The 57,671-nt window shown below is 58.4% G+C and carries 47 protein-coding genes, 1 rRNA gene, 1 other RNA gene and 2 pseudogenes (1 of these 51 running past the window's edge); 33 read left to right on the forward strand and 18 right to left on the reverse strand.

Features of this window, described 5'->3' with window-relative positions; all coding sequences use genetic code 11:
• The 7 genes from rrf to CKW19_RS13770 all read left to right on the forward strand — a co-directional run.
• A 5S ribosomal RNA gene (rrf, locus tag CKW19_RS13740) occupies window positions 1–97 on the forward strand; the annotation flags it as partial.
• Window positions 98–250: 153 nt separating this feature from the next.
• The gene (gene recC / locus CKW19_RS13745) at window positions 251–3,712 is read left to right on the forward strand and encodes an exodeoxyribonuclease V subunit gamma (protein WP_095058331.1); all 3,462 of its coding nucleotides are present in this window, start codon (window positions 251–253) and stop codon (window positions 3,710–3,712) included.
• Window positions 3,709–7,398 (forward strand): exodeoxyribonuclease V subunit beta, encoded by a 3,690-nt coding sequence (gene recB / locus CKW19_RS13750; RefSeq protein ID WP_095058332.1) that lies wholly within the window; start codon window positions 3,709–3,711, stop codon window positions 7,396–7,398. Before recC ends, recB begins: the two co-directional genes overlap by 4 nt.
• Window positions 7,395–9,494: an exodeoxyribonuclease V subunit alpha gene (gene recD, locus CKW19_RS13755; protein WP_095058333.1), complete on the forward strand. Its 2,100-nt coding sequence runs from the start codon at window positions 7,395–7,397 to the stop codon at window positions 9,492–9,494. Before recB ends, recD begins: the two co-directional genes overlap by 4 nt.
• Window positions 9,495–9,612: 118 nt before the next feature.
• A complete protein-coding gene (locus tag CKW19_RS13760; protein WP_095058334.1) occupies window positions 9,613–10,188 on the forward strand; it encodes a YfiR family protein in 576 nt (191 codons plus the stop codon).
• Window positions 10,185–11,453, forward strand: a complete 1,269-nt coding sequence (locus CKW19_RS13765; RefSeq protein ID WP_095058335.1) for a diguanylate cyclase domain-containing protein — start codon at window positions 10,185–10,187, stop codon at window positions 11,451–11,453. Before CKW19_RS13760 ends, CKW19_RS13765 begins: the two co-directional genes overlap by 4 nt.
• Window positions 11,454–11,459: 6 nt before the next feature.
• Window positions 11,460–11,963, forward strand: a complete 504-nt coding sequence (locus CKW19_RS13770; protein ID WP_256580337.1) for an OmpA family protein — start codon at window positions 11,460–11,462, stop codon at window positions 11,961–11,963.
• Here the strand turns inward: CKW19_RS13770 and CKW19_RS13775 are convergent, their stop codons facing one another.
• Window positions 11,964–12,911: a LysR family transcriptional regulator gene (locus tag CKW19_RS13775; RefSeq protein WP_095058336.1), complete on the reverse strand. Its 948-nt coding sequence runs from the start codon at window positions 12,909–12,911 to the stop codon at window positions 11,964–11,966.
• A gap of 150 nt (window positions 12,912–13,061) precedes the next feature.
• On the opposite strand from CKW19_RS13775, the gene CKW19_RS13780 reads away from it, so the two are divergent.
• Both CKW19_RS13780 and mmsB read left to right on the forward strand, forming a co-directional pair.
• Window positions 13,062–14,588: a CoA-acylating methylmalonate-semialdehyde dehydrogenase gene (locus CKW19_RS13780; RefSeq protein ID WP_095058337.1), complete on the forward strand. Its 1,527-nt coding sequence runs from the start codon at window positions 13,062–13,064 to the stop codon at window positions 14,586–14,588.
• A 10-nt stretch (window positions 14,589–14,598) separates the two neighbouring features.
• Window positions 14,599–15,486, forward strand: a complete 888-nt coding sequence (gene mmsB / locus CKW19_RS13785; protein WP_095058338.1) for a 3-hydroxyisobutyrate dehydrogenase — start codon at window positions 14,599–14,601, stop codon at window positions 15,484–15,486.
• Between the two features lie 244 nt (window positions 15,487–15,730).
• Here the strand turns inward: mmsB and CKW19_RS13790 are convergent, their stop codons facing one another.
• Window positions 15,731–16,075 carry a cupin domain-containing protein gene (locus tag CKW19_RS13790; protein ID WP_095058339.1) on the reverse strand — a complete coding sequence of 115 codons (345 nt, stop codon included), beginning with the start codon at window positions 16,073–16,075 and terminating at the stop codon, window positions 15,731–15,733.
• A gap of 86 nt (window positions 16,076–16,161) precedes the next feature.
• Window positions 16,162–17,073 (reverse strand): LysR substrate-binding domain-containing protein, encoded by a 912-nt coding sequence (locus CKW19_RS13795; protein ID WP_095058340.1) that lies wholly within the window; start codon window positions 17,071–17,073, stop codon window positions 16,162–16,164.
• 203 nt (window positions 17,074–17,276) lie between these two features.
• Here CKW19_RS13795 and CKW19_RS13800 point away from each other — a divergent pair, with 203 nt between their 5' ends.
• Window positions 17,277–18,041 (forward strand): sulfite exporter TauE/SafE family protein, encoded by a 765-nt coding sequence (locus CKW19_RS13800; protein WP_095058341.1) that lies wholly within the window; start codon window positions 17,277–17,279, stop codon window positions 18,039–18,041.
• Here the strand turns inward: CKW19_RS13800 and CKW19_RS13805 are convergent.
• Window positions 18,031–18,345 (reverse strand): putative quinol monooxygenase, encoded by a 315-nt coding sequence (locus CKW19_RS13805; RefSeq protein ID WP_095058342.1) that lies wholly within the window; start codon window positions 18,343–18,345, stop codon window positions 18,031–18,033. The two genes, CKW19_RS13800 and CKW19_RS13805, sit on opposite strands and share 11 nt — an antisense overlap.
• Before the next feature lie 162 nt (window positions 18,346–18,507).
• On the opposite strand from CKW19_RS13805, the gene CKW19_RS13810 reads away from it, so the two are divergent.
• The 6 genes and pseudogenes from CKW19_RS13810 (at window position 18,508) to CKW19_RS13840 (ending at window position 23,917) form a co-directional block, all read left to right on the forward strand.
• Window positions 18,508–19,098, forward strand: a complete 591-nt coding sequence (locus tag CKW19_RS13810) for an NAD(P)H-dependent oxidoreductase (protein WP_095058343.1) — start codon at window positions 18,508–18,510, stop codon at window positions 19,096–19,098.
• A gap of 108 nt (window positions 19,099–19,206) precedes the next feature.
• Window positions 19,207–20,118, forward strand: a complete 912-nt coding sequence (locus tag CKW19_RS13815) for a LysR family transcriptional regulator (protein WP_095058344.1) — start codon at window positions 19,207–19,209, stop codon at window positions 20,116–20,118.
• Between the two features lie 183 nt (window positions 20,119–20,301).
• Complete coding sequence (locus CKW19_RS13820; RefSeq protein ID WP_095058345.1) at window positions 20,302–21,747, forward strand: SulP family inorganic anion transporter; 1,446 nt, start codon at window positions 20,302–20,304, stop codon at window positions 21,745–21,747.
• Between the two features lie 11 nt (window positions 21,748–21,758).
• Window positions 21,759–21,854: pseudogene (locus CKW19_RS13825) on the forward strand (MurR/RpiR family transcriptional regulator); the annotation flags it as partial.
• Window position 21,855: 1 nt separating this feature from the next.
• Window positions 21,856–23,313 carry an amidohydrolase family protein gene (locus CKW19_RS13830; protein WP_095058346.1) on the forward strand — a complete coding sequence of 486 codons (1,458 nt, stop codon included), beginning with the start codon at window positions 21,856–21,858 and terminating at the stop codon, window positions 23,311–23,313.
• Between the two features lie 235 nt (window positions 23,314–23,548).
• Window positions 23,549–23,917, forward strand: a complete 369-nt coding sequence (locus CKW19_RS13840; protein WP_095058347.1) for a glyoxalase superfamily protein — start codon at window positions 23,549–23,551, stop codon at window positions 23,915–23,917.
• Here CKW19_RS13840 and CKW19_RS28900 read toward each other — a convergent pair.
• A complete protein-coding gene (locus tag CKW19_RS28900) occupies window positions 23,895–24,155 on the reverse strand; it encodes a hypothetical protein (RefSeq protein ID WP_256580338.1) in 261 nt (86 codons plus the stop codon). The two genes, CKW19_RS13840 and CKW19_RS28900, sit on opposite strands and share 23 nt — an antisense overlap.
• An 861-nt stretch (window positions 24,156–25,016) precedes the next feature.
• Between CKW19_RS28900 and CKW19_RS13850 the strand changes: the two genes are divergently transcribed.
• Complete coding sequence (locus CKW19_RS13850; protein WP_143498528.1) at window positions 25,017–26,891, forward strand: hypothetical protein; 1,875 nt, start codon at window positions 25,017–25,019, stop codon at window positions 26,889–26,891.
• A 75-nt stretch (window positions 26,892–26,966) separates the two neighbouring features.
• Window positions 26,967–27,851 (forward strand): viperin family antiviral radical SAM protein, encoded by an 885-nt coding sequence (locus CKW19_RS13855; protein ID WP_218232090.1) that lies wholly within the window; start codon window positions 26,967–26,969, stop codon window positions 27,849–27,851.
• Window positions 27,852–28,136: 285 nt separating this feature from the next.
• Here CKW19_RS13855 and CKW19_RS13865 read toward each other — a convergent pair whose 3' ends face one another.
• From CKW19_RS13865 to CKW19_RS13905, 9 genes are all read right to left on the reverse strand, one after another.
• Window positions 28,137–29,393, reverse strand: a complete 1,257-nt coding sequence (locus CKW19_RS13865; protein WP_095058351.1) for an integrase domain-containing protein — start codon at window positions 29,391–29,393, stop codon at window positions 28,137–28,139.
• A 184-nt stretch (window positions 29,394–29,577) separates the two neighbouring features.
• Window positions 29,578–29,974: a transfer-messenger RNA gene (ssrA, locus tag CKW19_RS13870) on the reverse strand.
• Between the two features lie 94 nt (window positions 29,975–30,068).
• The gene (locus tag CKW19_RS13875) at window positions 30,069–30,347 is read right to left on the reverse strand and encodes a hypothetical protein (protein WP_095058352.1); all 279 of its coding nucleotides are present in this window, start codon (window positions 30,345–30,347) and stop codon (window positions 30,069–30,071) included.
• A gap of 308 nt (window positions 30,348–30,655) precedes the next feature.
• Window positions 30,656–30,928, reverse strand: a complete 273-nt coding sequence (locus CKW19_RS13880; RefSeq protein ID WP_095058353.1) for a hypothetical protein — start codon at window positions 30,926–30,928, stop codon at window positions 30,656–30,658.
• Window positions 30,929–31,129: 201 nt separating this feature from the next.
• Window positions 31,130–33,940, reverse strand: coding sequence for an FAD-binding and (Fe-S)-binding domain-containing protein (locus tag CKW19_RS13885; RefSeq protein WP_095058354.1), 2,811 nt, complete (start codon window positions 33,938–33,940; stop codon window positions 31,130–31,132).
• Window positions 33,937–34,608: a lactate utilization protein C gene (locus tag CKW19_RS13890; RefSeq protein WP_095058355.1), complete on the reverse strand. Its 672-nt coding sequence runs from the start codon at window positions 34,606–34,608 to the stop codon at window positions 33,937–33,939. The genes CKW19_RS13885 and CKW19_RS13890 overlap by 4 nt, the downstream gene beginning before the upstream one ends.
• Window positions 34,608–36,062 (reverse strand): LutB/LldF family L-lactate oxidation iron-sulfur protein, encoded by a 1,455-nt coding sequence (locus CKW19_RS13895; protein ID WP_095058356.1) that lies wholly within the window; start codon window positions 36,060–36,062, stop codon window positions 34,608–34,610. The genes CKW19_RS13890 and CKW19_RS13895 overlap by 1 nt, the downstream gene beginning before the upstream one ends.
• Window positions 36,059–36,883 carry a (Fe-S)-binding protein gene (locus tag CKW19_RS13900; protein ID WP_095058357.1) on the reverse strand — a complete coding sequence of 275 codons (825 nt, stop codon included), beginning with the start codon at window positions 36,881–36,883 and terminating at the stop codon, window positions 36,059–36,061. The genes CKW19_RS13895 and CKW19_RS13900 overlap by 4 nt, the downstream gene beginning before the upstream one ends.
• Before the next feature lie 150 nt (window positions 36,884–37,033).
• Entirely contained in the window at window positions 37,034–38,728 is a 1,695-nt protein-coding gene (locus CKW19_RS13905; RefSeq protein ID WP_095058358.1) for a lactate permease LctP family transporter, read from the reverse strand.
• A 263-nt stretch (window positions 38,729–38,991) separates the two neighbouring features.
• On the opposite strand from CKW19_RS13905, the gene CKW19_RS13910 reads away from it, so the two are divergent.
• Window positions 38,992–39,759, forward strand: coding sequence for an FCD domain-containing protein (locus tag CKW19_RS13910; RefSeq protein WP_095058359.1), 768 nt, complete (start codon window positions 38,992–38,994; stop codon window positions 39,757–39,759).
• Window positions 39,760–39,877: 118 nt separating this feature from the next.
• On the opposite strand, the gene smpB is transcribed toward CKW19_RS13910, so the two are convergent.
• Window positions 39,878–40,360 (reverse strand): SsrA-binding protein SmpB, encoded by a 483-nt coding sequence (smpB, locus tag CKW19_RS13915; protein WP_095058360.1) that lies wholly within the window; start codon window positions 40,358–40,360, stop codon window positions 39,878–39,880.
• Window positions 40,361–40,478: 118 nt separating this feature from the next.
• Between smpB and CKW19_RS13920 the strand changes: the two genes are divergently transcribed.
• The 3 genes from CKW19_RS13920 to CKW19_RS13930 are packed head-to-tail and all read left to right on the forward strand — an operon-like array spanning window position 40,479 to window position 42,631.
• Window positions 40,479–41,882: a sodium-dependent transporter gene (locus tag CKW19_RS13920; protein WP_095058361.1), complete on the forward strand. Its 1,404-nt coding sequence runs from the start codon at window positions 40,479–40,481 to the stop codon at window positions 41,880–41,882.
• Between the two features lie 7 nt (window positions 41,883–41,889).
• Window positions 41,890–42,324, forward strand: coding sequence for a type II toxin-antitoxin system RatA family toxin (locus tag CKW19_RS13925; RefSeq protein WP_095058362.1), 435 nt, complete (start codon window positions 41,890–41,892; stop codon window positions 42,322–42,324).
• Window positions 42,317–42,631, forward strand: coding sequence for an RnfH family protein (locus tag CKW19_RS13930; RefSeq protein ID WP_095058363.1), 315 nt, complete (start codon window positions 42,317–42,319; stop codon window positions 42,629–42,631). Before CKW19_RS13925 ends, CKW19_RS13930 begins: the two co-directional genes overlap by 8 nt.
• Window positions 42,632–42,692: 61 nt before the next feature.
• Here CKW19_RS13930 and CKW19_RS13935 read toward each other — a convergent pair whose 3' ends face one another.
• Window positions 42,693–43,220, reverse strand: coding sequence for an outer membrane protein assembly factor BamE (locus tag CKW19_RS13935; protein ID WP_095058364.1), 528 nt, complete (start codon window positions 43,218–43,220; stop codon window positions 42,693–42,695).
• Between the two features lie 97 nt (window positions 43,221–43,317).
• Here CKW19_RS13935 and fur point away from each other — a divergent pair, with 97 nt between their 5' ends.
• Window positions 43,318–43,722 carry a ferric iron uptake transcriptional regulator gene (fur, locus tag CKW19_RS13940; RefSeq protein WP_003197684.1) on the forward strand — a complete coding sequence of 135 codons (405 nt, stop codon included), beginning with the start codon at window positions 43,318–43,320 and terminating at the stop codon, window positions 43,720–43,722.
• Between the two features lie 100 nt (window positions 43,723–43,822).
• Here fur and recN read toward each other — a convergent pair whose 3' ends face one another.
• Window positions 43,823–45,496, reverse strand: a complete 1,674-nt coding sequence (gene recN, locus CKW19_RS13945; protein ID WP_095058365.1) for a DNA repair protein RecN — start codon at window positions 45,494–45,496, stop codon at window positions 43,823–43,825.
• A gap of 240 nt (window positions 45,497–45,736) precedes the next feature.
• On the opposite strand from recN, the gene grpE reads away from it, so the two are divergent.
• From grpE to CKW19_RS13985, 8 genes and pseudogenes are all read left to right on the forward strand, one after another.
• On the forward strand, window positions 45,737–46,303 hold the full coding sequence (gene grpE / locus CKW19_RS13950; protein ID WP_056728221.1) for a nucleotide exchange factor GrpE: 567 nt from the start codon (window positions 45,737–45,739) through the stop codon (window positions 46,301–46,303).
• A 102-nt stretch (window positions 46,304–46,405) separates the two neighbouring features.
• Window positions 46,406–48,322: a molecular chaperone DnaK gene (gene dnaK / locus CKW19_RS13955; RefSeq protein ID WP_095058366.1), complete on the forward strand. Its 1,917-nt coding sequence runs from the start codon at window positions 46,406–46,408 to the stop codon at window positions 48,320–48,322.
• 297 nt (window positions 48,323–48,619) lie between these two features.
• Entirely contained in the window at window positions 48,620–49,744 is a 1,125-nt protein-coding gene (dnaJ, locus tag CKW19_RS13960; RefSeq protein ID WP_095058367.1) for a molecular chaperone DnaJ, read from the forward strand.
• A 10-nt stretch (window positions 49,745–49,754) separates the two neighbouring features.
• Window positions 49,755–50,558, forward strand: a complete 804-nt coding sequence (dapB, locus tag CKW19_RS13965) for a 4-hydroxy-tetrahydrodipicolinate reductase (protein WP_095058368.1) — start codon at window positions 49,755–49,757, stop codon at window positions 50,556–50,558.
• Window positions 50,559–50,816: 258 nt separating this feature from the next.
• Entirely contained in the window at window positions 50,817–51,953 is a 1,137-nt protein-coding gene (gene carA / locus CKW19_RS13970; RefSeq protein ID WP_095058369.1) for a glutamine-hydrolyzing carbamoyl-phosphate synthase small subunit, read from the forward strand.
• Window positions 51,954–52,071: 118 nt separating this feature from the next.
• Window positions 52,072–55,293, forward strand: coding sequence for a carbamoyl-phosphate synthase large subunit (gene carB / locus CKW19_RS13975; RefSeq protein ID WP_095058370.1), 3,222 nt, complete (start codon window positions 52,072–52,074; stop codon window positions 55,291–55,293).
• A gap of 2 nt (window positions 55,294–55,295) precedes the next feature.
• A complete protein-coding gene (gene greA / locus CKW19_RS13980; RefSeq protein ID WP_053154907.1) occupies window positions 55,296–55,772 on the forward strand; it encodes a transcription elongation factor GreA in 477 nt (158 codons plus the stop codon).
• Between the two features lie 28 nt (window positions 55,773–55,800).
• Window positions 55,801–56,027, forward strand: a pseudogene (locus tag CKW19_RS13985) (MFS transporter); the annotation flags it as partial.
• Window positions 56,028–56,069: 42 nt separating this feature from the next.
• Here the strand turns inward: CKW19_RS13985 and CKW19_RS13990 are convergent.
• A complete protein-coding gene (locus tag CKW19_RS13990) occupies window positions 56,070–56,378 on the reverse strand; it encodes a YhbY family RNA-binding protein (RefSeq protein ID WP_007942889.1) in 309 nt (102 codons plus the stop codon).
• A 101-nt stretch (window positions 56,379–56,479) separates the two neighbouring features.
• On the opposite strand from CKW19_RS13990, the gene rlmE reads away from it, so the two are divergent.
• On the forward strand, window positions 56,480–57,109 hold the full coding sequence (rlmE, locus tag CKW19_RS13995; protein WP_095058371.1) for a 23S rRNA (uridine(2552)-2'-O)-methyltransferase RlmE: 630 nt from the start codon (window positions 56,480–56,482) through the stop codon (window positions 57,107–57,109).
• A gap of 202 nt (window positions 57,110–57,311) precedes the next feature.
• Window positions 57,312–57,671 carry the 5' portion of an ATP-dependent zinc metalloprotease FtsH gene (gene ftsH / locus CKW19_RS14000; protein ID WP_095058372.1) on the forward strand. It continues 1,551 nt past the right edge of the window, so only the first 360 of its 1,911 coding nucleotides appear in the window; its start codon is at window positions 57,312–57,314; its stop codon lies off the right edge, out of view.

Raw genomic sequence — 57,671 nt, forward strand, 5'->3', positions numbered from 1 at the left:
TGGAACCACCTGATCCCATCCCGAACTCAGCAGTGAAACGATGCATCGCCGATGGTAGTGTGGGGTTTCCCCATGTGAGAGTAGGTCATCGTCAAGATTAAATTCCGAAACCCCAATTGCGAAAGCAGTTGGGGTTTTGTTTTGTCCGCAGGAAAGTTCGTACAGCAATGACGGACAGGTCCCCGCTGTCAGCGTCTCCCGACAATGCTAAGGTTCGGCCCTAGCGTTTGTATTTTCCAAGGAAGCCTTTATGCCGGACGCAACGTCCCTCAGTGCTGGTTTTATGGTGGTTCACGGTAACCGCCTGGACGAGTTACGCAGCCTGGTGGTGAGCTGGATGCGGCGTTACCCGCTGGCCCCCCTGGAAAATGAAATCGCCCTGGTGCAGAGCAACGGCATCGCCCAATGGCTGAAACTGGCACTGGCTGAAGATGCTGAAGATGCTGAAGATGACGATATGGGTGGCTGCGGAATCGCCGCGGCCATCGATGTGCAGTTGCCCGGCAGTTTCATGTGGCAGCTCTATCGCATGGTCCTGGGTCGTGACGAAATTCCGGTCAAGTCCCTGCTTGATAAGGCGCCGCTGACCTGGCGTCTGATGCGCCTGCTTCCGCAGTTGATCAATGAACCACACTTCGAACCGCTACAGCGCTTCCTGACCAATGACAGCGATCTGCGAAAACGCTATCAATTGTCTGAACGGCTGGCGGATTTGTTCGACCAGTATCAGGTGTACCGCGCCGACTGGCTCGAAGACTGGGCAGAAGATCGGCACCAATTGCGCAGCGGCAGAGGAGAGACCAGGCCACTGACTGCGGCCAATTGCTGGCAGGCCGAGCTGTGGCGTGCACTTCTATTGGATGTTGGTGAAGAGGGCATGGCGCAAAGCCGTGCCGGCGTCCATCAGCGGTTCATCGAGCGCATCAACAACCTCGAGGTTGCCCCACCGGGGTTGCCTTCGCGGGTGATCGTTTTTGGTATTTCCTCTCTTCCCGCTCAAGCCCTTGAAGCTCTAGCCGGGCTGGCTCGATTCAGCCAGGTTCTACTGTGTGTACATAATCCCTGTCGTCACCATTGGGCAGACATCGTCGCCGATAAAGACCTGTTACGGCATCAATACAAACGACAGGCGCGCAAGAGTGGCATGCCGGTCGTACTCGACTCCCAAACGCTTCATCAACATGCCCATCCGCTATTGGCCGCATGGGGCAAGCAGGGGCGTGACTACATCAATCTGCTCGACAGCTATGACGATCCCAACAGCTATCGCTCGGCATTTCGTGACGGCAGGATCGATTTGTTCAGTGATAGTCAGCCACTGAATATGCTCAATCAGTTGCAGGATGACATCCTCGAACTACGCCCCCTGAACGAAACCCGCGAGCTATGGCCAGCAGTGAGCCTGGAGGAGGACGAGTCGATCCGTTTCCACATCGCTCATAGCGCTCAACGCGAAGTAGAGATCCTTCACGATCAGTTGCTCGCGCGCTTCAGCGAAAATCCACAGCTACGTCCTCGTGACGTGATTGTGATGGTCCCCGACATCGACAGCTACGCACCGCATATTCGTGCAGTGTTCGGTCAGCTTGAGCGGCATGATCCGCGATTCATCCCCTTCACACTGGCTGACCAAGGGCAGCGTGGTCGTGATCCGTTACTGATTGCTGTCGAACACCTGCTCAAACTGCCTGACAGTCGCTTTCCTGTCAGCGAGATTCTTGATCTGCTGGACGTTCCGGCATTGCGCGCCCGCTTTGGCGTAGAGGAACGTGACCTGCCGACGCTGCACCGCTGGATCGAAGGCGCTGGCATTCGTTGGGGCATAAATGCTCAACAGCGCGCAGGTCTTGGTTTGCCGCCAGCGCTGGAGCAAAACAGTTGGCGTTTCGGTCTGCGGCGAATGTTGCTCGGTTACGCGGTCGGCAACGGCAGTGCCTGTGGCGAAATCGAACCCTACGACGAGATCGGCGGACTGGATGCTGCGCTCATCGGTCCATTGGTTGCGTTGCTGGATGCACTGGAGGTTGCTCACCAGGAACTGACACAGCCAGCATCGCCCCAGCAATGGAGCCTGCGTTTGCAGGCGTTGCTGTCACTCTTCTTTCAGGCCAGTAACGAGCACGATGACTATTTGCTGACCCAGCTGGAAGCGTTGCGCGAAGCGTGGCTTGAGAGTTGTGAATCTGTAGGTCTGCAAGACGAACTGCCGCTGACCGTCGTCCGCGAAGCCTGGCTTGCGGGTCTTGATCAGGGGCGATTGTCTCAACGCTTTTTGGCGGGAGCGGTGAATTTCTGCACGCTGATGCCGATGCGTGCGATTCCGTTCAAATTGGTTTGCTTGCTTGGCATGAATGATGGCGACTACCCGCGGGCACAACCGCCGCTGGACTTCGACCTCATGGGCAGCGACTACCGTCCCGGTGATCGCTCACGACGCGAAGACGACCGTTACTTGCTGCTGGAGGCTCTGTTGTCAGCACGTGAGCAGCTCTACATCAGTTGGGTCGGACGCAGCATTCGCGACAACAGCGAACGCCCCGCGTCAGTGCTGATCGGTCAGCTACGGGATCATCTCGCAAGCGGTTGGCGACTCACCAAGTCCGACGAAGACCTGCTTGAAGCCATTACTCAGGAACATCCTCTGCAACCATTTAGCGCCCGTTATTTCCACGAAGGCGATGACCTGTTCAGCTATGCCAACGAGTGGCAAGTGCTGCATCAAATCACTGTGCAAACACCTGATATCGAGTTGCTTGATGCCCACATTCAGGATGAGCCGCTGACGCTCGGTCAGTTGCAGGATTTCCTGCGCAACCCGGTGCGACATTTCTTCAGTCAGCGGCTGAAAGTGTACTTCGAGGCTGCCGAAGTGCCTCTGGCCGATGAAGAACCCTTTGTCCTTGATGCCTTGCAACGCTACAACTTGAGTGACCGTTTGCTTGAAGCCGCCATGGCCGATCTGGATGACACCGATCAGGCGTTGCAACTACAAGCCCAGCGTCTACAGAACAGTGGATTGCTGCCCATGGCAGGTTTTGGCGAATGCCTCCAGCGAGAGTTGATCGAACCGTTGCCGGATTTGCTGCAACGTTATCAACAGCTCCTGGCGCTATGGCCAACGCCGCTGACCAGCGCATTACCGGTGAGCCTGGAGTTGCATGAGTTGCGCATCGAGGGATGGCTCAGTGGGCTGCATCAACGGGCAGACGGTGGTTTGCTGTCGGTGACCACAATCCCCAACAGCATCGGTTCGATCAAGTCCCGCAAATGGCATCGCCTGACCCGGCCGTGGGTCAATCATCTGGCCGCTTGCGCCAGCGGTCTGTCGATGACCACCGCGTTGGTGGCCAGCGATGACAGTCTGGTGCTCGCGCCAATGGACGTGGATTCAGCACAGCGAATTCTGGGAGACCTGTTGCTCGCCTGGCAATCGGGTATGCGTCAGCCACTTCCGATTGCGGTCAAAACGGCCTTCGCCTGGTTGGGGCAGACCGATACGGTCAAAGCCGAAGCAGCCGCTCGAAAAGCCTATGAAGGGGATGGGCTGACTACCAATGGGGAGCGACGAGAGAGCATTGCGCTTGCAAGGCAGTTTGCCGATTACGATGCGTTGACCGCCGATGAAACATTCTTCGACTGGTGCGATGCACTGTATCGACCGTTGCTTGAGGCCTCTTGGCGTTCATTGTCCAGCGCGGAGGTGCGCCCATGACCACCAAAATACCTCTGGCCCTGGCATTCCCGCTGCGCGGCAGCCAGTTGATCGAAGCTAGCGCAGGGACCGGCAAGACCTTCACGATTTCAGCGCTGTACCTGCGCCTGGTCCTCGGCCATGGTGGGGAGTCCGACGGTTTCGGGCGTGAGCTGTTGCCTCCGCAGATCCTCGTTGTGACCTTTACCGATGCCGCTACCAAAGAGCTGCGTGAGCGCATTCGTACACGACTGGCCGAAGCGGCTCGATTCTTCCGCGATGAAACTCCCGCTCCGGACGGACTGATTGCCGAGTTGCGTGATCAGTATCCGGCCGAGCAGTGGGCCGGATGTGCAAATCGCCTGGATATCGCCGCGCAATGGATGGACGAAGCAGCGGTCTCGACCATTCACAGTTGGTGTCAGCGCATGTTGCGTGAGCACGCGTTCGACAGTGGCAGCCTGTTCACCCAGACCCTGGAAACCGATCACAGCGATCTGCTCGGTGAAGTGTTGCGCGACTATTGGCGATTGTTTTGCTACCCCATGCAAGGCGATGCGCTGAACTGGGTACGCGGCAATTGGGGCGGGCCCGCTGCTTTGCTACCGCGAATTCGCGGATTGTTTGCCAGCGAGCGGGAGACCCTCCCCGGTAAAGAGCCCGCAGAGTTGATCAGCGAATGTTTACAAGAGCGGCGAGCCGCTTTGCTTGAGCTCAAGCAACCCTGGTGTCAGTGGGCCGACGAGCTGCTGGCGATCTGTCACGAAGGTGTTGCCAGTAAAAGTGTCGACGGCCGCAAGATGCAGGCCCGCTACTTCGAACCCTGGTTTGAAAAAATCAAAGCCTGGGCTGGAGACGAAGCCGTTGAGCAACTGGACATCGGTACCGGTTTCACGCGCCTCACACCTGACGGTATGGCTGAAGCCTGGAAGAAGGGAGACGCGCCCAATCATCCAGGCCTGGACGCCATGCCGGGTCTGAAAGCCTGTCTCGACAGTTTGCCGACGCCCGATGCCGTGGTGTTGCAACACGCTGCACATTGGGTCGGTGCACGGTTCGAGGAGGAAAAGCGTCGTCGTGCGGAAATGGGTTTTGACGACATGCTGTTGCGCCTCGATGCCGCGTTGCAGTCTGACGGTGGTGAGCGCCTGGCGACCTTGATCCGCGAACAGTTCCCGGTAGCGTTGATCGACGAGTTCCAGGACACCGACCCGGTGCAGTACCGGATCTTCGAAAGCATCTACCGCATTGAAGACAACAATCCAGAAAGCGGTCTGTTCCTGATCGGCGACCCGAAACAGGCGATCTACGCGTTCCGCGGTGCCGACATCTACACCTACCTACGCGCCCGTCAGGCAACCACCGGGCGCCTGCATACATTGGGCACCAACTTCCGTTCCAGTCACGGCATGGTCGATGCCGTGAACCATGTATTTGAATATGCCGAGTGTCGCGAGTCCGGACGCGGAGCTTTCCTGTTTCGCGAGAAAAACGGTGATAACCCTGTCCCGTTCCTGCCGGTCGATTCGCAGGGGCGCAAAGAAGTTCTGCAGATCAACCATCAGTCCGTCCCTGCGCTGAATATCTGGCACTTGCCTGCCGAACAGCCCTTGTCCGGTGCGGTGTACCGCCAGCAACTGGCCGCGGCGTGTGCCAGTGAAATCACGGCATTGCTCAACGGTGGACAACAAGGTCGAGCGGGCTTCCTGCGTGACAAAGAATTCAAAGGCCTGATGCCCGCGGACATCGCGATCCTCGTCCGCGATGGCAAGGAGGCGCAGGCCGTGCGCGCTGAACTCGCTGCCCGAGGCGTGCGCAGTGTTTATCTGTCGGACAAGGATTCAGTGTTCGCCGCGCAGGAAGCCCACGACGTCCTGACCTGGCTCAAAGCCTGTGCCGAGCCGGATGTCGAGCGACCGCTGCGGGCCGCATTGGCCAGCATCACGTTGAACCTGTCGCTGGCAGAATTGGAACAGCTGAACCAGGACGAGTTGGCCTGGGAAGCGCGGGTCATGCAGTTCCGCAGCTATCGCGAGCTGTGGCGCAAGCAGGGTGTCTTGCCAATGCTTCGCCGTTTGCTGCACGACTTCCGGCTGCCCCAGGCATTGATTGCCCGCAGCGATGGCGAACGGGTATTGACCAATCTGTTGCACCTGTCCGAGCTGCTGCAACAGGCCGCCGCCGAACTGGATGGCGAGCAAGCGCTGATCCGACATTTATCCGAGCATCTGGCGTTGTCCGGGCAGGCCGGTGAAGAGCAGATCCTGCGTCTGGAGAGCGACGAGCAACTGGTCAAGGTCGTGACCATTCACAAGTCCAAAGGGCTTGAATATCCCTTGGTGTTTCTGCCGTTCATTTGTTCGGCGAAGCCGGTGGATGGCAGTCGTCTGCCGTTGCATTACCACGACGCGACGGGTAAGGCTCAAGTGACGTTGAAACCGACGCCCGAGTTGATCGCCCTGGCCGACGACGAACGTCTGGCGGAAGATCTGCGTTTGCTCTATGTGGCCTTGACCCGGGCGCAACATGCCTGTTGGCTCGGCGTGACCGATCTCAAACGCGGCAATAACAACAGTTCGGTGCTGCATCTGTCGGCATTGGGTTATCTATTGGGCGGCGGGTCTTCTCTGGGTGAATCGGCGGGGCTGAGCGTCTGGCTGCGCGACCTGCAGCAGGGTTGCCCCGCGATAGGCTGCAGTGACATGCCAGAAGCCAGTGCCGAGCTTTACCACCCGCCGCAGAACACTGCGGCGTTGCTGGCTCCGCTGATTCCACAACGCAAGGCCAGTGAAAACTGGTGGATCGCCTCCTACAGCGCGTTGCGTATTGGTGACAGTCTGAGCATCGGCAGCGATGAAGCGCCTGAGAGCCCGCAGGCCCAGAAACTCTTCGACGACGAACGTCTCGATCCACAGGCACCACGGGAAATGATCGCGGGTGGTGCCGATATCCATCGATTCCCGCGGGGGCCGAACCCCGGTACTTTTCTCCACGGTTTGCTTGAGTGGGCCGGCAACGAAGGTTTCGCTGCCACGCCCAAAGCCGTGGAAGAGGCCATTGCCCGTCGCTGTAACCGCCGGGGCTGGGAGGGCTGGATAACCACGCTCAGTGACTGGCTGCAGCATCTGCTCAAGTCCCCGCTGCCTGTCGGTAGCGGGCAGGCGCCCGTGATATTCGAAGCGTTGAGTCAGTACCAGGTCGAAATGGAATTCTGGTTTGCCAGCCACAAAGTCGACGTGCTCAAACTCGATGCACTGGTCTGCCAATACACCCATAACGGCGTGGCCCGTGTGGCGGCCGAACCGGTTTTGCTTAACGGCATGTTCAAGGGATTCATCGACCTTACTTTCGAGCATGACGGCCGCTATTACGTCGCCGATTACAAATCCAACTGGCTCGGCGTCGACGATGCGGCCTATACCGAGCAGGCGATGGAGCAGTCGATTCTCGACAACCGCTATGACCTGCAATACGTGTTGTACCTTCTGGCGCTGCACCGCCAACTCAAAGCCAGGCTTGCCGATTACGACTACGACCGGCATGTCGGAGGTGCGCTGTATCTGTTCCTGCGGGGTACGCGGGCGCCCAGCCAGGGTGCGTACTTCGCCCGGCCGCCAAGGGAGCTGATCGAGCAACTGGACCGTCTGTTCCAGGGTAAACCGCAGCCCAGGGTCGAACCCGCCTGGGAACAAGGAGTATTGCTATGAGCCGTACCTTCGCCGACGTGCTGACGGTTACCGACAGCCTCACGGATCTCAAACCGTTGGAGCGCGCCGACGACTTGTTGAGATTGCTGACGCGTTGGGTCGAACGTGGCTGGCTGCGGGCGCTGGACAAGGCCTTCGTGTCCTTTCTTCATGAGCTGGCGCCAGCAGATGATCCTTTGGTGTTACTGGCGGCTGCGTTGACCAGCCACCAGTTGGGTCACGGCCACGTTTGCCTTGATTTGTTCGAGACACTCAAGGAGCCGGACTTCGCCCTGTCGCTGCCTCCGGAAGGTGATCAGCAGAGTGGCGTGATGTTGCTGCCGTCGCAGTTGCTGGAAGCGGTGGACGGTGCCCATTGGTGCAAAGTGCTGGCGTCCAGCGGTCTGGTTGCATTGGCGGCTGACGAGCGTGAAGCGGTGCAGCATCGGCCCTTGGTGCTGTCAGGCAAACGCTTGTATCTGCGCCGCTATTGGGCCTACGAACGGCGTATCGACAATTCGTTGCGCGAACGTCTGGCCGCGCATGAAGCTACACCGAGTGACTTGTTGCAGCGGCTCACCGAGCTGTTCGGTCCGGCCAGGCCCGGTGAGGTCATCGACTGGCAAAAGCTGGCCTGCGCACTGGCGACTCGCGGCGCCTTCAGTATCGTTACCGGTGGTCCGGGAACGGGTAAAACCACGACAGTCGTGCGCTTGCTGGCACTGCTTCAGGCACCTGCCGTGGAGGCTGGAAAGCCGCTGCGTATTCGCCTCGCCGCTCCGACCGGTAAAGCGGCAGCGCGCCTCACCGAGTCCATCAGCCAGCAAGTCAGGACGCTGAAGGTCACGGAAGCCGTACGCAATAAAATCCCGTCCGACGTCACCACCGTTCACCGCCTGTTGGGCAGCCGTCCCGGGACGCGGCATTTCCGGCATCACGCGGCTAATCGTTTGCCGCTGGACGTATTGGTGGTGGACGAAGCATCGATGATCGACCTGGAAATGATGGCCAACCTGCTCGACGCGTTGCCGCCTCATGCTCGCCTTGTGCTGCTGGGTGACAAGGATCAGTTGGCGTCGGTGGAGGCGGGTGCCGTTCTCGGGGATCTGTGTCGCGACGCCGAAGCCGGATGGTACAGCCCGCAGACGCGTCAGTGGCTCGAGGCCGCCAGCGGTGAAAGCCTGGAGACCAGCGGGTTGCAGGAAGATAGCCAAGGCACCCATCCATTGGCTCAGCAAGTGGTCATGCTGCGGCACTCGCGGCGATTCGGTGAGGGCAGCGGTATTGGCCAGTTGGCCCGATGGGTCAACCAACAGCAGCCCGAGGAAGCCCGCAGATTGTTGGCGGTACGCAGCCACGACGATGTGTTTTGCCTGTCCCTCAAGAATGAACAGGATCGCGCGCTGGAGCGCTTGTTGCTCGAAGGTCATGGTGAGGGACCACAAGGTTATCGCCATTACTTGAGCCTGCTGCGCAATCAACGACCACCACTCGATAGACCGCTTGAAGATTCGTGCTGGACCGAGTGGGCTAGACAGGTCCTGCAGGCCTTCGACGCCTTCCAGTTGTTGTGCGCTGTGCGCAAAGGGCCGTGGGGTGTGGAAGGGTTGAACCAGCGAGTGACCGCGGCGTTGCTGAAGGCGCGGCTGATTGACAGCGACCAGCAGTGGTACGAGGGACGACCCGTGCTGATGACGCGCAACGATTACGGTCTGGGCTTGATGAACGGCGACATCGGCATTGCGCTCAAACTGCCAGAACGCGAAGGCTCTCAAGCCGGCAAGCATGTCCTGCGGGTGGCCTTTCCCCGTAACGACGGGCAGGGCGGTGTGCGTTTTGTGCTGCCAAGTCGACTCAATGATGTGGAAACCGTCTACGCCATGACCGTGCACAAATCCCAGGGGTCGGAATTTGCGCATACCGCATTGATTCTTCCCGATGCGTTGAACCCGGTACTGACCAAGGAGCTTGTCTACACCGGGATAACCCGTGCCAAAGACTGGTTTACCTTGATCGAACCGCGGGCAGGGGTATTTGAAGAAGCGGTACGGCGCAAGGTCAAACGCTTGAGCGGATTGATGCTGGAGCTGAAGGAAAACATCGAAGCCGCAGGGTGAAATTTGGCGGAGGGTCGTAGGAAGTTGGCCAAAGTGCCGTAGTCCGTGGCCTCGCTGGCGTTTCGCCGCTGTGCTATCGTTGCGGCATCATTTCGCTCCGGTCAAAGAGTATCCCTGCATGAAGGTGGCTGTCTGGACGACAGAGCGCGTCGTTGGCGGTAGAAAAGCGCTGCTTGCCATTCTTCTTTGCCTGATGGCCAACGTTGTGTCCGCGCAATCGCAAACCCCGGTGAGCATGGCGGATCAACGCGCCAAAGCGGTCACTCAGGTGGTGCTTGGCATTCTCAGTTACGCCCGTTGGCCCGTCGAGCCTGTGCTGCTGCGTTTGTGCCTGGTGGGACCTACCGAATACACCGACGACCTGGTCAAAGGTACGACCCAGGCGACCGGTCGACCGGTGTCGGTGCAACGGCTGTTGGCCGACAACCCCTCGATTGCCAGCGGCTGTGATGCGGTGTACGTCGGCAAGTTGACCGCCGAGGAGCGCACCCGACTGTTTGCAGCACTGATCGGGCACCCCGTACTGAGCATCAGTGAAAGCGATGACCCTTGCACCGTCGGTAGCCTGTTTTGTCTGCGGGTCAGTGATGAACAGGTTTCTTTCGAGGTCAATCTCGACTCCGTTGCCCGCAGTGGTGTGCGCATTCATCCGAGCGTGCTGCAACTGTCACGCCGCAAGCCGGCGGCGCCATGAACCTACTTAAACCGGGCGGTCGCCCAACTTTGCGTTCGGTCATCGGCCGCGGCAATTTGATCGTGGCCCTGGTGGGCGTTGCCATGGCCAGCGTTTCTATGACATTGCTCGGCGTTTTGGCTCTGCGGGTCTATGCCGATCACAACCTGCATCTGATCGCACGGTCGATCAATTACACCGTGGAAGCCGCGGTGGTGTTCAACGATGAAGCGGCGGCCACCGAAGCGTTGGCGTTGATTGCGTCCACCGAAGAAGTGGCAGACGCCCAGGTGTTTGATCAGCAGGGCCAATTGCTGGCGCGCTGGCAGCGACCGGACACCGGCTTGCTGTCCAGGCTCGAACTGCACATTGCCAAAACCTTTCTGGAAGAACCCATCAACATGCCGATCCTCCATCAGGGGCGAGAAATCGGCAGCATCGTGCTCACTGGGCACGGTGGCAGCCTGATGCGTTTCCTGCTCAGCGGCTTGATGGGCATCGTGTTATGCACGGCTATCAGTGCCTGGGTTGCGCTGTTTCTGGCGCGCCGACAGCTTCGCGGGATCACCAAGCCATTGCGCAACCTGGCCGCTGTCGCCCATGCCGCTCGCAGCGAGCGAGCGTTCGATCGACGCGTGCCACCGGCGGACATTGTCGAACTCGACGACTTCGGTAATGACTTCAATGCCCTGCTGGATGAGCTCGAAGCCTGGCAGTCGCACCTGCAAAGCGAAAACGAATCCCTGGCGCACCAGGCCAGTCATGACAGTCTTACCGGGCTGCCCAACCGGGCATTTTTCGAGGGCCGCCTGATGCGCGCGTTACGTAACGCCAACAAGCTTGGCGAGCGCGTTGCAGTGCTGTTCCTGGACAGCGACCGGTTCAAGGAAATCAACGACAACTTCGGCCACGCGGCGGGCGATGCGGTGCTGATGGCTGTGGCCAACAGGATTCGCGCGCAGCTGCGTGAAGAGGATCTGGTGGCGCGTTTGGGCGGCGATGAGTTTGCCGTGCTGCTGACGCCGCTTTACAAAACCGAAGATGCCGAACGGATTGCCGACAAGATTCTCGCCAGCATGGAGATACCGATTCTGGTGCCGGGGGATGCACAAGTGCTGACCTCACTCAGTATCGGCGTCGCCGTTTACCCCGATCATGGAACGACACCCGGTGCGTTACTCAGCGCTGCCGACAGTGCCATGTACCAGGCCAAACGCCTCTCCCGAGGCGCACAGTACACGGTAGGGTCGGAGTACCCTGCCGCCGATGTTCAAAACAGGAGCTAACTTTTCGTGTTCACTTTTACCCAGCGTTCCCTGCGTTTCGTTACCGTGACTCTGCTGATGGCGTTGTTCAGCCTGACCGGATGCCAGACAGCCCCGCAAAAAGGCCTGACCCCGGCGCAAGTCGCAGTGCTCAAGCAGCAAGGTTTCGAGTTGACCGATGATGGCTGGGAGTTTGGGTTGTCCGGCAAAGTATTGTTTGGCAGCGACGATGACAGCCTGAACCGGCAGAGCAGCGAAATCGTCGAGCGCATTGGCAAGGCGCTGCTCGGCGTGGGTATCGACCGCGTGCGTGTCGACGGTCACACCGATGCGTCGGGTAAAGAGGCCTACAACGAACAGCTTTCTTTGCGCCGTGCGAAAAGCGTTGCCAAGGTCTTGAACACGGTCGGCATGAAGCAGGAAAACATCCAGCTGCGCGGTCTGGGCAGCAGCGAGCCCGTGGCCACCAATACCACCGCGACCGGTCGCACCGAAAACCGTCGGGTAGCGATCGTGGTGAGCGCCGACTGACTAATCGGCGAACAACATCGCCCGACTCTCACCCATCAACAGACCCTGATTCTGCTCCGTCACCTCCCTGATGTAATCCCACAGCAGGGTGATCCGCTTGAGCTTGCGCAGGTCTTCGCGGCAGTACATCCAGAACTGTCGAGTGATGTTGATCTCCTGCGGCAACACCGGTAGCAAGCGCGGATCCTGAGCGGCGAGGAAGCACGGCAGGATCGCCAATGAGCGCCCTTGCTGCGCCGCCACGAACTGCGCGATCACGCTGGTGCTGCGCAGGTTGGCGCTGGCACTGGGCACTACGTTGGCCAGATACAGCAGCTCCGAGCTGAACGCCAGGTCGTCGACATAACTGATGAATGAATGTTTCCCCAAGTCTGCCGGGCGGCGGATCGGTGGGTGGTTGTCCAGATAGTCCTGGGTCGCGTACAGCTGCAATCGGTAGTCGCACAGTTTGCAGCAGACGTATGGGCCATGCTCCGGGCGCTCCAGGGCAATGACGATGTCGGCTTCGCGCTTGGACAGGCTGATGAAGTGCGGCAACGGCAGGATATCCACCGAAATCGCCGGGTAAGTGTCGATGAAGTGGCTCAGCTGCGGTGTGATGAAAAACGTGCCGAAGCCTTCGGTGCAGCCCATGCGCACATGACCCGATAGCGCCACGCCAGACCCGGAAACCTGCTCGCACGCCATGTGCAGGGTGCTTTCAATCGACTCCGCATACCCCATCAACCGCTGGCCTTCAGCGGTCAGGACGAAGCCGCTGGTCCGGGATTTCTCGAACAGCAACGTGCCCAGTGCGGTTTCCAGCGAACTGATGCGCCGCGACACGGTGGTGTAGTCGACCGCCAGGCGCTTGGCAGCCGTGCTGGCCTTGCGGGTGCGGGCGACTTCCAGAAAAAACTTGAGGTCATCCCAGTTCAGCGAACCGAGGGAGGTGATGTTTTTTTGCATGTTGGACCGGTTTTTATGTGCGTTCTTATTAGAAGTTTGCACATCTATACTCCAAAAACAGTCCGTTAACCAATTCACGGCACACGCCTCATCTCAAGGCGACTTTCTCGCCTTGGCTCCCCTGATAACAACAACGTCCAGGAGACCCACATGAACGTATCGCTCACGCCCAACGACACCACCGTGCAAAAGGTCAAACTGCTGATCGACGGCGAGTGGGTCGAGTCCAAATCCACCGAGTGGCACGACATCATCAACCCGGCGACCCAGCAAGTTCTGGCCAAAGTGCCGTTTGCCACCGCTGAAGAAGTCGACGCAGCCATCAGCGCCGCCCATCGCGCCTTCCAGACCTGGAAGCTGACGCCCATCGGCGCGCGGATGCGCATCATGCTCAAGCTCCAGGCGCTGATTCGCGAGCACTCCAAGCGCATCGCCGTGGTGCTGAGCGCCGAACAGGGCAAGACCATTGCCGACGCTGAAGGCGACATTTTTCGTGGCCTGGAAGTGGTCGAGCACGCTTGCTCCATTGGTAGCCTGCAAATGGGCGAGTTCGCTGAAAACGTCGCCGGTGGCGTTGATACCTATACCCTGCGCCAGCCGATCGGTGTGTGTGCCGGCATCACGCCGTTCAACTTCCCGGCGATGATTCCGTTGTGGATGTTCCCGATGGCCATCGCTTGCGGCAACACCTTCGTACTCAAACCGTCCGAACAGGACCCGATGTCGACCATGCTGCTGGTGGAGCTGGCGATTGAAGCCGGCATTCCGGCCGGTGTGCTCAATGTCGTGCACGGTGGCAAAGACGTGGTGGACGGACTCTGCACCCACAAGGACATCAAGGCTGTTTCGTTCGTTGGTTCGACTGCGGTCGGCACGCACGTCTACGACCTGGCTGGTAAACATGGCAAGCGCGTGCAGTCGATGATGGGCGCCAAGAACCACGCCGTGGTGCTGCCGGACGCCAACCGCGAGCAAGCGCTGAATGCACTGGTGGGCGCCGGTTTTGGTGCTGCCGGTCAGCGTTGCATGGCCACTTCGGTGGTGGTGTTGGTCGGTGCGGCCAAACAATGGCTGCCTGATCTGAAAGCGCTGGCGCAGAAACTCAAAGTGAATGCGGGCAACGAGGCGGGCACCGACGTCGGTCCGGTGATCTCGAAAAAGGCCAAGGCGCGGATTCTTGATCTGATCGAAAGCGGCATCAAGGAAGGCGCCAAACTGGAGCTGGACGGTCGCGAGATCTCGGTTCCCGGTTACGAGAAGGGCAACTTTGTCGGCCCGACCTTGTTCTCCGGCGTGACCACCGACATGCAGATCTACACCCAGGAAATCTTCGGCCCGGTGCTGGTGGTGCTGGAAGTGAACACCCTCGACGAGGCCATCGCCCTGGTCAACGCCAACCCGTTCGGCAACGGCACGGGCCTGTTCACCCAGAGCGGTGCAGCGGCGCGAAAATTCCAGAACGAAATCGACGTCGGCCAGGTTGGCATCAACATCCCGATTCCGGTGCCGGTGCCGTTCTTCAGCTTCACCGGTTCCCGTGGTTCCAAGCTGGGCGACCTCGGTCCGTATGGCAAGCAAGTGGTGCAGTTCTACACTCAGACCAAGACCGTCACCAGCCGCTGGTTCGACGATGACAGCGTCAACGACGGTGTGAACACCACCATCAATTTGCGTTGAGGAGCCGAACATGAAAATCGCTTTTATCGGTCTCGGCAACATGGGCGCGCCGATGGCGCGCAACCTGATCAAGGCTGGCCACGCACTGCGTATGGTCGACCTGAACAAAACCGTGCTGGCAGAGCTTGAGCAACTGGGCGGCAGCATCAGCGCGTCGGCCCGGGAAGCGGCAGAAGGCGCGGAACTGGTGATCACCATGCTGCCGGCTGCGGTGCATGTGCGCAGCGTGTGGTTGGGTGAGGACGGTGTGCTCGCGGGTATCGGCAACGGCGTGCCGGCCGTGGATTGCAGCACCATCGATCCGCAGACTGCACGCGATGTGGCCGCTGCCGCTGCCAAACAGGGGGTGGCCATGGCCGATGCACCGGTTTCCGGTGGTACGGGTGGTGCGGCGGCCGGGACGTTGACCTTCATGGTCGGCGCCACCCCGGAACTGTTCGCCACGCTGCAACCGGTACTCGCACAAATGGGCCGCAACATCGTCCATTGTGGGGAAGTCGGCACCGGGCAAATCGCTAAAATCTGCAACAACCTGCTGCTGGGGATTTCCATGGTCGGCGTCAGCGAAGCCATGGCGCTTGGCGATGCATTGGGCATCGACACCAAGGTGCTGGCGGGGATCATCAACAGTTCCACCGGGCGGTGCTGGAGTTCGGAAATGTATAACCCGTGGCCGGGCATCGTCGAAACAGCGCCTGCTTCGCGCGGCTATACCGGTGGGTTCGGTGCTGAACTGATGCTCAAGGATCTGGGGCTGGCGACCGAAGCTGCACGACAGGCGCACCAACCGGTGGTGCTCGGCGCAGTGGCGCAGCAGTTGTATCAGGCGATGAGCTTGCGCGGGGAGGGAGGGCAGGACTTCTCGGCGATCATCAACGGGTATCGCAAGCCGCAGTAAAGCGATTCATTGAATGCAGTAAGGGCTGTTGTGGCGAGGGGGCTTGCCCCCGTTGGTTCGCGAAGCGGACCCCAGTAGGGTCAATGCGGTGTTTCAGGTGAATCGCGGTTGCTGATGATACGACTGCTTCGCAGCCGAACGGGGGCAAGCCCCCTCGCCACACAAGCTCACTCTTACAGAGAGAGCATGTATCCAAAGATACTGACCGGGAAATCACGTCGGGTGATTTCCCGGTTTTTTTGTATCAGGCAAACACGAAATATTTGCGCACGGTTTCCATCACTTCCCACGTGCCTTTCATTCCGGGCTCGACGACGAAAATATCGCCGGCGCGCAGATGAATCGGTGCCATGCCTTCCGGGGTGATGATGCAGTAGCCTTCCTGGAAATGGCAGTACTCCCACTTCACGTATTCCACGTACCACTTGCCCGGCGTGCAGATCCAGGTGCCCATGATCTTGCTGCCGTCTTCGCTGGTGTAGGCATTGAGGTTGACGGTGTGCGGGTCACCTTCGAGCTTTTCCCATTTGCAGGCGTCGAGTACGGGCAATGGATGGGTATCGCGAAGAACGGTAATCGGTGCGGTCATGATGACTCCGAGGCAGTGGGTGCTGGAACTGAAGTCGCACCCTATAGCGCCGGTCTGGCCAGCAGTTGTCTGTGCTCGACACTGAGCTATCCAGAAACGCAGTGAGCCTGTGTTCCACGCAGTGTCAGGACATCCAGCAATGCCTTGGCGTATGGAGGAAGCGTCGTGAAGTCTCGTGCGCAGAGCAGAAGTTTTCGCTGCGCCCAAGGCTCTTGCAGGGCCATTTGCTTGAGCGAAGTTTCATCGCCCCAGCGTTCGAGGGCTGCAACCGGCACGATCCCAAGCCCGGCGCCTCTTGCGACCATGCGCATGATCCCTTCGAACCCGTCTGTACGGATGCGGATCTGCATGCGCAACCCGGTGTGCAGGGCCTGTTCCTCCAGGTACACGGCCAGCGCACTGTTGGCGTTCAGGCCGATGTAGTCGTGATGCAGCGTATTGGCGAAACTCAGGCGGGCGGCGTTTGCGAGTGGATGATCCCGGGGCATGATCAGCACCAGTGGATCGTCGCGAAACGGGCGGGTCTGCAAGTCATGGGTGTCTACCGCGTCCGAGACAATGCCGAGGTCCGCCGCACCCTGGCGCAAGGCGTGGGTGATGCGTGTGCTGGGCAGCTCTTGCAGGTCGATGTCGAGGTTGGGATGGTCGCGCAGGAAATCCGCGAGCAGCTCCGGCAGGTATTCGGTGATCGCGGTGGTGTTGCACAGCAATCGAACCTGGCCTTTGACACCCTTGGCGTATTCGGCCAGTTCCTGTTGCATGCGTTCGGCCTGTTGCAGCAAAACCCGAGCGTGTTGCGCCAGGGCTTTACCGGCCGGCGTCGGACTGACGCCGCGTCGATTGCGCTCGAGAAATTCGATGCCCAGCGATGCTTCCATCGACCGGATCCGCGCACTGGCCGCCGCCAGGGATAAATGACTGCGGACGGCGCCGGCGGTGATGTTGCCGGTGTCGAGGATGTGCAGATAAAGACGCAGGTCGGTCAGGTCGAAGTGCATTGGCAACCTCGGGATCGTTGTTGGACGGATCGGCACCTTCGCTGGCAAGCCAGCGCCTACAGGGCGAGGCGATCAAATGTAGGAGCTGGCTTGCCGGCGAAGACGTCAGAAGCCGCAATAGTATTCCAGCTTCTTTAAAAACAAGAGGCAGCCTCAGTATATGGCAGATTTTCAACCGTCCCGGCCGGGCTCATCATTGGCCCATGAATACCTTCGCATCGTTCTACCAAAACCTCGGTCTGGCCCTGTCACTGCTGGTGGTCGCGACTTTCCTGCTGGCCGGCATGGTCAAGGGCGTTATCGGTCTCGGCCTGCCGACCATCGCCATGGGCTTGCTCGGTCTGGCTATGGCGCCGTCGCAGGCTGCGGCGTTGTTGATCATTCCCACAACCTTGACCAACGTCTGGCAACTGGCATTCGGCGGGCATTTGCCGGGGCTGATCAAACGGTTGTGGCCGATGTTGCTGGCGATCTTCATCGGCACCGGGGCAGGCACCTTGTGGATCGGCATGGTCGGTGGACATTGGGTGGTGCGGGGATTGGGCGCGGCGTTGTTGCTCTATGCGTTGAGCGGATTGTTCCTGCCGACTTTGCGTGTCAGCGCTCGAAATGAGCGCTGGCTCGGCCCGCTGTGTGGCGTGCTGACCGGCGCCATCACTTCGGCCACGGGCGTGTTCGTGATTCCGGCGGTGCCGTATCTGCAAGCGTTGGGATTGAGCAAGGATGAGCTGGTGCAGGCGCTCGGCCTGTCGTTCACCGTCTCGACCCTTGCCCTCGCGGGCGGGCTGTTATGGCGCGGCGAACTCGGTGGCGGCGAGTTGAGTGCGTCAATGCTGGCGCTGATCCCGGCGATGCTCGGCATGTGGCTGGGGCAATCGCTGCGCCAGCGGATCAGCGCCGTGTTGTTCAAGCGCGTGTTCTTTATTGGCCTTGGTGTGCTTGGCGGTCATTTGCTGATCAGCGGCTAGCGGATGACGGGCTGATCATTTCGATGGCGCGGATCTCGAAGTCCCGTTCCAGGTACTCATCGCGCTGATCGAGAAACTGCTTCATGTGCGGCAGATTCGAGTGCACATCGAGATGGGCCTGGGATTGCCAGATCTCATAAAAGATGAACAGCGACGGGTCCTGTTTGTCCCGCAGCATGTGGTATTCGATGCAGCCGGGCTCGGCGCGACTCGCTTCTACATGACGACTGAAAAACGCTTCAAAGGCGTCGGATTTTTCCGGGCGGGTCTTGGCGTGCAGGATGAAGCCTTGGATTTCACTCATCAGAAAATCACCTTGAATTCAGAATTGACCAAATTCTAAGTCAATAATGGATGATTGATTCGTGCGTATTGGTCAAATGAGTTTTGCGGGCCGGGTGCTTATTCCGCGTGAGTCGGATCGATATTCTGCCGCCATCGAATTCAACTCTTCCCGAGATCCCTCATGAAAAAAGTCCTGTTGCTCAATGGCGGTAAAAAGTTCGCCCACTCCGATGGCCGCTACAACACCACCCTGCACGAAGCGGCGTTGAGCGTGCTGGACCGTGGCGGAATGGATATCAAGACCACGTTCATCGACGAGGGCTACGACATCGCCGAAGAAGTGGCGAAATTCCTCTGGGCCGATGTGATCATTTACCAAATGCCAGGCTGGTGGATGGGCGCGCCATGGACCGTGAAGAAATACATCGATGAAGTCTTCACCGAAGGTCACGGCAGCCTTTATGCGAGTGACGGCCGCACCCGTTCGGATGCTTCGCAGAAGTACGGCAGCGGTGGCCTGATCCACGGCAAGCAATACATGCTGTCGCTGACCTGGAACGCACCGCAACAAGCCTTCGACGACCCGTCCGACTTCTTCGAAGCCAAGGGTGTGGATGCGGTGTACTTCCCGTTTCACAAGGCCAACGAATTTCTGGGCATGACCCGTTTGCCGACATTCCTGTGTGTCGATGTGATGAAACGCCCGAACATCGAAGCCGATGTGGTTCGCTACGAGCAGCATTTGACCGAGGTGTTTGGTCTCAAGGCCTGACACTCGGCTACTATCCGGTACAACGGCTGAAAAGATCGCAGCCTTCAGCGCAGCCCTGTAGGCGCTGCCGAAGGCTGCGATCTTGCCGATCCGGAAAAGAGGACACACGTGAAAGCCAGATCCGATGAGTTGCAGATTTTCGTCTGCGTGATTGAGTGCGGATCGATTTCTGCGGCGGCGGAGCAGGTTGGGCAAACACCTTCGGCCGTCAGCCGCACGCTCTCGCGGCTGGAGGCCAAGCTCGACACCACGCTGATCAACCGCACCACGCGACGCATGGACCTGACCGAGGAGGGCAAGTATTTCTTCGAGCATGCCAAGCGGATTCTCGATCAGATGGACGAACTCGAAGAACGCCTGACTTCACGCCAGCAAACACCGTCCGGGCGCTTGCGGATCAACGCCGCTTCGCCGTTCATGCTTCACGCCATCGTGCCTTACGTCGATGAGTTCCGCCGCCTCTACCCGGACATCCAGCTCGAACTCAACAGCAACGACCTGATCATCGATCTGCTGGAGCAAAGCACCGACATCGCCATCCGCATCGGCACCCTGACCGATTCCACGTTGCACGCCAGATCCCTGGGTTGCAGTCCGCTGCACATCGTCGCCAGCCCGGCCTATCTGGAAAAACACGGCACACCGACAGCGGTGGCGGAGCTTGCCGAACATACACTGCTGGGCTTCACCCAGAACGAAGGCTTGAATCAATGGCCGCTGCGACATGTGCATGGCGATCGCTGGCCGATCCAGACATCGCTCAGTGCCTCCAGCGGCGAGACCATTCGTCATCTCGTTCTGGAGGGGCAGGGCATCGCCAGTCTTTCGCACTTCATGACCATCGAGGACATACGTGCCGGGCGGCTGAAAGTGTTGTTGGCCGAGTTCAACAGCGGTTATCGCCAGCCGATCAACGCGGTGTATTACCGCAACTCGCAACTGGCGCTGAGGATTCAGTGTTTCCTGGACTTTATTCAGGGCAAATTGGCGGCGTATGCGTCGGCAGATTTCAGTGGTTGATTTTACTTTCGCTTGAGACCGCGTCATCGTTCATCGCGGGCAAGCCACACACAGGAACTCGCGTTCTTTGTAGGAGCGAGCTTGCTCGCGATGGCGTTTCCAGGGTCTCAACAACTGGCCGGGTCGCCCACGATTCCGTAACATCCGCACACTCTTTTCGCGACTTCCTGCATGCGGTCTTCCATGAAACCAAAACGTCTACGCGCCGATGTCCTGGCCGGGCTCACCACCTCTTTTGCCCTGTTGCCCGAATGCATCGCCTTCGCGCTGGTGGCCCATCTCAATCCGCTGATGGGGCTTTACGGTGCGTTCATCATTTGCACGCTGACCGCGCTGTTCGGCGGGCGGCCGGGCATGGTGTCCGGCGCGGCCGGGTCGATGGCGGTGGTGATCGTCGCGCTGGTGGTGCAGCACGGTGTCCAGTACCTGCTGGCTACCGTTCTGCTCGGCGGTTTGATCATGATGGCGTTCGGGTTGCTCAAGCTCGGCAAACTGGTGCGCATGGTGCCGCATCCGGTGATGCTCGGTTTCGTCAACGGCCTGGCGATCATCATTGCGCTGGCGCAACTGGAACACTTCAAGGACGGTGAGACCTGGCTGAGCGGAACACCGCTGTACATGATGCTCGGCCTGGTTGCCGTGACCATGGCCATTGTCTACGTACTGCCGCGCCTGACCCGCACGGTGCCGCCGGCCTTGGTGGCGATTCTCGGCGTGGGGCTGGCGGTCTATCTGCTCGGCCTGCCGACCCGCACCCTGGGTGACATGGCGCACATTGCCGGTGGCTTGCCGATGCTGGCGCTGCCGGACATTCCGTGGACCCTGGAAACCCTGCGCATCATCGCGCCTTACGCGATCCTGATGGCGCTGGTCGGCTTGCTGGAAACCCTGCTGACCCTGAACCTCACCGACGAAGTCACCGAGAGCCGCGGCTATCCGGACCGCGAGTGCGTGGCGCTCGGTGCGGCGAACATGGTGTCCGGGGTGTTTGGCGGCATGGGCGGTTGCGCCATGATCGGCCAGACCGTGATCAACCTCAGTTCCGGTGGTCGCGGGCGTTTGTCCGGCGTGGTGGCCGGGGTGTCGATCCTGCTGTTTATTCTGTTTCTGTCGCCGCTGATCGAACGCATTCCTCTCGCTGCGCTGGTCGGGGTGATGTTCGTGGTGTCGCAGCAGACATTTGCCTGGGCGTCGTTGCGAGTGCTGAACAAAGTGCCGCTGAACGATGTGCTGGTGATCATCGCGGTAACGGTGGTCACCGTGTTCACTGATCTGGCCACAGCGGTGCTCTGCGGGATCATCATCGCGGCGCTGAACTTTGCCTGGCAGCAGGCCCGGCAGCTGTACGCCGACAGTCATCTGGAAAACGACGGCAGCAAGCTTTACCGCCTCCATGGCACGCTGTTCTTCGCCTCGACGACACCCTTTCTCAACCAGTTCGACCCGGCCAACGATCCCGCGCAAGTGACGCTCGATTGCCGTCACCTGAGCTTCGTCGACTACTCGGCCATTGCCGCTCTGGACACCCTGCGCGAACGCTACAACAAGGCCGGTAAACACCTGCGGGTGCTGGGCTTGTCTGAGCGCTGCAAGAAGCTGTTGAAACGCGCCCGGGTGAATCACGACTAAAGCAAATCAGGGCCAGTCCTGAAGACAACCAAGAGCGTCTGCGGCGGATCAAACTCGCCCTCGACGATTATTGCGGCGGCGACGATCACTTGCCGCCGGGAGACTGACATGCAGTACGACACGCTGATTCGCAACGCCCTGATCATCGACGGCAGCAACAGCCCCGGCTATCGCGCCGACGTGGCCATTGCGAACGGTCATATCGAGCGTATTGGCGATTTGCAAGATGCGTGCGTCGAGGAAGAATTCGATGCGGCGGGCCATGTGCTGGCGCCGGGTTTCATTGACGTACACACCCACGACGACACGGTGGTCATCCGTCAACCGCAGATGCTGCCCAAGCTCAGCCAGGGCGTGACCACGGTGATTGTCGGCAACTGCGGAATCAGCGCATCGCCGGTCAGTCTGCGTGGCGATCCGCCGGACCCGATGAACCTGCTCGGCACGGCTGCGGCGTTTGTTTACCCGACGTTCCGCGACTATCGCGCAGCGGTCGAAATGGCGAACACCACGTTGAACGTTGCCGCGCTGGTCGGTCATACCGCGTTGCGCAGCAATCACCTCGATGACCTGTTCCGTACCGCCAGCGCCGATGAAATCACCGCGATGCGCTTACAGCTGCGCGCGAGTCTGGAGGCGGGTGCTTTGGGCCTGTCCACCGGTCTTGCCTACGCCAGCGCCTTCTCGGCTACCACTGACGAAGTGATGCAACTGACCGAAGAACTGACGGCGTTCGGCGCGGTGTACACCACGCACTTGCGCAGCGAATTCGAGCCGGTGCTGGAGGCCATGGACGAAGCGTTCCAGATTGGCCGTCACGCAAAATCCCCGGTGATCATTTCCCACCTCAAATGTGCCGGCGCCGGTAACTGGGGACGCAGTCCGCAACTGCTGGCGTCTCTGGACGAGGCGGCGAAAACCCATCCGGTGGGCTGCGACTGTTATCCCTATGCGGCGAGCTCCTCGACGCTGGATCTCAAGCAAGTCACCGAGGCCCATCGCATCACCATCACCTGGTCCACGCCGCACCCGGAAATGGGTGGGCGCGACCTGGTGGACATCGCTGCGCAATGGAACCTGTCGCTGCTCGATACCGCTCGCCAATTGCAACCGGCTGGCGCGGTGTACTACGGAATGGACGAGGCGGATGTGCGACGAATCCTCGCGCATCCGTTATCGATGGTCGGTTCCGACGGCTTGCCGGAAGACCCGTTCCCGCACCCGCGATTGTGGGGCGCATTCCCTCGGGTGCTCGGACATTTCAGCCGCGACGTAGGACTGTTCCCTCTGCACACCGCCGTGCACAAGATGACCGGGTTGTCGGCGGCGCGATTCGGTTTGAAAGCGCGAGGCGAGATCCGCGAAGGTTATTGGGCAGACCTGGTGTTGTTCGACCCGGCGACGGTTCGTGATGTCGCGGATTTCAATGATCCGCAACGTGCGGCGCAAGGCATCGAAGGCGTGTGGGTCAACGGTGTTTTGAGTTACCGTGACGGTCAGGCCAACGGTCGCAGGGCAGGGCGGTTCCTGGCGCGGGAAGGGGATTTGCGCGAAGGGTTCCGGTGACGGTTGAGCGGTGCGTCACAATGGTGGCACTTCGATGTTAAAGAATGACATTTTCGGGCCGAAGGACTGATATCAAGCCCGCTACCATTGCTGTTTGGTTACGTATTTTTTAGGAGCAAGCTTGCTCGCGATGGACAAAAGAGCGCAGCGTTTACCCAGTAGACACGCGTCATCGTTAACGACCCTCGCGAGCAAGCTCGCTCCTACAGGTCTTTCATTGTCTGGGAGCAACCCGATGAGTTTCGGTAAAACCACTCCGATCCTGCGTATTTTCGATGAAGCCAAGGCCGTGGAGTTCTACGTCGACTTCCTGGGTTTCAAAATCGACTGGCAGCACCGCTTCGAGGCCAACTTCCCGCTGTACTTGCAGGTTTCCCGTGGCGATTGCGTGCTGCATCTGTCCGAGCACCACGGCGACTGCTCGCCGGGTTCGGCATTGCGCATCGAGACCGATGAGCTGGAAGCCTTCCAGCAGCAGTTGCTGGCCAAGGAATACAAATTTGCGCATCCGCAGATTCAGGCCATGCCCTGGGGAAGCCAGGACATGACCATCAGTGATCCGTTTGGAAATCGGTTGGTGTTTACCAATGCGATCTGTGTTTGAAAAAAACCTCAGAGGGGATCATCTGTAGCCCCCCGAGAATGGCCCCAGCCATGCCACCAGCAGCAACACCGGCGGGGCCAGCGACTACGCCGATTACTGCGCCAATTTCGGCACCGGCCATGGCGCCGGTGACGCCTTGGGCTGCGCCACCAACAGTGCCAATCAGGGCGCCGATTTTCCTGCCCAAATCTTTGGTGATGACTGCGGTGGAGTGACAGCGTGGGCATTGAGTGGTCATGTGCAGGGTTCCTGTCGAGAAAGTCGGGATGAAGTCATTGCACGGGCATAGAGCCCATCAAGCAGGTCGCCTGAGCGATCTGCTTAAATGGAGAGACTATGGAGTCTGGGGGATGCCTGATGCGGATGGGTGCAGGTTCGTGATGTATGACTGAGATTTTGTTGAGTCGAATGCACCTGATAGGCTGGAGCCGTCGCAAACCTGGCGATTGCCTTCGAACATTACAACGAGGAGCATCCGCGCAGTGCGTTGAAATACCTCTCACCGATGGAGTTTCGGAGCTTGGCGGCGGCATCAAATTAACGGGGAGTTGGTGTCTGGTCTGATAGGGGCAAGTTCAGTAGGCAAGTCGTTACTATTACCCGTTTAGCGCATCGATACCACTTTCAGACCTCTTGTTCCCTGAACGGCTGAGACCGACAAGCTACCGGTAGCGGCTTGCTGGATGACCGCCAGCCAGTGCAGTACTGACGCCAAGCGCAGCACCGCCAACGGTGCCGACTGCGGCGGCGATCTTCATGGCGTGATGAAAAGCAGTGATTTTGGGGGAGTGACAGCGGGGGCATTGCAATGACATGGTTGGAACCTTTTTAGTGGTGATGTCATTGCGGTTATATGGGGCTGAGAATTTTTCGAATCGAATCGCTAACAATCTAGGTCTTGTAATTGGGTCATATTCGATAATAAGATCTGGCCATCGCTTGAGTGCGTGTGGTGCCTGAGCAACCACGGCTGAGCAGTTGCCTCCTCAGTTGATCGGCTCAAAGGGCCTTGCCCTCTCTCTCCAAATCCCTTGCTGACTATGACCTGTTGCCTGAGGCAGCACGGTACTTTGTTGCCGTGGCTTTGTTGGAGAGAGCTGTGAATATTTCTGATCTGTTACACGCATCGCGTGACATCTATGTCCTGACTGAGAAGCCGAACACCAAAGTAGGTTGTTCTGATCGCTTCTGGTCTATGCGACTCGAAGGTCTTCACCATGACCATATCCGTCTTGCTGTAGACCAGCTGCGCAGCCGTTGGCCTCGCCCTATCCCTAAACATCTCGCACGCTCCATGAAGTCGGTTGCGCTTCAGGACTCACTTGCTCGTAGCCTTGGCGCCAAGTCGTACTGCGACTGGCGTGAGGTCGAGCAACATAAGATTACTGACCTTCTGTCCGCGCACGGTTTGTCAGTGCCTAGCGATCTCATTAAGTGGCCATATTCTCCGAGGGGTGGTGGATTTCTAACGGCTCGACAGGTTGCGGATCGGCTTTTCAATTCGGGTCTGCCACTGCCAAAGCGAATCTTTACCGGTGTGGGATCTTGCCTGTTTGCCCCTCGTGCATACGGTCGCCTGGATCTTGACCAGGTAGCTAGTTGCGCATTGTGGACAGACCAGCAGAGATACGCTTTTTGTGAGCAGCATGAGGATGAGATCCTCTTGCGTGCAGAGTACATGCAGGATGGTTGCGGTCTCGATTATCTCGATATGACAGGCCGGATGTTGATGCTCAACGCGGTAAGCGAGTTTATCGGCTGTATGTACAACATGATGGGCAGTAACCTCATGGAGCCTGCAGCGGGTGACCCGGTGATGCGCAGTTACAACATGTCCGAGGAGGATCTGGCGTTTGAGCTGCAACTGTTGCGGCTGTTCCGTAAAGAGATTGAAGGCTCCGATGATGGTTGGGTGGACGTGCTGCCTGTTCCTGGAAATTCCAATCTCATCTTCCTGAAAGGTGCTAACGGCACTTTTGACTGGGTCATTCGTGATCAGCGCGACAAGGAATTTTCCTCCAACCCGCTTCACCCGTTCTTCAAGAAGGACGAGGTGCCCAAGGCGATGGACCAAAGCAAGCTGGATGGGCATTTGTATTTCGCAACCGGCACATGGGCGGAAAAGCTGGAGCACGATGCGGAGTCGCGTCATTACGCAGAAGGGGGAACGGCGGCCAATTGGCCTGGTTATGCGAAGCTTATTCAGCGCGAGCTTATTGCGAGCCAGGGGTACCGGTTTCCACGCACTGAAACCGGGGTCGCATCCGATGAATTTATCCCGCATCGGCTTGGCGAGAGCTGCTTGATGGTGTCACCCCTCGTTACGATCGCTGATTTTTTTGATTTTTGTAGCAGGTCAGACTGGGGGCACACCAGGCAAGAGAAAGCTCAAAAAACACGTAACAAGAAAATCGGTGATCTGGGCGCTATCAACATGGAGTTGAGTGATCTTCCAGTGAGCGTAACCTGGCTGGATGCTGTCGCGTATTGCCATGACTACGAGCAGCGGATGGGGCTTCCTGTTCGGCTGCTGACCATCGAAGATTGGCAGCAGGTTGCCCCTCCACCGATGGACTTCAGTCATGTTTCATCAGTGCGCTCCTTTGTCGTCAAGAATGGAGAGATGCCTGACGACCCCATCTACGGGCAATTGGGCTGGGGCATTGTTGGTGGCGATGGCAAGCTGGGCGGTAACTCTTCGCATCGATACCGCCCCGACGGCTCCATGCACTACGGGCCGAACCTGAAGTGGGTCGATAACGACGAAGGAGTCCCATTCCTCTCGGTACCGGGTTTCGGCGAGTGGTTGTCTGACTATCAGCATGGATCTGCGCCGATTGCCTCTGTAGCAACCGGTCAATCTATTGTTGGTGGCTCAATTGAGCGCAATCTCTGCCCTGTTCATATGACGATGAGCTACAAGGGCGTCAAGGTCGGGTTCCGACTTTGCTACGTCGCTCATCTCGACGCCTAACCCTCTTTCACTAGGAGCTGAATAATGGTGTATCTCCGACGTGAAGAGGGGACTGTGTGTCCTCAGGTCTCCGAATTGGTTATCAACTGGCACATCACTGAAGCCTGTAACTACAAGTGCCGCTACTGCTACGCGAAATGGGATGGTGCCGGCGGGGAGTTGCTGCATGACTGGAGTCGCGTCCGTAATTTGCTCGATGAACTGCAGGCATTCTTTCATCCGGGGAACGATGCCAATCCGCTCACTCAGCACATGTCGTGGTCCAGCATTCGTTTGAACCTGGCCGGTGGAGAGCCGCTGCTGTATCAAGATGCTTCGCTTCGCGTGCTGGATTACGCGAGGAGCAAGGGAATGACGACTTCCATTATCACCAATGGTAGCCGGCTCACTAACGACTTGATTGACCGACTCGCACCGCTGGTTTCCATGCTCGGACTGAGTCTGGATTCAGCGGATCCTACCAAGAACATCGGCATTGGTCGCGTCGACAGCCGTGGTTCTTTGCTGGACGTGGACTCGCTCCCGGAAATGCTAGTGCGCGCAAAGTCGCAGAATTCGGCTCTGCGATTGAAAGTCAATACAGTGGTCAATGCGCTGAACCACCAAGAAGACATGTCGCCGATCATGCATGCGCTTGTGCCACATCGATGGAAAGTGTTGCGCATGCTGCAGGTAGTAACCAGTGATCTGGCGGTTTCTTCTGAGGACTTTCTCGCCTTCGTTGCGCGGCATGACGCTTTTCATGACGTGATGTGTGTTGAGGGTAATGATGACATGACTGAGTCGTACATTATGATCGACCCGCTGGGCCGCTTCTTTCAGAACACAGCCGGCCAGAAGGGTTACCACTACAGCAACCCTATTGATGTGATTGGTGTGGAGCGTGCGTTCAGCGAATGGCGCTTTTCGGCCGGCGCATATGCTGCGAGGTATCGGGATGCATTGGTGGTGGGGCGATAATGAGAAGATACAGCTCATCCAAGGACATCAATCTGCTGATTAGGAGTCTTCTCGCTGAGGGTTGGTCATATCAGTCGGGGCGCTCTCATGGCCGCATTCGCCCGCCCGAAGGAAGAGGTTTTGTCAGCGTGCCTTCCACTCCAAGCGATTACCGCGCATTTGATAACTTCTTGCATGCTGTCAGGCGTCTGGTGAGTACTATCCATTCCGTGCCAGATACTTAGCACTTGTTGGGTGTCCCTGACCTGGAACGGCACTGCTTGCTCCTGGTCAGGGATAAGCTTGTCAGCGTATCGAAACGACTTTCCTGTCCCGATTTTCCGTCATTGCTGACACTGACAGATTTCCGGTTGCTGCTTCCTGAATGTGTTCGCTCCACCAGGCCATCATCGGTCGTCTGCGTTCGATGTAGTCCGCCCGGTTATAGGCGCTGCGAACCTCGTCTTTGTCGACGTGGGCAAGTGCTACTTCAATCAACTCAGGATCCCAGCCGTGTTCGTTGAGGATAGTGCTGGCCATTGAGCGCATGCCATGGCTTACCAGGCGCCCTTCGAAGCCCATACGCTTTAATGCCATGTTGGCAGTCTGGCTGTTGCAGTGGGTTCGAGGGTTCCGGTCTGCAGGAAACACGTATTCCCGGTGTCCGCTGTAGGGTTTGATTGCCTCCAAAAGCGCCAGTGCTTGCTCAGTGAGCGGCACGATATGTATGCGGCGCTTTTTCATGCGTTCAGCTGGGATCGTCCAAATACGCTTTTCGAAGTCGATATCGGCCCAGCGGGTGGTGGCTGCTTCTGCTGGACGGGTCATGGTGTTGAGCTGCCATTCGATTAGGCAGCGTGTCGTCCTTTTTATGCTGGCATTGGCAATTGCCACCATGAGCTCTTTCAGCTCATCGGGAGCGAGTGCAGCCATGTTTTTCTTTTTCGGCTTCTTGAAGACTGAGCGAATCCCGCTGAGCGGATTTGCGTGAATGAGTCCTGAGTTGACCCCATAGGTCATGATCTCGTTGAGGCGCTGTGACAGCCGTTTAACGGTTTCAAGGCTGCCTTTGGTTTCGAGTGGCCGAAGCAGGTTGATGACTTGTGGTGCGCTGAGGGCTGAGATCGGTGTGGTGCCTAAATCCGGAAAAACATGCAGCGTCAGCGAACGCCAGATGTCCTCAGCATAAGCTGGCGTTACTGAGTCTTTTTTGAGCTCGTACCAAGCCGTCGCTACGTTCTGAAAAGTATGTTCGGTTTCAGCCTTCTTAGCCTGCTTCAGGGTATCTCGCTGCTCTTTCGGATCAATACCAGTAGCAAGGAGCTCCCTTGCCTCAATGGTCATTTTCCTTGCTCGGGCAAGAGATAGCTCAGGGTATGCGCCAAGGCCCATGTTGATGCGCTTCTTGGTTACAGGATGGTAGTAGTTAAAGTTCCATAGCTTAGAGCCATTGATTCTCACTCGCATCTGCAGGCCGTCGCCATCGACCAGGACGTAATCCTTCTCTAAAGGCTTGGCGGCTTTGATCTTGAGTTCAGAAAGGCGAGTAGCTTGAGCGCACATTGGTATTCCATGGAGGGTTTTGGTATTCCAAAAATTAGCACCTGTGGGCTTGGAATACCATTTGGAATACCGAAAGACATAGATCTTGTTGGACGATTGCGGACACTGATGGCGCTGAAAGCCCCGTATTTGCTGGATTTCAGGCACAAAAAAGGACGTCCGTGGACGCCCTTAGATGTATATTTGGTGGAGCCGGGGGGATTTGAACCCCCGTCCGCCAGTACTCCGCTGTCGGTACTACATGCGTAGCCGTGTCTATTAAGTTAACCCTCAGCGACCCGACGGGCAGGGTGCTTTGGGCGAGTTGTGTAAGTTTTAGCCGCTTCGTCCACAACGTACTGCACGGCGATTCTGTTCTATATGACAATCACTTTGGGTTTACAGACATCCCCTGGTGATTGCTGGACCCGAAGGTACCAGAAGCTCAGGGCTAAGGCTGCTTACGCAGCGAGAGCGAATTCCTGGCCGTAGTTTTCGTCATTGGCAACTATAAGTAGTTGCAACAGTGGATTTACGAGTTCTGTTACCAACTCGGCATGCACCTAAAGTTTCGCAACCGGCGTCGAATCCTAAACGGCCCCGAGCCTGATGCTCTGTGAATCAAGTGAGCAGCAGGCGTACACAGTGTACGTCATCACGCCCGGGAAGGCCAACCCGAAGGTTGGTTACCACCGATCATGGGCTTGGTTGGGTGCTCTGTTTGTCAACGAGTGCCAACGCCTGCGTGGCCTCGGTGACGCATTTATTGTCGTCTCCGGAGGCTTGTGAGGCTTCGGCGCTGGACATCAGTCTTTTGATCTCCATTGAGGTGTTTGTGGCGGTCGCCGGCAGCGCATTCACTTTGCCTTTGAGCTCTTGCAACTTGCTCGTACAAAGGTTGTTGTCCGCAGCAAATACAGGAGAGGCCAGCATGGCAGCAGCTATGAACAGGCCCGCGAGTGTGGTGCGTTTCATGGGTATCTCCTTGAGCTGATGGTCTCGGTGCTGCCGTATGAGCGGACGGCCAAGCCGAGCCCGAAAAATCAGTCGCGATCTGACGGGGCCTATCTCAAAGACTACGATTCAACGCAAGAATTCGGTTTTTTCTGAAGGCGTGTCGAGCTTTTCCAGTGATGCAGCGGTTACACAGTTCCAAACCCCAGATACAACAAAACCCGCAACTGGCGGGTTTTGGTTTGCTTCGTAGCGAGCGCAGCCGGGCTTTGAGCTCCCGGCTGCCAATGCTCCGTTGTCGATGTACGCCAACGTGGCCCTAGGCCGAGTTACTTCCCGCCTTTTTTCGAGTCGGAGACGGCCTTGATGATGTCGTTGGTCTCGGCGATGCAATCATCAGTGCCTTCCTTGGTGCCTTTTGCCTGGTCGGCTTTGGCTTGCTCGACGGAGGCTTTTACCTGATCAGCCATTTCTGGAGGAATCTGTGCCTTGCCGTTTTCGATGGTTTTCAGGTTGACCGCGCAAAGGTCTTCTGCGGCGAACGAAGGGGAAGCCATAAGCGAAGCAGTAACGAACAGACCTAATAGAACGGAACGATTCATATATTTCTCCTTGGGCTTAAAGGCCAGGCGTCGCTGGCCGTCAAAACGGGCTGCCGAGTTTTTGATGTCCCACGTTTTGCAGGACTTGATCAGTGGACTGCGGTGGCACGGCAGGGTTCTATTTTTCTGCTGTAGAACTGTTGATTCCGGCAAGAAGTATTAAGGAAGGCGCATTGATGCGCCTGCCATGAGGTCCAGATTTCAGGGCTCCCTAGCCTGGGTAACGCGGTCCACCAGATAAACTAGTCCGTGGTAGTCAATGCCGCCATGTTGCGTCAGACCGATCTCACAGGTGCGGCTGGTGGAGATCCCTTCACTGCATTGTTGTACCGCATCCTTGAGCGTGCGCAACGAGTGGGCGTTCAACTCCGGCGTGGTGAAACCTTTGTCACCGGCGAAGCCGCAGCAGTGAATGCCTTCGGGAATCACCACGTTTTTGCTGCACTTGCGCGCCAGATCGATCAGCGCCTGGCTTTCCCCCAGGTGCTGCGTACTGCACGTTACGTGCACGGCAATCGGTGCGTCCTGTGGCGTGAACGCCAGGCGATCCATCAAGTGAGTGCGGATGAAACGCACCGGGTCGTACAGGTCCAGGCGGGCCTCACCCAGGTCCTGAACCAGGCGCAAGGTGCAGGGGCTGGTGTCGCAATAGATCGGGTCGAGCCCGCCACGGCTGGCGTGGAGCAGGGCACCGATCAATTCCTGTCGTTTGTGCTCGGCTTGTTCGGCATAGCCTTTGGACGCGAAGGGTTGGCCGCAGCAAAGGCTGTCCAGGTTATCCGGGAACACCACTTGGTAACCGGCCTTTTCCAGCAGGCCACGGGTCTTGTCGTGCAGCGACATTTGTTCCGTGTCACCCGCAGCCGGGCCCATGGCGCGGGATACACACGCCGCCAGATAGACCACTCGAGGGCGCGCATCGGTCACCGCTGGACTGAAACGAATGGCTTTTTCCGGTTGCGGCATCGCGTTGGTCCACTGCGGGACCTGTCCTTTGGACAGGCGCGTCAAGGTCGCCGACAACTTCGCCAGTCTTGGTGCGCCCAACAACATTCGCGCACCATTGGCCACGTGCAAGGTGAAACGTGCACTTTGCAGCGCTGTGGCGAAATTGCTTTCAAGCCAGTTGGCGGTTTTCGTATGCGTCGCTTTCCGGCTGCGGAGCTTTTTCACCAGCTCGCCGGTATTGATGCCTACGGGGCAACGTTGTGCGCAGAGGCCGGTCGCGGCACAGGTGTCGATGCCTTGATATTCATAAGCGGCTTCGAGTTCTGACGTGTCGATGCCTGCGCGCTTTTTCGCTTGAATGTCACGCCAGATCACGATGCGCTGGCGCGGGCTCAGGGTCAGTCCTTTCGACGGGCAGACCGGTTCGCAGAAGCCGCACTCGATGCACTTGTCCACAATCTCGTCAGCGGCCGGCAGCGGCTTGAGGTGTTTGAGGTGGATCTGCGGATCGTCACTGAGCACCACGTCCGGATTGAGAATGCCATTGGGGTCGAGCAAGCGCTTGAGCTGCCACATCAACTGGTAGGCATCACTGCCCCATTCCAGCTCGACGAAAGGTGCCATGTTGCGCCCGGTGCCGTGTTCGGCCTTCAGCGAACCGCCGAACTCCACCGCCACCAATTGCGCCACGTCGTCCATGAACGCCTGATAGCGTGCGACTTCTTCCGGGTTATTGAAGCCTTGGGTGAAGACGAAGTGCAGATTACCTTCCAGAGCGTGTCCGAAAAGGATCGCTTCGTCGTAGTGATGTTTGTCGAACAACTCGATCAGACGGTTGACGCCGATAGCCAGTTGTTCGACCGGGAAGGTGACGTCTTCGATGATCACCGTGGTGCCGGTCTTGCGCACCGCGCCGACGGCCGGGAAGGTGTCTTTGCGGATGGCCCAGAGACGGGCGTTTTCCTGCGGGTCTTCGGTGAAGTCGACCTGCTTTTCCACCGGAAACGCCTTCAGCGACGCCATGATTTGCGCAAGTTGTTCGTGCAGCAAGGTGGGCGACGCGGCGCGGGATTCGATCAGCAAGGCGCAGGCATTGTTCGACAGATGCTGTACGAAAGCGGGCATGCCAGGTTTGTCCTGCACTGATCGCAGGCTACGGCGGTCCAGCAGTTCCACGGCCGCCACTGGTTGGCTTTTCAGCACAGTCACAGCGTTGCAACAGGTTTCCACATCCGGGAACACGATCAACGCCGAGGCTTTGTTCGGGTGGTCGATCACGGTGTCGTAGGTCACCGCACTGATGAAGCCGAGCGTGCCCTCGGAGCCGACCAGCAAGTGGCTCAAGATATCCACAGGCTCGTCGAAATCCACCAGGGCATTGAGTGACAGGCCAGTGGTATTTTTCAGACGGTATTTGTGGCGAATTTTTGCAGCCAGTTCGGCGTTTGCGCGGGTCTCGCGACCCAATGTCGCCAGACGTTCCAGCAATGTGGCGTGAGACTGACGAAAGGCTGCAACACTGGCAGCGTCTTCAGTATCGAGACGGCTGCCGTCAGCCAGCACAAGGCGAATCCCGGCCAGGGTGTGATAGGTGTTTTGTGCCGTACCGCAGCACATGCCGCTGGCATTGTTGGCGACGATCCCGCCGATTTTGCAGGCGTTGATCGAAGCCGGGTCCGGGCCGATCTTGCGTCCGAACGGTGCCAGCCACGCGTTGGCCTGGGCGCCGATAACGCCCGGTTGCAATCGAATTTGTGTGCCTTGCCCGCGAATCTCGCGACCGTTCCAGTTATCCCCCAGCACGATCAACACCGAGTCGCTGATGGCCTGGCCGGACAGGCTGGTGCCAGCGGCGCGAAAGGTCACCGGGACCTGATCGCGCTGGGCGAGTTTCAGTAGTGCCACCACTTCATCTTCGGACTCGACGCGTATCACCAGTTTGGGAATCAGCCGGTAGAAACTCGCGTCGGTGCCGAAGGCGAGGGTTGATAACGGGTCGTCGAAACGTCGCACCTGAGGAATCAGTTGTTGCACATCACGCAGGAAAGCGGCCGGTAGACTCATTGGTCCTCCAGAATCAGCACCACCATGTCCTTCGGACCGTGGGCGCCGTACGCCAGTACTTGCTCGATGTCGGCTGTTTTCGACGGGCCGGACACCAGCAACGCGTTGGTCGGCATGCCTTGCGCCCATTCGAATTCCTGCTGCACCTGATAGAAGTTGTCGCGGATTTCACTGGCCTTGAGCAGGGCGAAATGCACGGGTGGCACCAGGCTCATCAAGCGGGGCTCTTCCCGGGTCGGCCAGATAATCAGGCTGCCCGTGGCCGCGATGGCACCGAGGGTGCCGGTCAGGCTCGCCGGGGTGTCGTTGAACAACTCGGCTTTCCATTCTTCAACCGGACGGTCGTAGGTTTTTAGCATTGGCAGGCCGGGATTGTTCGTCCAGTGCTGCGTGATCCGTTGACCGTGGGGCGTTGTCGGTGCGATCAGCAGACTCGGCAACTGGCGGTCCCGCAGCAATTGCGCGAGTAGCGTCGGCCACTCTTCGCCGGACGTCAGATGAATTTCCGTGTGTACCGCTTCCATCAACTTGCGCAACTGCGGGATACGTTGTTCCGGCGTGTAAGTGTAAGGCTGCGTCACCAGATCGACATCGAAGTCGTCAGCCACCGGTGTGGTGCCTGTCAGACTTTTGCGCAGCTTGGCGAGGATATTTTGCTTGGCACTCATCAACGGTCTCCCTGTTTGGCCAAATGTTCACGGGCCATGTCATGCAGCGAGCGGGCAGCGGGTTTCGGTGCGCTGTGGTTTTGCGTCCACGGGCCGACATTGCTCGGCGTGAGGGCGCGCAGGCGCGTGGCAAAGAAACCGAACAGGCGATAGAGCGTCGGCGAGCTGTTGAGCTTGGCCCAGGCATTCCAGATGAACCGCTCTTTGCGCGAGTACTTGCTGCCCTGGCCGCGCATCACTTGATGAGGGCTGTCCGGGGCTTTGACGTTTTCTTCCCGCAGACGCCGCAACAGTGCAGGGATCGGAATTTTCACCGGGCAAACTTCACCGCAGGCACCGCACAGCGACGATGCGCTCGGATGATCCGGCACTTTTGCCAGGCCGACCATGTGCGGGGTGATGATTTTTCCGATAGGCCCAGGGTAAACCTCCCCATAGGCGTGACCGCCGATTCGGGTGTACACCGGGCAATGATTCATACAGGCGCCGCAACGAATGCAGTTCAGGGTCTGGCGCAGTTCGCTGTCGGCAAACGCCTGGCTGCGACCGTTATCCAGCAAGACCAGGTGCACTTCTTGAGGGCCGTCGAGTTCATGCTCTTTGCGCGGGCCAGAGATCATGTTGACGTAGGTAGTGATTGGAATGCCAAGCGCCGAGCGGGTCAGCAATGACAGCAACGGCACCACGTCGCGCAGGTTTTCCACGACTTTCTCAATGCCGGTGACGGCAATGTGCACCGGCGGCACCGTGGTGGTCATGCGGCCGTTGCCTTCGTTTTCCACCAACAGCAGGGTGCCGGTTTCGGCGACGGCGAAGTTGACGCCGGAAACGCCGATGTCCGCTTCAAAGAATTTCTGCCGCAGGACCCTGCGACCGATCTGAATGAGTTGGTCTACGTCCTTGGTGTATTCCACGCCAAGTTTGTCGTGGAACAAGGACGCGACCTGACCGGCGTTCTTGTGGATCGCCGGCATGATTATGTGTGAAGGTTTCTCGTGGTCGAGCTGGACGATGTACTCGCCCATGTCCGATTCCAGGCATTCAATGCCCTGTTCAGCGAGGACATGGTTCATCTCCATCTCTTCGCTGACCATCGATTTACCCTTGATCACTTGCCGCCCCTCGTGAGCGCGGATGATCGAGAGGACGATGCCATTGGCTTCGTCCACCGTTTCCGCCCAGTGCACTGTCACACCGTTGCGGGTCAGGTTCTGTTCCAGTTGTTCGAGCAGCTCGGGCAACTTGGATAACGCACGGGCGCGGACAGCATTGCCCAGCGCGCGCAGGTGTTCTCTTTCGTGGGTATCGCTGAAAGCGGCTGCCCGTTTGGTCATCAGTGAATCCATCGCCTTGCGAAAGTTGCCTCGCAATTGCGCATCACCCAGCGCGTTGTGGGCGCGGGTGCGAAAATCTTCTTCTACGGCGACCGTAGGAATAATCGAGGAAGTGCTCATTGGGCACCCCCGGTTCGCTGCCAGAGGAAACTGGCCAGATGCTGACCGCGCAGCGCTTCTTTCTGTTTTTCCAGCGAGCCGTTGATGTTCATCAGACAGCCGCAATCGGCGCTCAAAATCTTGTGTGCGCCGGATTCCTTCAACGACCGGGTCTTGTCAGCCACCATCGCGCCGGAAATGTCTGGCATACGGACGCTGAAAGTCCCACCGAAGCCACAGCATTCACTTTCGTGACTGTGGTTGACGCGCTCCACGTTGTTCAACTGCGCCAACAACTCACGGCCGTGCAGGTGGGTGTTCATCTCGCGACGTGCCGAGCACGACGTGTGCAGCGCTACTTTTACCGGCTCGCCGCTGTCCTTGAGTTGCACCTTGCAGACGAACAGCAGGAACTCGGCGAGTTCATAGGTCCTGGCCGCCAGGGCCTGAACCTGTTGCAACGTGTCCGGCTCGTCCTTGAACAAGTCGGCATAGTGTTCGCGCAACATGCCGGCACAAGAACCTGACGGCACCACCACCGGATAGTCACCGGCAAACAGCGCCAGTTGTGAGCGCGCCACGGTCCTTGCCTGTTCGGTGTAACCCGAGGTGTAGGCCGGTTGACCGCAGCAGCTTTGCCCTTGCGGGTACTCGACACGAATGCCTTCGCGTTCCAGCAAGTGGATCGCGTCCATCCCGGCTTCCGGGTAGAACAAGTCGACCACGCAAGTCCCGAACAGGTAGACCCGGGCCGGTTTTTCGCTGGGATATTGCCGAGGCTCGGGCAGTGGCGGGGCGACACGGGTCGCATTCGGCACAGCGTTGTAAAAAAGCTCGCTCATCAGGCGGTCTCCGGGTGGTCCCGGTTATTCGTCCGTTGAGGCCGCTGAATATAGAGAGGGAAACTTTCAGCGGCCTTACAGACCGGGGTGTGAATAGCTGACGCCGGGGTCGTGGCCCGGCGTCGGTTTTTTCTGTGTTTCTTGTAGTCCTTAGTGCACCAGCATGCCGGTGAACCAGTAGGCCTGGGCCAGTGTGATCAGGCCGACGATTGTTGCAAAGAATAGGCTGTGCTTGAGGGTGAAGCGGAACAGATCCGATTCTTTGCCCACAAGGCCCGTCGCCGCGCAGGCCACCGCGATCGACTGTGGCGAAATCATCTTGCCGGTCACGCCGCCGCTGGTGTTCGCCGCCACCAGCAAGGTGTCGTTGACGCCGATCTGGTGTGCGGTGGTTGCTTGCAGCGAGCTGAACAACGCGTTGGACGAGGTATCCGAACCGGTCAGGAACACGCCCAGCCAGCCGAGGAATGGCGAGAAGAACGGGAACGCCGCGCCAGTGCCTGCCAATACCAGGGCCATGGTCGAAGACATGCCCGAGTAGTTGGTGACGAAGGCGAAGGCCAGCACCATACCGATGGACAGGATCGGCCAGCGCAGTTCGTAGAAGGTCTCTTTCAAAGTGGTCAGACCAGTTTTGATATTGATCTTCAGCACCAGCATCGAGATCAGTGCAGAGAAGAAAATCGCCGTGCCGGTCGCGGAGATCGGGTCAAGCTTGAACACTGCCGGAAGGGCGGTTGGCGCGGCCACGATCGGTGCGACCTTGATCACCAGTTGATCCAGGTGCGGGATAGCGAAGTTGAATACGAAGCTGTACATCGAGCCGCCGGCGGCGAACATCGCCTTGAACGGCTTCAGGGTCCAGATGGTGACCAGTACGGTCAGGATCAGGAACGGCGACCAGGCCTTGAAAATTTCCCCGAGGCTGTAGGGCGACGCCACGGTGGTGCGCTTCTGGCCAAAACCGCCGACGCTGGCGCTGACCACCGAGGCGGAAACAGCACCGACGATGTGTTGGCCTGCGGCGCGTTTGGGTTGCCAGACCTTCAGGAACAAAGTCAGGGAAATCAGGCTGGCCAGGGCCGAGGTGATGTCCGGCAGTTCAGGGCCGATGAAGTTCGAGGTGAAGTATTGAGTGACGGCAAAACTCAAGCCCGCGACCAGCGCCGCCGGCCAGGTTTCACGCACGCCGCGCAGGCCATCCATCATGAACACCAGCCAGAACGGCACGAACAGCGACAGCAGCGGCAGCTGGCGACCGGTCATGGCGCCGATCTTGAAGGCGTCGATGCCGGTGACTTGCCCGGCAACGATGATCGGAATGCCCAAGGCGCCGAAGGCTACCGGCGCGGTGTTTGCGATCAGGCACAGGCCTGCGGCGTACAGCGGGTTGAACCCCAGGCCTACCAGCAGTGCCGCGGTAATCGCTACCGGTGCGCCGAAACCGGCTGCACCTTCGAGGAAGGCGCCGAAGCAGAAACCAATCAACAGCACTTGCAGGCGCTGATCGTCGGTGATCGACAGCACTGAACTGCGGATGACCTCGAACTGACCGCTCTTGACCGTCAGTTTGTAGAGGAATACCGCTGCAACGATGATCCAGGCAATCGGCCACAAGCCGTAGGCGAAGCCATATCCGGCGGCGGCGAACGCCATGTCGACCGGCATCTGGAAGGCAAAGATCGCCACCAGGATCGACAAGGCCAGCGTGATGCTGCCGGCCACGTGACCTTTCATGCGGAACACCGCCAAAGCCAGGAAGAAAAATACGATGGGGATAACAGCCGCGAGTGCGGACAGGCCGAGGCTGCCGAGCGGGCTATAGAGCTGTTGCCAGGTTTGCATATGGGGTGGCCCCTAATTGTTGTTGGTCAGGCACTGATCAGCGTTCTTGGATAATTGGTAATACCAATTTACAATCGCTGTTCGCTAGGGTAAAAGCCTTGTAGGTGGTGTGTCAATTTGCCGCCCTAAAACTTTTGTCGAATGCGAGTGCCCGCAGGGTTATTCACCGTGTTGGATCAAGTGCTGTCCGGTAGGTGCTGATGCGCTGCCGATAGACCAGAATAGAGCGCCGGCGAGCCGTCGGATCGTGGAGAAATCGAGTTATGGGGTTTGATCAGATTCGTCAGCGCCGTTTGTCTGACGATATTGTCGAGCAGCTTGAGGGCATGATCCTCGAGGGCACGCTGAAGGCGGGTGAGCGTTTGCCGGCCGAACGTGCGCTGGCCGAGCAATTCGGTGTGTCGCGTCCTTCCTTGCGTGAAGCCATTCAAAAGCTGACGGCCAAGGGGCTGCTGATCAGTCGCCAGGGCGGCGGCAATTACGTGGTGGAGTCGTTGGGCACGACCTTCAGCGATCCATTGCTGCACCTACTGGAAAGCAATCCCGAGGCTCAGCGCGACCTGTTGGAGTTTCGCCACACGCTGGAAGCGTCCTGCGCCTATTACGCGGCGCTGCGTGCCACTGATGTCGACCGCGAACGGCTGACTGCCGCTTTCAATGAATTGCAGGACTGTTACACACGCCACGACGAAGTGAGCCGTGCCGAAGAGGGGGCAGCAGATGCGAAATTCCATCTGGCAATCGCCGAGGCCAGTCATAACGCGGTGTTGTTGCACACCATTCGTGGGCTGTTCGACCTGCTCAAGCGCAACGTCGTCACCAACATCGGCGGCATGTACAAGCAGCGCACGGAAACCCGCGACATGCTGATCACACAGCATCGGGAGTTGTACCAGGCGATTATCGAAGGGCGGGCAGAGCAGGCGCGGGAAGTCTCCAGCCGACACATTTTGTATGTGCAGGAAGTGCTGGAAGAAGTGCGTCAGGAAGTGCAACGCATGGCCCGGGCGGAGCGGCGCAAGGGGACTTGATCGTTAAAGCAAAAGATCGCGGCCTGCGGCAGCTCCTACAGGGAAACAAAAACCCTAACGTAGGAGCTGCCGCAGGCTGCGATCTTTTCGATGGCGCCGCGAAACTCAGGCAGAAAAATCAGTCTTCCTTGCCCTTGTTGCGCACCGCACGCTGCAACTCGCGACCGGCATCGCGTTCGCGCTCGGTATCACGCTTGTCGTATTCCTTCTTGCCCTTGCCCAGAGCGATCTCGCACTTGACCATGTGCTTGCTCCAGTACCAGGACAGGCACACGCAGGCGTAACCCTTTTGCTGTACGGCCGTGGCCAGCTTTTCCAGCTCGCGCCGGTTGAGCAGCAATTTTCGGGTGCGGGTCGGATCCGCGATGACGTGGGTGCTGGCGGTCGTCAGGGGCGTGATGTGACTGCCGAGCAGCCAGGCTTCGCCATCCTTGAGCAGCACGTAACTGTCCACCAGCTGCAACTTGCTCGCCCGCAGACTTTTTACTTCCCAGCCGGCCAGGACCAGACCAGCCTCGAACTTATGCTCGATGAAGTAATCGTGTCGCGCCTTTTTGTTTTGCGCGATGGTCCCTGTTGGGTGTTTCTTCTGTTTAGCCATAGGGGCGGCATTATAGGGAGTTGCACGCGAGTCGGCTACGGTATCGCTACGTGCTTGAGCAGGTTGATTGAATCCCGGACAATGCGGCCTCTTTTTTGAACGCTTGGGCGTGATAACGATGTCGACAGACAAGGTTTCTGTCCACGGCAGTTGGGCTAGCCGCTGGGTCTTCATACTCGCCGCGACCGGTTCGGCCGTGGGTCTGGGTAGTATCTGGAAATTCCCCTACATGGTCGGCGTCTATGGCGGTGGTGCTTTTGTGCTGATGTTTCTGGCCTGCATTGCGCTGATCGGTGTGCCAGTCATGTTGGCGGAAACCCTGATCGGCCGGCGTGCGCGGCAGAGCCCGGCCAACGCCTTGAAGATCCTGGCGACCGAGGCAGGGCATTCGGCGAAGTGGTCGTGGGGGGCTTTTGCCGGGATGATCACGGCGTTGCTGATCCTGTCTTTCTATAGTGTGGTCGGCGGCTGGTCGCTGGACTACATCATCGACATGGGGCGTGGCGATTTTCAGGGCGCGACGCCAGATCAGGTGGGGGCTTACTTCGGCAATGTGATCGCCGATCCGTGGCGCCTGACACTTTGGCACACGATTTTCATGCTGTTGTCCGCGGTGGTGATCGCCAAGGGCGTGGTTGCCGGGCTTGAGCGCAGTTTGCGCATCATGATGCCGCTGCTGTTCGTGATGATTCTTGTATTGCTGGGTTACAGCATGACCACCGGGCATTTCATGGAGGGCGTGCATTTCATGTTCGACTTCCACCCGGAAAAGGTCATGGACGGCTTGCTGCCCGCGATGGGGCATGCCTTCTTCTCCCTGAGCGTAGGTGTCGGTTCGATCATGATCTACGGCGCCTACATGCCGAAGAACTCTTCGATTTCCGGGACCGTCGTCGGTGTGGCGCTGCTGGATACATTCGTTTCTCTGGTTGCCGGTCTGGCATTGTTTCCGATTGTGTTCGCTGCGGGCCTGAATCCGAGCGAAGGGCCGGGCCTGATGTTCGTCAGCCTGCCTTTTGCCTTCGGTAACGTCGCGTTCGGACAGTTGATGGGCGTGGTGTTCTTCGTGCTGGTGGCGGTGGCGGCCTGGAGTTCGGCAATTTCCCTGCTCGAACCCATGGTGGCTTACCTGGTTGAGCGCACTAAAGTCAGTCGAGCGTGGGTGACTTTCTGGTTGGCCTTCAGTTGCTGGTTTGTGGGACTGGGCACGGTGTTCTCCTTCAATATCTGGAAGGAAGCCAAGTTCTTCGTGAACGAAGGCGGCATGTTCCACCTCTACCAATGGGGCGCGGCCGGTGGTCTCGACTTCTTCGGTGTGATCGATTTCTTCACCTCGCGACTCATGTTGCCGCTTGGCGGTTTGTGTTTCGTGGTGTTCGCAGGCTGGATCATGGGGCGTGAAGCGGTGCGTGACGAGTTGTCGATTCGCAACCCTGCGCTGTTTGCCCTGTCCTTGTTCTTGATGCGCTATGTGGCGCCCATCGGCATTCTCGTAGTGTTTGCCGCCCAGTTGTGGAAATGACGCTGACATGACGACACATATTTCACGTTCGGCCTTGCTGCCGTATCCGGCGCAAGCGCTGTATGACCTGGTCAACGACGTGGCGCGTTATCCGGAGTTTCTGCCGTGGTGCTCGACGGCAGAAGTTCTGGAAAGCTCTCCTGAACACATGCGCGCCAGTGTAGGCGTGGCGAAGGGCGGTCTTAGCCAGCATTTTGTGACGCGCAATACGCTGGTGCCGGGGCAGTCGATCGAGATGAATCTTGAGGAGGGTCCATTCAACCAGTTACATGGTGTGTGGACGTTCAAGCCTTTGGGTGAAAAGGCCTGCAAGATCAGCCTGGATTTGTCGTTCGACTACGCCGGGCCGCTGGTTCGCGCGACTTTGGGGCCGTTGTTCAATCAGGCGACCAATACCCTGGTGGATGCGTTCTGCCAGCGGGCCAAACAGATCTATGGTTAATGCCATGATCGAGGTCGAAGTGGTGTATGCCGCTGTTGACCGGCAGATTTTGATCACGGTGACGGTGCCCGCCGGGACGACGCTGCGGGCGGCTTTACTCAAGTCCGGGGTAGGTGGCGAGTTTCCGAAATTGGATCTGGCCGATTGTCCCGTGGGGATTTTCGGCAAAGTGATTGCGGACCCTGATAGCCGCATGGTGCAAGCGGGGGATCGCATCGAGATCTATCGACCGTTGTTGGCCGATCCCAAAGAGGTCCGTCGACTGCGTGCCGCCAAGGCTGCCGAGGCCAAATCCCGGAATCAGTGAGCCGCTCAAATCGCAGGCAATAAAAAACCCGGATTAACCGGGTTTTTTATTGCGTCGCAAATTATTGCGGCGTGGTGTCCAGAGGCTCTGGTGTCGGGACCGGAACGGTTTCTACACCGTCGACGTCCTTCTGGATCTGATCCAGCAACGAGCCTGGCTTGACCGGTTTTTCCGGTTTTGGCTTCTCGACGACTTCTGCCGGCGCGCTGACGCTCGTGTCAGCGTCTTTGCCGAGAATGGCTTCGTCGCGGCTCACGCCCGGCATGAAATCGCCAGAGAGGCTGACAAGCTGATCATTTGGGTTGAAGATAACGCTAATGCGTTCCTGTTGGCGTTCACCGCCACCCGGTTGCAGGCTGTACAGATAATCCCAGCGATCGGCATGGAACGTGTCGGTCAGCAGAGGGTTGCCCATGATAAACCGTACTTGCTTACGGGTCATTCCCGGGCGTAACTGGTCTATCATGTCCTGCGTGACGACATTGCCCTGCTGGATGTCGATTTTGTAAACCCCGGGGAATGAACAACCGGCGAGTGCGAGCAGTCCCACAAAGGTGAAACTGGTTAGCAAGAGCTTGGTGTTTTGCATCGGTGGGCGACTTCCACTATCTTGGCTGGGACAACGTAAACGCCGATCATACCCGCATTAAGAGAAGCTGCGAAGCAGCATCGCGAGAAAGCTGACCATGGTTGAAAATAGCGAACTACGCAAAGCCGGCCTCAAAGTGACCCTACCACGGGTCAAAATTCTGCAAATGCTCGATTCCGCCGAGCAACGCCACATGAGTGCCGAGGATGTCTACAAGGCCCTTATGGAGGCTGGTGAGGACGTCGGTCTGGCCACGGTTTACCGTGTTCTGACCCAGTTCGAGGCAGCTGGCCTTGTGGTGCGACATAACTTCGATGGAGGCCATGCGGTCTTCGAGCTGGACGACGGCAAGCATCACGACCATATGGTCAACGTCGAAACCAGCGAAGTGATCGAATTCTTCGACGAAGAAATCGAGCGGCTTCAGAAAGCAATCGTCGACAAGTATGGCTTCGAGATGGTTGATCACAATCTGGTGCTGTACGTACGCAAGAAAAAGTAAGCATGTCGCGCGAACATTCAGTTCGCGAAACGAACGAAGGCGACCCCAGGGTCGCCTTCGTGCTTTCTGCTGTACGGATTGTACGTGGTCCTTGTCCGCGTTATGCCTTTGCGGTAACGACCATCTTTTTCGCGTGAGCCAGGGATTCCTTGGTGAGGTCGATGCCTCCCAGCATCCGCGCGACTTCTTCGATACGATCGTTCTTGCTCAGCTTCGACACGGCTGTGCGGGTCGCATCCTCGCCGCGAACCTTGTGCACAAACAAATGTTGATGGCCCTGCGCCGCCACTTGCGGCAAGTGGGTCACGGTCAGCACCTGTCCGCGCTCGCCGAGTCGACGCAGTAACTGGCCGACAATTTCCGCCGTCGGGCCGCCGATACCGACGTCCACTTCGTCGAACACCAGGGTCGGTATGCGGGAGGTCTGTGCAGTAATCACCTGAATCGCCAGGCTGATCCGCGACAGCTCGCCTCCGGATGCCACTTTCGCCAGGGCTTTCAGTGGTTGGCCGGGGTTGGCGCTGACCAGTAATTCGACCTGTTCCAGGCCATTCGGCAGCAATTCGGCACTGGTGTTGGGGCGAAGCTCGATGGTGAAGCGTCCGCCTGGCATACCCAGTCTTTGGATTTCCTGCTCCACGGCACTGGCCAGGCTGCTTGAGGCTTGATGGCGCAGATCGCTCAGCTCCCGAGCCTTTTCCTGATAGTGGCGGGCGTAGGACGACAATTCGTCGCTCAATCGCTCGATGGATTCGTCATTGGCATTCAGGGTTTCGATTTCATCCAGCAGCTTCTGCTGCATCTCGGCGAGTTCAGTTGGCTGGATTCGATGCTTGCGGGCCAGGGTGTAGATCGCATCAAGCCGCTCTTCGAGGTATTGAAGTCGCGACGGATCGGCGTCGAAGTTGTCCAGGAAGCGGTTCAGCTCGCCGACCGCTTCTTCGACCTGAATCTGCGCGCTGGTCAGCAAGCTGCTGGCTTCGCCCAGTGCGCCGATGGAGTTGTTCACGCTCGACAGTCGATTGAGGCTGGCAGTAAGGGCGTTCAGCACATTTCCTGAATCACTTTCGCTGCATTGCTCGACAACTTGGCGGCAGATTCCCAGCAGGGTTTCTGCATTGGTCAGGTTCTTGTGTTCCTGTTCCAGGTTCTCCAGCTCATTGTCGCCTAGGCCAAGGTTTTCCAGCTCTTCGAGCTGATAACTCAAGAGTTGATGGCGGGCGCGCTGTTCGTCACCGGAATTGGAGAGACGCTCCAGTTCCTGGCGGGTTTGGCGCCAGCGCTGGGCGGCAAGTTGAACCTGTCGGGCAAGGTCAGTAGCGCCGGCGTACTCGTCGAGCAGGCGACGGTGGGTGTCGGTCTTGAGCAGGGATTGGTGTTCGTGCTGGCTGTGGATGTCGATCAGCAGCTCGCCCAGCGCCTTGAGGTCGCCCAGGGGGCAGGGCGTGCCATTGATGTAGCCGCGAGAGCGCCCTTCGGAGGTGATGACCCGGCGCAGGATGCACGGGCCGTCGTTCTCGAGATCGCGCTCGGCCAGCCAGGCGCTGGCTTCCGGAATGTCGGCCAGATCGAACGTGGCCAGGATGTCGGCCTTGTCGGCGCCGGGGCGCACCACGCCGCTGTCGGCGCGATCACCCAGGGTCAGGCCCAATGCATCGAGCATGATCGACTTGCCCGCACCGGTTTCCCCTGTGATCACGCTCATTCCGCGATCAAGTTCGAGGTCGAGATGTTCAACGATGGCGTAGTTGTGTACGGACAGGTGCACCAGCATGTGGGCCGCTCCCAGGTGTTAGGTCTGGTTATTTATACAGTGTTTTGTTTCTGGCTGACAATGCCCCTCGTTAGCTCGATTTGCTCGATCCGACGAAAGCCCTGGCGCGCAGGGGAATGACAATGCAGTTAATTTTTGTGGGGTTAATGATAGGTACCCCTTGAAGCCCGATTTTGCGGCCCCATATAGCTGGGCAGAAGCGCGAGTTGAGCTCGCGGAAGAAATTGAAAGGAGAAATCTATGGCTGACGAACAGACAGTGGATACGCAAAACCCAGACGCCAACCAGGCGCCCGAGGCTTCGGGTGATGACCTGGCGGCTCGTGTACAAGTGCTCGAAGAGCAACTGGCAGGCGCTCAGGATCAGGCTTTGCGTGTAGCCGCCGATCTGCAGAACGTCCGCCGTCGCGCCGAACAGGATGTGGAAAAGGCTCACAAGTTCGCGCTGGAAAAATTCGCCAGCGACCTGCTGCCGATCGTCGACAGCCTGGAGCGTGGTCTGGAATTGTCCAGCCCGGATGACGAAAGCATCCGTCCGATGCGCGAAGGCATCGAGCTGACCCTGAAAATGTTCCACGACACCCTCAAGCGTTATCAGCTTGAAGCGATCGATCCGCATGGCGAACCGTTCAACGCCGTTCACCATCAGGCGATGGCCATGCAGGAAAGCGCTGATGTCGAGCCGAACAGTGTTTTGAAGGTGTTCCAGAAGGGCTATCAGCTCAATGGTCGCCTGCTGCGCCCGGCGATGGTCGTGGTCAGCAAGGCGCCTGCGCCGGTTTCGCCTTCGATTGATGAGCAGGCTTGAAATCCGCCGCAAGGCCCCCATTTATAAGTCAAGCGTTTAAGTGCTACCGCAGTTAGCCACCACTGCTGCGGCAACCAAATCCAAAGTTTCGGGAGAGTGAACATGGGCAAAATTATCGGTATCGACCTGGGGACTACCAACTCCTGCGTCTCCGTGCTGGAAAACGGCAAGGCAAAAGTTATTGAAAACGCTGAAGGCGCGCGTACCACGCCGTCGATCATCGCTTACGCCAACGATGGCGAAATTCTGGTTGGCCAGTCGGCCAAGCGTCAGGCTGTGACCAATCCGCATAACACCCTGTACGCGGTGAAGCGTCTGATCGGTCGTCGTTTCGACGAAGAAGTCGTACAGAAAGACATCCAGATGGTCCCTTACAAGATCGTCAAGGCTGACAACAGCGACGCCTGGGTTGAAGTGAACGGCCAGAAAATGGCGCCGCCACAAATCTCGGCTGAAATCCTGAAGAAAATGAAGAAGACCGCCGAAGACTACCTCGGCGAGACCGTGACCGAAGCGGTGATCACCGTTCCGGCCTACTTCAACGACAGCCAGCGTCAAGCGACCAAAGACGCCGGCCGCATCGCGGGCCTGGACGTAAAACGTATCATCAACGAACCAACCGCAGCCGCTCTGGCTTACGGTATGGACAAGGCCAAGGGCGATCACACCGTGATCGTTTACGACTTGGGCGGTGGTACTTTCGACGTTTCCGTGATCGAGATCGCTGAAGTCGATGGCGAGCACCAGTTCGAAGTACTGGCCACCAACGGTGACACGTTCCTGGGCGGTGAAGACTTTGACATTCGTCTGATCGACTACCTCGTCGACGAATTCAAGAAAGAAAGCGGCATGAACCTCAAGGGCGACCCGCTGGCCATGCAGCGCCTGAAAGAAGCCGCTGAAAAAGCCAAGATCGAGCTGTCTTCCGCTCAGTCGACCGACGTGAATCTGCCGTACATCACTGCAGACGCCACCGGTCCTAAGCACTTGAACGTGAAAATCTCGCGCGCCAAGCTGGAAGCGCTGGTTGAAGACCTGGTTCAACGCACCATCGAGCCTTGCCGCATCGCTCTGAAAGACTCCGGTATCGACGTTGGCGCTATCAACGACGTGATCCTGGTAGGCGGTCAGACCCGTATGCCACTGGTTCAGAAGCTGGTAACCGAGTTCTTCGGCAAAGAAGCTCGTAAAGACGTTAACCCGGACGAAGCGGTTGCCATGGGTGCTGCTATCCAGGGCGCCGTACTGGCTGGCGACGTGAAAGACGTTCTGCTGCTGGACGTTAGCCCGCTGACCCTGGGTATCGAAACCATGGGTGGCGTGATGACCGCGCTGATCGAGAAAAACACCACGATTCCTACCAAGAAATCGCAAGTGTTCTCGACTGCCGACGACAACCAGGGCGCCGTGACCATTCACGTGCTGCAAGGTGAGCGTAAGCAAGCGGCGCAGAACAAGTCCTTGGGCAAGTTCGACCTGGCCGAGATTCCACCAGCACCACGTGGCGTGCCACAAATCGAAGTGACCTTCGACATCGACGCCAACGGCATTCTGCACGTAGGCGCCAAGGACAAGGCCACCGGCAAGACTCAGTCGATCGTGATCAAGGCCAACTCCGGTCTGTCCGACGAAGAAATCGAGCGCATGGTGCGTGATGCCGAGGCGAACGCCGAGGAAGACCGCAAGTTCGAAGAGCTGGCCGCTGCCCGTAACCAGGGTGATGCACTGGTTCATTCGACGCGCAAAATGGTTGCCGATGCCGGCGATAAAGTGAGCGCTGAAGAGAAGACTGCAATTGAAGCGGCCGTAGTTGCCCTGGAAGCCGCCGTTAAAGGCGACGACAAGGCTGCTATCGACGCCAAGGTTGAAGAGCTGTCGAAAGTCTCCGCTCCAGTGGCGCAGAAGATGTACGCCGAACAGGCTCAGCCTGCTGAAGGCGCTGCACCGCAGGGCGAATCGGCTGAAAAGGCTGACGACGTTGTCGATGCCGAGTTCGAAGAAGTCAAAGACCACAAGTAAGTTGTTGGTCGGCCGGTTGACTGCCTTCAGGCGGTGACTGGTAGGATGTCGCCGCGCGGGAGCTTGCTCCCGCGTTGGCGTATCTGGAATACGCGAATTTTTACAGCATGCGACAAGGTTCGCGCGTTGTTGGCATGGCCGGGAATGCTCCTGCTTTCCGAGCTGAAAGTGCCAAATCGAAACAAAGACCAGGATCGTTGAATTGACGTGAGTTGGGTCCGGGCCTGTATTGGGGCTCAACGAGTTCGGCAAGGCTCAGGAGGGGTTTGTCGGACGTCCTTAAGAGTGCAAAGACTTATGGCAAAGCGTGACTATTACGAAGTATTGGGTGTTGAGCGTGGCTCAAGCGAAGCGGACCTGAAAAAGGCCTACCGTCGCCTGGCGATGAAGCATCACCCGGACCGTAATCCCGATGACAAAGCGTCGGAAGAAATGTTCAAAGAGGCCAATGAGGCCTACGAAGTGCTGTCCGACTCCAGCAAGCGTGCGGCGTACGACCAGTACGGCCATGCCGGTGTCGACCCGAGCATGGGTGGCGGCGGTGCCGGTTTCGGCGGGCAGAATTTCTCTGACATCTTTGGTGATGTTTTCAGTGACTTCTTCGGTGGTGGTCGCGGCGGTTCCCGTGGCGGCGCTCAGCGCGGCAGTGACTTGCGCTACACCCTGGAACTGGACCTTGAAGAAGCGGTACGTGGTACGACCGTGAATATCCGCGTTCCGACGCTGGTCAACTGCAAGCCTTGCGACGGCTCCGGTGCCAAGAAAGGTTCTGCGCCGGTGACCTGCCCGACGTGCGGCGGTATCGGCCAGGTGCGCATGCAGCAGGGCTTCTTCTCGGTGCAGCAGACCTGTCCGCGCTGCCATGGCCAGGGCAAGATCATTTCCGATCCGTGCGACTCCTGTCACGGCGAAGGTCGTGTCGAAGAGTACAAGACCCTGTCGGTGAAAGTGCCGGCCGGTGTCGATACTGGCGACCGCATTCGTCTGTCCGGCGAAGGCGAGGCGGGTGCCCAAGGTGGGCCGACCGGCGACCTGTACGTGGTCATCAATGTGCGCGAGCACTCGATTTTCCAGCGCGATGGCAAGCATCTGTTCTGTGAAGTGCCGATCAGCTTCGTTGATGCGGCGTTGGGTGGCGAGCTGGAGATTCCGACCCTTGATGGTCGGGTCAAGCTGAAGATCCCTGAGGGGACTCAGACCGGCAAGCAGTTCCGAGTTCGCGGCAAGGGTGTTGCGCCCGTGCGTGGCGGCGGTGCCGGTGATCTGATGTGCCGTGTGGCGGTTGAGACGCCGGTCAATCTGGGTCGTCGTCAGCGCGAACTGCTCGAAGAATTCCGCAGTTCCCTGGCTGATGACAACAGCCATTCGCCGAAAACCACTGGTTGGTTCGAAGGCGTGAAGCGCTTCTTCGGCGATTTGTAAGGAGACGGGCATGCGACGTATTGCAGTGATGGGCGCCGCCGGGCGCATGGGTAAAACCCTGATTGAAGCGGTACAGCAAGCACCGGGCGCGGGTCTGACGGCGGCGGTGGATCGCCCTGACAGCACGCTGGTCGGTGCGGATGCCGGCGAGCTGGCGGCTATCGGTCGCATCGGCGTGCCGTTGTCCGGTGATCTGGATCGGGTGGTCGACGAGTTCGACGTGCTGATCGATTTCACGCACCCGACCGTAACCCTGAAGAACCTGGCTTTCTGCCGTAAGTACGGCAAGGCCATGATCATCGGTACCACCGGTTTCAGCGTGGAAGAAAAGCAGTTGCTGGCGGAAGCGGGCAAGGACATTCCGATTGTTTTTGCGGCCAACTTCAGTGTAGGCGTCAACCTGTGTCTGAAGCTGCTCGACACGGCTGCCCGGGTACTGGGTGACGATGTCGATATCGAAATCACCGAGGCTCACCATCGTCACAAGGTCGATGCCCCGTCCGGCACTGCCGTGCGCATGGGCGAGGTGATTGCCGATGCGTTGGGTCGTGATTTGAAGAAAGTGGCCGTCTACGGTCGCGAAGGGCAAACCGGCGCTCGCGAACGCGAGACCATTGGTTTCGCCACCGTGCGCGCAGGTGACATCGTCGGTGATCACACCGTGCTGTTCGCCGCTGACGGCGAGCGTGTCGAAATCACGCACAAGGCGTCCAGTCGCATGACCTTCGCCAAGGGCGCGGTGCGCGCCGCGTTGTGGCTGGATGGGCGCGAGCCTGGTCTTTATGACATGCAAGACGTGCTCGACCTGCGTTAAGATGCACCCGAAATCGGGCTCGCGCACAGCGTTTGAGCCCGGTTTTACTCCGCCAGCGACGTCCTGTCGCATTCTCCAGCCTTTAAGGCTCATTGGCGGTAGACCAAAAAGGCCTTTTTCTGTAAGCTACAGCTTTAGTGTGTCCACTAAAAGCGCGCAGAATAATTCAGTGAAGAAGCGGGGTGACGTGTCCATACGTCACTCCGCTTTTTTACAACCTGCGATCGCCCTTTCAGGCTTTATTTACGGGAGGTCTTCTTGACTAAGCCAGCCATACTCGCCCTTGCTGATGGCAGCATTTTTCGCGGCGAAGCCATTGGAGCCGACGGTCAAACCGTTGGTGAGGTGGTGTTCAACACCGCAATGACCGGCTATCAGGAAATCCTTACCGATCCTTCCTACGCCCAACAGATCGTTACCCTGACTTACCCGCACATCGGCAACACCGGCACCACGCCGGAAGACGCCGAGTCGAACCGCGTCTGGTCTGCCGGCCTGGTCATCCGTGACCTGCCACTGGTTGCGAGCAACTGGCGTAGCACGATGTCCCTGTCCGATTACCTGAAGGCCAACAACGTTGTGGCCATCGCCGGTATCGACACCCGCCGCCTGACGCGCATCCTGCGTGAAAAAGGCGCGCAGAACGGCTGCATCATGGCCGGTGACAACATTTCCGAAGCCGCTGCGATCGCCGCCGCCCAAGGTTTCCCAGGCCTCAAAGGCATGGACCTGGCGAAAGTCGTCAGCACCAAGGAAAGCTACGAGTGGCGCTCGACTGTCTGGGATCTGAAAACCGACAGCCACGCGACTATCGAAGCCTCCGAGCTGCCGTACCACGTGGTGGCCTACGACTACGGCGTCAAGGTGAACATCCTGCGCATGCTGGTTGAGCGAGGTTGCCGTGTGACCGTCGTGCCTGCGCAAACCCCTGCCGCCGATGTGCTGGCGCTGAAGCCGGACGGCGTGTTCCTGTCCAACGGCCCTGGCGATCCGGAGCCTTGCGACTACGCGATCCAGGCGATCAAGGATGTGCTGGAAACCGAGATTCCGGTCTTCGGTATCTGCCTCGGTCACCAACTGCTGGCCCTGGCCTCCGGCGCCAAGACCTTGAAAATGGGTCATGGTCACCACGGTGCCAACCACCCGGTCCAGGATCTGGACAGCGGTGTGGTGATGATCACCAGCCAGAACCACGGTTTTGCCGTAGACGAAACGACCCTGCCAGCCAACGTTCGCGCGATCCACAAATCGCTGTTCGACGGCACCCTGCAAGGGATCGAGCGTACCGACAAGAGCGCCTTCAGCTTCCAGGGGCACCCGGAAGCCAGCCCTGGCCCGAACGACGTAGCGCCATTGTTTGATCGCTTCATCAACGAGATGGCCAAGCGACGCTGATCGCTCGCCCTGATGTAGCAAAGCTTGAGGGTGGTCCCGACACCGGTGGCCCCCTCAAGGCTTCAGAGATTGAACAAGACGGCTTGCCGACTGACCTGCGGATTTGAGTGACAAACCCATGCCAAAACGTACAGACATTAAAAGCATCCTGATTCTCGGCGCTGGCCCGATCGTAATCGGCCAGGCCTGCGAATTCGACTACTCCGGCGCCCAGGCCTGTAAAGCCCTGCGCGAAGAGGGCTATCGCGTCATCCTGGTGAACTCCAACCCGGCCACCATCATGACCGACCCGGCCATGGCTGACGCCACCTACATCGAGCCGATCAAGTGGCAGACCGTCGCCAAGATCATCGAGAAAGAACGTCCGGACGCGCTGCTGCCGACCATGGGCGGCCAGACCGCTCTGAACTGCGCCCTGGACCTGGAGCGCGAAGGCGTTCTGGAGAAGTTCGGCGTAGAAATGATCGGTGCCAACGCCGACACCATCGACAAGGCTGAAGACCGTTCGCGTTTCGACAAGGCGATGAAATCCATCGGCCTGGACTGCCCGCGGTCCGGTATCGCCCATAGCATGGAAGAGGCCAATGCGGTCCTCGAGAAGCTCGGCTTCCCGTGCATCATCCGTCCGTCCTTCACCATGGGCGGCACCGGTGGCGGTATCGCTTACAACCGTGAAGAGTTCGAAGAAATCTGCGCCCGTGGTCTGGACCTGTCGCCGACCAAAGAGCTGCTGATCGACGAATCGCTGATCGGCTGGAAAGAGTACGAGATGGAGGTTGTCCGCGATAAGAAGGACAACTGCATCATCGTCTGCTCGATCGAAAACTTCGACCCGATGGGTGTGCACACCGGTGACTCGATCACCGTGGCTCCAGCGCAAACCCTGACTGACAAGGAATACCAGATCCTGCGTAACGCCTCCCTGGCGGTACTGCGCGAGATCGGCGTTGAAACCGGCGGTTCCAACGTGCAGTTCGGTATCTGCCCGGATACCGGCCGCATGGTCGTGATCGAGATGAACCCGCGTGTATCCCGCTCCTCGGCGCTGGCCTCGAAAGCCACCGGTTTCCCGATCGCCAAGGTCGCGGCCAAGCTGGCCGTGGGTTACACCCTCGACGAGCTGTCGAACGACATCACCGGCGGCAAGACCCCGGCGTCCTTCGAGCCATCCATCGACTACGTCGTCACCAAGCTGCCGCGCTTCGCTTTCGAGAAGTTCGCCAAAGCTGACGCGCGCCTGACCACTCAGATGAAGTCGGTTGGTGAAGTCATGGCCATCGGCCGTACCTTCCAGGAATCCCTGCAGAAAGCCCTGCGCGGCCTGGAAGTCGGTGTTTGCGGTCTGGACGAGAAGCTCGACCTGAGCAATCCGGAAAGCATGAGCGTGCTCAAGCGCGAACTGACCGTGCCGGGCGCCGAGCGTATCTGGTACGTGGCTGACGCCTTCCGCGCCGGTATGACCGTCGAAGAAATCTTCGGCATGAACATGATCGACCCTTGGTTCCTGGTGCAGATCGAAGATCTGATCAAGGACGAAGAGAAGGTCAAGACCCTGGGTCTGTCGGCTATCGACAAAGACCTGATGTTCCGCCTCAAGCGCAAAGGCTTCTCCGATCAGCGTCTGGCCAAGCTGCTGGGCGTGACCGAGAAGAACCTGCGGACTCACCGTCACAAGCTGGAAGTGTTCCCGGTCTACAAGCGCGTTGACACCTGCGCCGCCGAGTTCGCCACCGACACCGCTTACCTCTATTCGACTTACGAAGAAGAGTGCGAAGCCGCGCCGTCGGGTCGCGACAAGATCATGATTCTGGGCGGTGGCCCGAACCGTATCGGTCAAGGTATCGAGTTCGACTACTGCTGCGTACACGCTGCCCTCGCACTGCGCGAAGACGGCTACGAAACCATCATGGTCAACTGCAACCCGGAAACTGTTTCCACTGACTACGACACGTCCGACCGTCTGTACTTCGAATCGGTAACCCTGGAAGACGTGCTGGAAATCTGCCGCGTCGAGAAGCCGAAAGGCGTGATCGTCCAGTACGGCGGCCAGACTCCGCTGAAACTGGCTCGTGCCCTGGAAGCCGCTGGCGTGCCAATTATCGGCACCAGCCCTGACGCGATCGACCGTGCCGAAGACCGTGAGCGTTTCCAGCAAATGGTTGAACGTCTGAACCTGCGTCAGCCGCCAAACGCCACCGTGCGCAGCGAAGACGAAGCAATTCGTGCCGCCAGCAAGATCGGTTACCCGCTGGTCGTACGCCCATCCTACGTACTGGGTGGACGCGCGATGGAAATCGTTTACGAAGAAGAAGAGCTCAAGCGCTACCTGCGTGACGCGGTGAAAGTGTCCAACGACAGCCCGGTGCTGCTCGACCACTTCCTCAACTGCGCCATCGAAATGGACGTGGATGCGGTCTGCGACGGTAAAGACGTCGTGATCGGCGCGATCATGCAGCACATCGAGCAGGCCGGCGTTCACTCCGGTGACTCCGCATGCTCGCTGCCGCCGTACTCGCTGCCTGCGCACATCCAGGACGAGATGCGTGACCAGGTCAAGAAAATGGCCCTGGAGTTGGGCGTGGTCGGCCTGATGAACGTACAGCTGGCGCTGCAAGGCGACGACATCTACGTCATCGAAGTCAATCCGCGTGCTTCCCGTACTGTGCCGTTCGTGTCCAAGTGTATCGGTGTTTCCCTGGCAATGATCGCGGCTCGCGTCATGGCCGGTAAGACCCTGAAGGAAATCGGCTTCACCAAGGAAATCATTCCGAACTTCTACAGCGTGAAAGAGGCGGTGTTCCCATTCGCCAAATTCCCTGGCGTTGACCCGATCCTCGGCCCAGAGATGAAGTCGACCGGCGAAGTGATGGGCGTGGGCGACACTTTCGGTGAAGCATTCGCCAAGGCCCAGATGGGTGCCAGCGAAGTACTGCCAACTGGCGGCACTGCGTTCATCAGCGTACGTGATGACGACAAGCCACTGGTTGCAGGCGTAGCCCGTGATCTGATCAACTTGGGTTTCGAAGTGGTTGCCACTGCCGGTACTGCCAAGCTGATCGAAGCCGCAGGCCTGAAAGTGCGTCGTGTGAACAAGGTGACGGAAGGGCGTCCGCACGTGGTCGACATGATCAAGAATGACGAAGTCACGCTGATCATCAACACCACCGAAGGTCGTCAGTCGATCGCTGATTCGTACTCCATTCGTCGAAATGCCCTGCAGCACAAGATCTACTGCACCACCACCATTGCTGCTGGCGAAGCCATCTGCGAAGCGCTCAAGTTCGGTCCAGAGAAGACCGTGCGTCGCTTGCAGGATCTACACGCAGGATTGAAGGCATGAGCATAACCAAGTACCCAATGACTGTTCAGGGCGCTCGCGCCCTGGAAGAAGAACATGCTCACCTGACCAAGGTCGTCCGTCCGAAGCTCAGCCAAGACATCGGTACGGCCCGCGAGTTGGGTGACTTGAAGGAAAACGCCGAATACCACGCTGCTCGCGAACAGCAGGGCATGGTCGAGGCGCGGATCCGTGACATTGAAGGCCGGATTCAGAATCAGGTTGTCATCGATGTCACGACCATTCCTCACACCGGCAAAGTGATTTTTGGCACGACCGTCGAGATCGCCAATGTTGAGACGGATGAGCGCGTCACTTACCACATCGTGGGTGAGGACGAGGCTGACTTCAAACTCGGCAAGATTTCGGTCGGTTCGCCATTGGCTCGCGCCTTGATTGCCAAGGAAGAGGGTGATGTCGTGGCGGTGAAGACGCCTGGTGGCGTTATCGAGTACGAGATTGTCGAAGTTCGCCACATCTGAAGGCCGGCGCTCGCTTCTTGCGGGTGCCATGCTTTGGCAGCTGGCCCAGATGTTGTGGGTCGGCGGCTTATGGTTGTTGCACATCGGTTTGCTACCGGTGCTGGGCCGAATTGGCCTGGCGCCGCTGCTGATCGACGAATTTACGGCATGCTGAAGGCGCTGATGGTGAGGTTAGCAGCAGCGTGCGTGATTTTTCAGGCTTTGGTGCTGATCGAGGCCGAGGGCCTTGTCAGTCTATGGCGGGATTTTCGTGGGTGGAGTGGCAGGGTGCGCGAAGCACACCCTTGACCCTTGCCATCACTTGAAGCGATGAACGTTCGACAGCTGCTTGTTGACGCTGAAGTTCTTGCGGTAAATCAGTGCCATCTTGCCGATGACTTGAACCAGATCCGCTTTGCCGACCTTGCAGAGTTCTGCAATGGACGCCAGGCGCGATTCGCGATCGAGGATGTTGAGCTTGATTTTAATCAGCTCGTGATCCGCCAAAGCGCGTTCAAGTTCGGCTAACACACCTTCAGTCAAACCGTTGTCAGCCACAATCAAAACTGGTTTCAGATGGTGGCCAATGGATTTGTACTGTTTCTTCTGCTCTTGAGTGAGCGGCATAATCTGACCCTTTCGTCTGGATTCTGTAAAATGGCGGCCATTTTACCCGAGGGCTCGTGGATCCGCCCAATTAATCACGACCCTTATTATCGAGGTGCCCAATGGCGCGTTCCAAGACAAGCCTTGGTTGGCTGAAAAGACATGTCAATGATCCTTATGTGAAGCAGGCGCAGAAGGATGGCTACCGCTCGCGTGCGAGTTACAAACTCCTGGAGGTCCAGGAGAAATACAAGCTGATCCGTCCAGGTATGAGCGTTGTCGACCTGGGTGCGGCCCCCGGTGGCTGGTCGCAGGTCACTAGCCGGCTGATTGGTGGCCAGGGGCGTTTGATCGCCTCGGACATACTGGAAATGGACAGCATTCCGGACGTCACTTTCATCCAGGGTGACTTCACTCAGGATGAAGTGCTCGCCCAGATCCTTGAGGCCGTGGGTAATTCGCAGGTGGACCTTGTGATTTCCGATATGGCCCCCAATATGAGTGGTACGCCTGCAGTAGACATGCCAAAAGCCATGTTTCTTTGCGAGCTGGCGCTTGATTTGGCGGAGCGGATACTCAAGCCGGGTGGCAATTTCGTGATCAAGGTTTTTCAGGGCGAAGGGTTCGATGCTTACGTGAAAGGCACTCGTCAGAAATTCGACAAGGTCCAGATGATCAAGCCAGACTCTTCCCGTGGCAGTTCCCGCGAGCAATACATGCTGGCTTGGGGTTACCGCGGTCGTAGCGAGTAAAACGAGGTTTTTCGACCGGGGCGATAGGATTTTCGTATTTCGCCTTGTAAGAATTAGCGAATATTGTGTAGGAAGTGTTTCACAAAGGGTTACAGACGGCGCCTGCCAAGTTGTAGGTAATGTAGTAAGTTAGGCCGGTGAATATCATGCGAAGCGCGCGCCATCAGCGGCGCTTGCTTCAGAGGGTAGTTAATTGAACGATATGGCAAAGAATCTGATCCTGTGGTTGATCATCGCGGCTGTCCTGGTGACAGTGATGAACAACTTCTCCAGCCCTAATGAGCCGCAGACCCTCAACTATTCCGACTTCATCCAGCAGGTCAAGGATGGCAAGGTCGAGCGCGTAGCGGTTGACGGCTACGTGATTACCGGCAAGCGCAGCGATGGCGACAGCTTCAAGACCATTCGTCCGGCGATCCAGGACAATGGCCTGATCGGCGACCTGGTGGATAACCATGTCGTGGTCGAAGGCAAGCAGCCTGAACAGCAAAGCATCTGGACCCAGCTCCTGGTCGCAAGCTTCCCGATCCTGGTGATCATCGCCGTGTTCATGTTCTTCATG

Origin of the sequence: Pseudomonas sp. Irchel s3f7, assembly GCF_900187615.1 — a bacterium.
Taxonomy (GTDB): Bacteria; Pseudomonadota; Gammaproteobacteria; order Pseudomonadales; family Pseudomonadaceae; genus Aquipseudomonas.

What these genes read in the sequence shown, in the direction of transcription:
- CKW19_RS13790 (WP_095058339.1), bottom strand. Translation starts at nt 16,075, where the DNA reads ATGACCGCACCGATTACCGTTCTTCGCGATACCCATCCATTGCCCGTA.
- CKW19_RS13890 (WP_095058355.1), bottom strand. Translation starts at nt 34,608, where the DNA reads ATGAGTGCCAAGCAAAATATCCTCGCCAAGCTGCGCAAAAGTCTGACA.
- CKW19_RS13780 (WP_095058337.1), top strand. Translation starts at nt 13,062, where the DNA reads ATGAACGTATCGCTCACGCCCAACGACACCACCGTGCAAAAGGTCAAA.
- CKW19_RS13800 (WP_095058341.1), top strand. Translation starts at nt 17,277, where the DNA reads ATGAATACCTTCGCATCGTTCTACCAAAACCTCGGTCTGGCCCTGTCA.
- CKW19_RS28900 (WP_256580338.1), bottom strand. Translation starts at nt 24,155, where the DNA reads ATGACCACTCAATGCCCACGCTGTCACTCCACCGCAGTCATCACCAAA.
- CKW19_RS13775 (WP_095058336.1), bottom strand. Translation starts at nt 12,911, where the DNA reads ATGCAAAAAAACATCACCTCCCTCGGTTCGCTGAACTGGGATGACCTC.
- CKW19_RS13760 (WP_095058334.1), top strand. Translation starts at nt 9,613, where the DNA reads ATGAAGGTGGCTGTCTGGACGACAGAGCGCGTCGTTGGCGGTAGAAAA.
- CKW19_RS13920 (WP_095058361.1), top strand. Translation starts at nt 40,479, where the DNA reads ATGTCGACAGACAAGGTTTCTGTCCACGGCAGTTGGGCTAGCCGCTGG.
- recD (WP_095058333.1), top strand. Translation starts at nt 7,395, where the DNA reads ATGAGCCGTACCTTCGCCGACGTGCTGACGGTTACCGACAGCCTCACG.
- CKW19_RS13805 (WP_095058342.1), bottom strand. Translation starts at nt 18,345, where the DNA reads ATGAGTGAAATCCAAGGCTTCATCCTGCACGCCAAGACCCGCCCGGAA.
- smpB (WP_095058360.1), bottom strand. Translation starts at nt 40,360, where the DNA reads ATGGCTAAACAGAAGAAACACCCAACAGGGACCATCGCGCAAAACAAA.
- CKW19_RS13990 (WP_007942889.1), bottom strand. Translation starts at nt 56,378, where the DNA reads ATGCCGCTCACTCAAGAGCAGAAGAAACAGTACAAATCCATTGGCCAC.
- fur (WP_003197684.1), top strand. Translation starts at nt 43,318, where the DNA reads ATGGTTGAAAATAGCGAACTACGCAAAGCCGGCCTCAAAGTGACCCTA.
- recC (WP_095058331.1), top strand. Translation starts at nt 251, where the DNA reads ATGCCGGACGCAACGTCCCTCAGTGCTGGTTTTATGGTGGTTCACGGT.
- CKW19_RS13930 (WP_095058363.1), top strand. Translation starts at nt 42,317, where the DNA reads ATGGTTAATGCCATGATCGAGGTCGAAGTGGTGTATGCCGCTGTTGAC.
- carB (WP_095058370.1), top strand. Translation starts at nt 52,072, where the DNA reads ATGCCAAAACGTACAGACATTAAAAGCATCCTGATTCTCGGCGCTGGC.
- CKW19_RS13885 (WP_095058354.1), bottom strand. Translation starts at nt 33,940, where the DNA reads ATGAGTCTACCGGCCGCTTTCCTGCGTGATGTGCAACAACTGATTCCT.
- CKW19_RS13795 (WP_095058340.1), bottom strand. Translation starts at nt 17,073, where the DNA reads ATGCACTTCGACCTGACCGACCTGCGTCTTTATCTGCACATCCTCGAC.
- rlmE (WP_095058371.1), top strand. Translation starts at nt 56,480, where the DNA reads ATGGCGCGTTCCAAGACAAGCCTTGGTTGGCTGAAAAGACATGTCAAT.
- CKW19_RS13875 (WP_095058352.1), bottom strand. Translation starts at nt 30,347, where the DNA reads ATGAAACGCACCACACTCGCGGGCCTGTTCATAGCTGCTGCCATGCTG.
- CKW19_RS13865 (WP_095058351.1), bottom strand. Translation starts at nt 29,393, where the DNA reads ATGTGCGCTCAAGCTACTCGCCTTTCTGAACTCAAGATCAAAGCCGCC.
- CKW19_RS13765 (WP_095058335.1), top strand. Translation starts at nt 10,185, where the DNA reads ATGAACCTACTTAAACCGGGCGGTCGCCCAACTTTGCGTTCGGTCATC.
- CKW19_RS13905 (WP_095058358.1), bottom strand. Translation starts at nt 38,728, where the DNA reads ATGCAAACCTGGCAACAGCTCTATAGCCCGCTCGGCAGCCTCGGCCTG.
- mmsB (WP_095058338.1), top strand. Translation starts at nt 14,599, where the DNA reads ATGAAAATCGCTTTTATCGGTCTCGGCAACATGGGCGCGCCGATGGCG.
- CKW19_RS13895 (WP_095058356.1), bottom strand. Translation starts at nt 36,062, where the DNA reads ATGAGCACTTCCTCGATTATTCCTACGGTCGCCGTAGAAGAAGATTTT.
- CKW19_RS13880 (WP_095058353.1), bottom strand. Translation starts at nt 30,928, where the DNA reads ATGAATCGTTCCGTTCTATTAGGTCTGTTCGTTACTGCTTCGCTTATG.
- CKW19_RS13820 (WP_095058345.1), top strand. Translation starts at nt 20,302, where the DNA reads ATGAAACCAAAACGTCTACGCGCCGATGTCCTGGCCGGGCTCACCACC.
- dnaJ (WP_095058367.1), top strand. Translation starts at nt 48,620, where the DNA reads ATGGCAAAGCGTGACTATTACGAAGTATTGGGTGTTGAGCGTGGCTCA.
- CKW19_RS13910 (WP_095058359.1), top strand. Translation starts at nt 38,992, where the DNA reads ATGGGGTTTGATCAGATTCGTCAGCGCCGTTTGTCTGACGATATTGTC.
- CKW19_RS13810 (WP_095058343.1), top strand. Translation starts at nt 18,508, where the DNA reads ATGAAAAAAGTCCTGTTGCTCAATGGCGGTAAAAAGTTCGCCCACTCC.
- CKW19_RS13900 (WP_095058357.1), bottom strand. Translation starts at nt 36,883, where the DNA reads ATGAGCGAGCTTTTTTACAACGCTGTGCCGAATGCGACCCGTGTCGCC.
- dnaK (WP_095058366.1), top strand. Translation starts at nt 46,406, where the DNA reads ATGGGCAAAATTATCGGTATCGACCTGGGGACTACCAACTCCTGCGTC.
- CKW19_RS13925 (WP_095058362.1), top strand. Translation starts at nt 41,890, where the DNA reads ATGACGACACATATTTCACGTTCGGCCTTGCTGCCGTATCCGGCGCAA.
- CKW19_RS13935 (WP_095058364.1), bottom strand. Translation starts at nt 43,220, where the DNA reads ATGCAAAACACCAAGCTCTTGCTAACCAGTTTCACCTTTGTGGGACTG.
- recN (WP_095058365.1), bottom strand. Translation starts at nt 45,496, where the DNA reads ATGCTGGTGCACCTGTCCGTACACAACTACGCCATCGTTGAACATCTC.
- dapB (WP_095058368.1), top strand. Translation starts at nt 49,755, where the DNA reads ATGCGACGTATTGCAGTGATGGGCGCCGCCGGGCGCATGGGTAAAACC.
- CKW19_RS13830 (WP_095058346.1), top strand. Translation starts at nt 21,856, where the DNA reads ATGCAGTACGACACGCTGATTCGCAACGCCCTGATCATCGACGGCAGC.
- recB (WP_095058332.1), top strand. Translation starts at nt 3,709, where the DNA reads ATGACCACCAAAATACCTCTGGCCCTGGCATTCCCGCTGCGCGGCAGC.
- CKW19_RS13840 (WP_095058347.1), top strand. Translation starts at nt 23,549, where the DNA reads ATGAGTTTCGGTAAAACCACTCCGATCCTGCGTATTTTCGATGAAGCC.
- grpE (WP_056728221.1), top strand. Translation starts at nt 45,737, where the DNA reads ATGGCTGACGAACAGACAGTGGATACGCAAAACCCAGACGCCAACCAG.